The organism is Burkholderia sp. BCC1977 (assembly GCF_905339595.1).
Classification (GTDB): domain Bacteria; phylum Pseudomonadota; class Gammaproteobacteria; order Burkholderiales; family Burkholderiaceae; genus Burkholderia.
Window position 1 is genome coordinate 55,775 of the sequence record NZ_CAJPGQ010000019.1, and the last position, 57,509, is coordinate 113,283.

The following is a 57,509-nucleotide window of genomic DNA, read 5'->3' on the forward strand; positions in this document are numbered from 1 at the left end:
CAACGCCGGACTGGCGGATCACGTTCGATCCCGGCCATGCCGCGCGACGTGCAATGCGTGATCGGCTGCGCGCGGCGCGGGAGCGCATCGGCACCGCCTTGGGGCCGTTCGACGGGCTCGGACGCTGGCTGGTCGTCCATCCCGGTGCGAGCACGTCGTCGCGTCGCTGGCCCGCCGATCGCTTCGGCGACGCAGCGGCCCGGCTCTCGCCGCTGTTCGACGGCGTCGCGGTCACGGGCGACGGTAACGAGCGCCAGCTCGTCGCGACCGTTTGTGCGCGTGTCGGCGTGCGAGCGGTTCCATTCGCGGGCATATTGTCGATCGGCGAACTTGGCGCGCTGATCGAGGCGGCCAGCCTGCTGATCTCGAACAACAGCGACGCCGTGCATCTGGCCGCGGCGCTCGGTACGCCGGTCGTCGACCTGTATGCGCTGACGAATCCGCAGGACACGCCATGGAAGGTACCGAACCGGGTACTGAACGTCGATGTCCGGTGCCGCTACTGCGATCGCAGCGTGTGCGACCAGCCTGGCCACCCGTGCCTGCGCGGCGTCGGCGTCGACGACGTGGTCGACGCCGCGCGGATGCTGTTGCGCGCGGGGCGGCGGCCCGCGCACCGGCCGTCGAGCCCGGCGCGGGGCGGCGCGCCCGCAGGCGACACCACTTCCGTCATATCCAACGTGATTCCAATCGCATCGGCCTTCACGAGGCGTTGACTCGCGACCTGCATTGCAGCGGATCCGCGCCATCGAGATGGAGAAAGACTGATGAATGCACGCGACGTGCCGCGCATCGCGGTGTTCCCGGGGTGAGGCATGCAACTTGCGGCACCGTGACCAGATCGGCGCGAAGCCGGCATGACGAAAGGAGGTCACGATGAAAGCGAGACAATTGAAAGCATGGACCGATTGGCTGAAGCATCATCCGGCGAAACGGCTCGGCACGACGGTCGCGATCACGGCGGCCGCATTCTGCGCGGCCGCCGCGCCGCACGTAGCGGCGGCCGGCGACAACGATGCGTCGTCCGCGCTGACGACGGCCAGCACCACGATCCGTGACGTGGCGATCACGACCAAGGCAAAGGCGGCGCTCGTGGGCAAGGACAACCTGTCGTCCGGCGACATCCACGTGAACACGCGGCACGGCGACGTCGTGCTGACGGGCAGCGTGCCGGACTTGCAGCAGCGCACGCTCGCCGTCAATACGGTGAAGCAGGTCGAAGGCGTGCAGGAGGTCCACGACCAGCTCACGATCCGGCCCAAATGACGGCGCATGTTGCCACGACGCGCACCGGTGGCACCCAGCTCTCCGGCGACGCGGCAACCGCTGCGTGTCAGCGCCAGCCTTCGTCGCGCCCCGAAGCGTTCGACGGCGCTCCGTCGTTCGGCATATCGGGGACGAAGTCGTCATCGACGCTCCAGTGAGGCACGCTGCTGTAGTAGTCGCGGGTTGGTCCGGCCCATTGCGGATCGACCCGTGCCGGCCAGTGGTCCTTGTCGAAGCCCGATGCGCTGCGCACCTGTTCGGTTGACACCGACAACAGGAAGCACTTGTGTTCGGCGTCAAGCGTGAGTTCGTTCCATGGAATCGCGAGCAGCTTGTCGCCAATCCCGAGCAGGCCGCCGCTCGACAGCACCGCATAGGCGATTCGACCGGAACCGACGTCGAGCATGATCTCCTTGATCCTGCCGGCGTCGTCGCCGACGGACGTCAGCACCTTGTTGCCGGTGAGCGTACTGGCGGCCATGACGTCGGGGCCAGGGCCGCGCGCAGTTTCGCGTTCCTTGCGAATGATGCGGGTTCTGCCTTGGTCGGGGGTGTCCATGGTGATCCTCCTGGCTGGCGCGAATGTCGCCCGTGTCGGGCAGCGTGTCGCGCGGGTGGGTTTCCAGACCGGAGGGATGCACGGCGCGTCGTCGATATACGGCTCCGAACGATGCGTGTGCGTGTCGCCGCGATAGTCCGGCGGCGGCGTCGAATGCGGGCGCGCCGGCCGAGGGCCAACGCGTCGTCGCCGGCGTGGTTGGGTTGGGTCGTGTCGGATGCTCCTTCAGGGGCATGCGTTGGCCGGCGCAACGGACGTTCCCGCGGCGTCACGGGTATGGCGCTTGCGACAGAGGCCCCATCACATCACGACGCCGGCGCCGCGGCCGGCCGCAGGGGCGGGCCGTGCAACGCACGCAACGACGGCCTCGACAAGCAGGAGGGCGCTATGACTTTGCCGAAGCTGACTCATCCGGTGCATTACGAAGTCAATGTATGCGGCGGCGGATTCGATACGGTCAGGGACCGTTTTCAGGTATGGAAGCACGAGCCGCTGGTTTCGCGGCCCGACCGGCTGATGTTCGAGGGCAAGACGGAGGTCCGGCGGCTCGGTGATGCCGGGTTGGACGGTACCGAGGCCACGCGTCGGGCGTTGCAGCGGGCGAGCCGGCCACAGGACGCGTTCGCGCTCGCCGCCCACGCGTCCGACGATGGCCGCGAATGGTGGATCGTGCTGGCCGCCTACGAAGCGTGAGCGCTTCGCGCCGGTTGAAAGTTTTGCAGCGGTCGCCCCAGGTATTTCAACGGGGGGCGGCTTGAGGTTGCAGCTGTGCGGCCTCTCGTCGCGCCGTGCAGGAGGCACGCCGCTTGCAGATCGAAGTCACGCCGTGACGAGGGCAAATCCGCATGGCATCTCAACGCGTGGCGTCGTCGCTCCGATCCTGTCCACCGATGGCCGGCACCGATCCGAACCCCGCACGGGGGCGGTTGCCGCGCGCCGACGCACGTCGGCGCGTCGGCGGGACAGGGAGGTGAACGATGGGCATTTGTGTCGGGGCCGGCATCAAACGCGATATCGCCGAGACGATCGGCCGGTACTTCGACGCGCGCGGCATGGCGTTCCATATCGAGGAGCGTCCGGCCGACGTGCTGTACGTCGGCTTCCGGGCCGACGGGTATTCGGCAGCGGTGACCATCACGTTCGATGAGGACGCGTTCGCGGCATTCGAGCAGTGGAACATCGAACAGAAGCGCCTCGCGCTGAAATGGATCGAGGTGGAATTCGCGGTCATGATCGCCCAACGCAGCCGGACCGAATACGCGGGGAACTTTCATATCGATCGGTTCTGAACGCTGAACGCTGAACGCTGAACGCTGAACGCTGAACGCTGAACGCTGAACGCTGAACGCTGAACGCGGCGTGCGCACGGCCGTTCGGATTTTATGGAGGACTCCGATGAAATCGCATCTGATACACGGCGGCGTTGCCTGGGCGATTGCCGCCGCATGCGGTGTCGCAGCGTGCTCGCAGGCGGGCCCCGTCGAACCGCGTCCTGACGTTGCCTCGCAGCAAAGCGGTGCGAGCCAGACGCTTTCGCGGCAAGACGCAGACGGTCGATACGTCACGCGTCCCGCAACCGGCGCGACTGCTCAATCGCCGCCGACGGACGACCACCTCAATCCGGGCTCGCCGTCGCCGATGTCGTATTGAAGACTGCCGCTACAAGCGGCCTCGCGCATCGCGCTGATCCGCCGCGCGAGTTGCTTGACCGTGTCGCGGGTTCCGGTCCGGCAAACGGGCGCGTCGACGTGGCGGGACAACGTGATCTATTCGAACGCGTCGCTGGGCGACAGCGTCGACGCGCCCGACGAAGGGCTTGGCGGATTCGCGAGCCGGCCGGCGGGCAAGCCTGCCGCGGATCGCACCGCGCGCCGGCTGGCGCGTGCGCCATATGGGCGTGGTGGAGAGCCGGGACGGATGAGTGGTATGGCCCGCAAAGCGATATGTGGTGCCCAAACGTGCCGATCGCTTGTAAAAAAATCAGGGAAACCGGCGGGCCTGCATCTCCGAGACGTCGCGCGGCGCGCAACCGGAGCGCGCGACTTGACCGGCGCCGCACCGTCGTGACGGATCAGTGCCGCCGCGGCCGCCGGTGATAGCGGCGCATCAACGGCGTCGCGGACACCCCGTGCGCGATCACCGACGCGGCAACGACCGCAAGCACCGGCGCCACGAGCGGCCGCACCGCGTCGACGGGCCCGTGCTCGAGCGCGAACGCGAGGTAGTAGAACGAGCCGATGCCGCGGATGCCGAACCATGCCATCAGCCGCTGCTGCGGGTGCGTCGCGCGCGAGCCGGCGAGCGACAGGAGGACCGCGGCCGGCCGCACCACGAAGAACAGGAGGGCAGTCAGCGCTGCCGTGCGCCACGTGATGAGCGGGCCTGGGAGCGTTGCGAGCACGCCGCCGACCATCGTCATCACGACCGCCTCCGCGATGCGCTCGAGTTCGATCGTGAAGTCCAGCACCGATTCGGCCATGTACGCGTGCGCCTTTTCCGGATGTTTCTCGGTGGCGACGACGTCCGCCGAATCGATCTTGCCGATCACCGCGCGCGGCGCACGGTCGCCGCTCGCCTGGTGTTCGACGCGTCGCATCGCGACGCCCGCGGCGAATGTCGCGATAAAGCCGAAAGCATGCGCGAGCTGCGCGGTGCCGAACGACAGCACAATCAGGGCGAGCGCGAAAAATCCTTCGAGACCGAGGGCCTGCGCGTGTCGCGTGCGCAGCCAGCCGATCGTCTTCGTCGTCGCCCAGCCGAGTGTGCCGCCGATCGCTGCCGCGCCGGCGACGCCCCACAGCGCTGCAAGCGCGAACCCGGCGGACAGGGGCGGCACCGGTTGCGTCGCATCGCGATTGCCGCACAGCGCGAGTCCCGCGAGCGCGAACGGCAGCCCGATGCCGTCGTTCAGGCCGCCTTCGCCCGACAGCGCGAAGCGCACGAGGTCGCGGTCGCCGGGGTCGCGCACCTGCACGTCGTGCGCGAGCACGGGATCGGTGGGCGCGAGGATCGCCGCAAGCAGCACCGCGGGACCCCAATCGAGCCCCAGCGTGAACTTCGCGCAGCCGGCAAGGAGCGGCACGGTGACGATCATCGCCACGAACCCGAGTCGGCACGGGACGAGCCAGAGCGGGTCGAACAACGGCACGCGCAGCCGCAGCCCGATCGCGAACAGCGACACGAGCAGCGCGACCTCGACAAGGCTGCGCAGCAACGGCGCGTCGCGTTCGAGGTCGAGGTGCAGCAGCCCCGCGCCGGCCGGGCCCAGCAGCACCCCGAGCAGCAGGTAGATCATCGCCGTGCTGCACGGCAGACGGCGCAGCGCGGAGGTGGCGACGCCCATGCCCATCAGCACCGCGCCGACGATCAGGTACCAGAGGGTTTCGTGCATGTGCGGCCTCCGCACGGACGGCTGCGGGTCGTGTCAGGGCTTGCGGCCGAATGCCTCGCGCAGCTTCCGTTTCGCGCGCTCGAGCGTTGCCCGTCGCGATTTCGGCAGGTTGCGGCCGGCACGGTTGAGATAGACGTTCAGCATCGACATTGCCGACTGAAACGGCGACGCCTTGCGGCGTCCGCTGCGCTCGGCCGAGCGCTTCAGCGACGCCGCGATCGCGCCCGGATCGCCGCGCTTGAACATGTCAGGCTCGATGTCGAGCGCATTGCTGGTACGCGTGACCGCGGCGGACCAACGCCTGCGAGGTCGTGGACCGGCACCGCCACTTCGGCCGGGGCGTCGCGTCAGGCGTTTTCCGTGGCCCTGCGCTGCTGAAGGATGACGCATCGATCGTTCTCCGTCGAAGTGAGCGAAACAGGCTGGCACGGTGGAGTACCGCCGCGTGACGCAATTCACGTGCCGCACGCCGTGCGGTGAGTCAGGCGCGGGGGAGCGGGCACGACGGTTGCGAAAATTCCACCGGATGCGTGTTTCCACGGAGGACATACGCGAACGGTATTCGCAAACCGACCGGGCAACGATCGGGCCCCCTGACGCGTCGACACGCGCACCTTCAAGACGCCGCCGCCGACGCCGCCGACACCGGGATCGATCGGCCAACTCAACGGAGAACATCATGCATTCGAATGCCGAAAGGGAACTGGATACGACGGTCAGCTTCGATCCGGAGACGGGCACGATCACTTTTCATGCGGCGTGGGCCGCGGCCCACGCGGCGCCCGGCGGCGCTCCGGGTCCTGAAATCGAACTCGTATTCGATTGCTGGGCGATGGAGCGCTATGCGAATCTCGATGGCGCCGCACAAGAGCGCGTCCATGTATTGCTGCAAGACGCCGTGCAGCAGACGGTCGAGTACCTGCCCGAGCCGGCGGACGAGTGCAAGCTGACCGTTGAAATCACGGATGAGTTGCTGGATGTGGCGACCCGCCTGCATTGAGGGCGACTCGGCGGCCGACGCGCCTTGCATTCGTTTGAAAAGAGGTCACGCTGACGTGTTCGACGGTGCGTGACGTGCGTGACGTGCGTGACGTGCATGACGTGCGTGACGCGCATGACGCGCATTACGCCGGTACGCCCGTGCCCGCCGGGAGCGGCACGCGCATGCGCGCGACGAGCGGGTAGTGGTCCGACGCCCGGCGGGCCCGTGCGGAGCAATGCACGGCGACGTCGATCAGCAGTTCACCGGGATGGATCCAGATCCGATCGAGCGCAAACAGTGGATAAAGGGTCGGGAATGTGCGCGGCGCGGGCGCGCGTCGGAACCGGGTCGTCAAAGCACGCAGCGCGCGGCCGCGCACGAGCCATTCGTTGATGTCGCCGAGCAGGATCACGGGCATTGCTCCCGTGTCGAACGCAGCGAGCAGGCGCTGCACCTGCTCGCTGCGCTCGGCGGCCGATAGCCCGAGATGGGTTGCCACCACGCGGATCAGGCCGGCGCCGCAATCGATGTCGGCGTCGAGCGCGCCGCGCGGTTCGCGATGGCGGTACGACAGGTCGAGCGTGCGCGCCGCCCGTATCGGGCAGCGAGACAACACCGCGTTGCCGTAGCGCCGTTCGATCGTGTCGATCGTCACGCCGGCCGCCGCATGCAGACCGGTGGCCTCGCGCAGGTGCGCGAGCACGTCGGCGCCGCGCGAGCCGCCGAGCGGCACTTCCTGCAACGCGATCACGTCCGCGTCGAGTTCTTCGATCACCGACGCGATGCGATCGGCCGCCGCCGCATGCCAGTGCCCGAAGCCGCCGCGGATGTTGTATGTGGCGATGCGCAGGTCGCGCGCGCCAGATGGGCACGGCGGGTTCATGGGAGGCGCGCCGGCGAGACTCATGGCAACCGCCGGAGGATCCGCGCCAGCAGGAGCGCCGCGCCGATGAGCACGGCGCCGATCGCTGCGAGCCACACGAATGCCTCCGGCCCCGGATGCGCCAGGGCCGCGCCGAGCTGGTGGGCGAACGTCACGGTCAGCGCGATGCCGGGCAGCATGCCGATCGCGGTGCCGACCAGGAAATCGCGCAGCCCGATGTGCGAAGCGCCTGCGACGAGGTTCACGACCGAAAACGGCGCGATCGGCAGCAGCCGCAGCAACGCCATCGCGACGATGCCGTGCTTGCCGAGACGCTCGCTCAGCCGGTTCGCGCGGGCGCCGGCGAGCCGTCGCACCGCGTCGCGCCCGAGCCGGCGGCCAAGGCCGTAGGTGGCGGCCGCTGCCGCCAACGTGCCTGCGGCTGCATAGGCGAAACCGGGCCACGCGCCGAACACGAGCCCCGTGACGGTGATCAGCAGCGTGATCGGCACGGACAGCGTGGCAGCGACGACGTATCCGATCAGCAGGATCACGGGCGCGACCGGCAGGCGCGCGATGTGCAGCGCCGCATCCGACAGCGTCGCGACGTTCACGTGCGCGGCCAGCGGCGAAAAACGCCATGCGGCGGCGAGCGCGGCGATCAGCAACACACCTGCGCCAGGCACGACGAGACGCGCGGTCAGCGAACGACGCTGGTCCTGCGGCACGAATTCGCGCACGATCCGTTCCGGCTCGATCGGCTGCTCGGGATCGAGTCGCGCGCTGACGGGCACGAGTGCGTCGAGTTGCGGCGCGACAGCCGGGTCCAGCGGCAGCAGCGTGCGGCCGCGCCCCGCGCGCAGCCGCTCGATCGCTTCGTTCGGCCGGGGCGCCAGCGCCAGCGTTTCGGCGACCCGCTCGACGGTCGTGCCGAGATGCTCGGCGAGCAACCGGTCGCGCGTACGCGCGATCGCGGCCCGGATGCGTGCGTCGTCGGCGGCGACGAGCGCAACGTCGCATTCGGTGTCGAGCAGCATCGAGCGATTGTTGAGATTCGCGCTGCCGATCACGATGCACTCGTCGTCGACGATCATCACCTTGCTGTGGACGTTCACCCAATCGCCGTCGAGACCGTCGACGTGCGGATACAGCAGCCGGTAGCGATCGAAGCGGTCGGCCGCGACGAGCGCGGCATGCAGGCGTGCACGCAGCACGCCCATCGTTGCTTCCTGCAGCCAGCCGTCGTGCGCGGGCGGCGCGACCACGGTCACATCCGGCGCGCTCGCGTCGTCGGCGAGGCGTGACGACAGCGTCTCGCGCACGACGGCCGCCGTAAAGTACTGGTTCTCGATGTACAGATGCCGCCGGGCCGCGCGGATCGCGTCGGCGACGAGCGCGCGGATCTGATGGACCGGTTCGCGGCCGCATCGTGCCGGTGCCGTATAGGCGATGCCGAGGCGCACGTCACGCACGTCGACAGGCGTGCCGGGTGCCACGGATCGCTGCCGTCGTCACGGCACCGCTGCGCGCGGATCGCGACGCGGCGCCCGCATGCGTAACGCCAGCGTTGCCGAGCCTGTTCGCCGAGCTCGGCTGCCGCATCGCCGTCGAACATCGCCTGGACGTCGTGAAACGGCCGGTATGACACACCGTCCGCGTCACGGCGCCGCGGCTCGTCGGCCGAATGCGACGGCGTGTCCCAGCGCGCGCGCGTCATGTCGAGCCCGCCGACGAACGCGAGGCGGTCGTCGATCACGACCAGCTTCTGATGATGCGATGCGCCACGTGGATGCGCACCGTCGAGCTGGAACACGATCCCGCGATGGGATTGCCAGGCCGTGCGGTACACGGGCGGCCAGTCGCGCTCGAGCGCGTAGATCATCGCGAAGTCCCACGCGAGCACGTAGATGCGCAGGCGCGGACGGGCCGCCGCGAGCGCGCACAGGAACGCGCCGAGCGGCTCCGGAAAGCCGTCGTTCGCGCCGTCGGGCACGAGGCGCATCCGGCTGTCGAGGTCCCACCCGACGATGAACACGGTATGGCGCGCGCGGATCAGCGCCGCGCGGAGCGTCGCGAAGTAGGCGGCACCGTCGATGAGGGTGGTGAAGCGGTCCGCATGACGGATCGCGTCGCAGTTCCGGCCGCATTCGAGCATGCCGTGGCGCTCCGCATCACGCCGGCCGCCGCCCGTTTCGGCGTCTGGCGCCGCGCGGTCCGGCCCGGACGTCGGGTTGCCGGGCGCTGGGTGTCGCGATTGCGCCGCAGACGTCATGGCACGCCTTCGCTGCCGCTGACCATTGCCGTTACCCCGTCGTTTGAAGTTGAAGCAGGCTCGCACATGGCGTTCCCGCCCCATGGCGTCGCGGCTGTCGATCGGGCCGCCGCGATGGCCTTCTGCGCGTTACAGCGCCGTTGCAAAAAGGCGCACGCGCTTGGGGCGTGCGACCGCCGATCGGCCGCGGCATGACGTTTGCTACGAATGGGTTGGAGGGCGCGGCGCGGGCTGTATCAGGGAGGGGCCGCGGCCCCCCGCCGGACATCGCAACGGCAGGAGCGTGAACCCGGTGCGGATCGAGGACCATGCGCTCATCGGCGATGGCCCTGGCGCGGCGCTCGTCACCTTGGAGCGGCGGTCGAGCGTGTGGAGCGGCCGCAGCCGCTTCACGTCGTCGAAATGGATGGTCTGGGCGGCTGTCGAGAGCGCCTGCCGGTCCACGCGCGCGTTCGGCCATCGCGCAGCGCTCGATGCGCGGCCGTGCCGGGCGACTCAATGAAGGCGGCCTCCGAACAGCCCGAGCAGCCCGATCACGATCAGGTAGATCGCAACGATGTAATTCAGCAGGCGAGGTACCGCAAGGATGAGAATGCCGGCGATCAGCGAAACCAGCGGGCCGGCGCTAGTGAGAACGTTCATGCTTCCTCCGCAGGATTGACAACGAGTGGACACAGCCTGGCTTGCCTCCGGCGCCTGTTGCAACGACTCGAGCCTGGCGAGCTTCAAGCGTTCTGCCGTCACGCCGGCCGTCAACTCGCTGTCCGCAAGCGCGAACGCCTCAACCGGCGCAATCGCCGTACCTGTACCGACGTTTCATCGCGATCGGGGCGTGCGTGGCGGGCCGGTATCCGCCGTTCCGGCATCCGTCGATTTCAAGGAGCAATGTCATGAACAAGGATCAGGTAAAAGGCCGCATCAAGGAAGCAAAGGGCAAACTGAAGGAGGTGGTCGGCAAGGTTGTGGGAAACCGGGTGAGCAGATTGAAGGGCAGGGCCGAACAGGTCGTCGGCAAGACACAAGCGTCGTACGGCGATGTCAAGGAGCGACTCAAGAAGCGGCCGTAGAGTCTGATGCGGACGTCACCCAACCCGCGGCCGACTCGGGTGAAAGTCGGCAACCCGGGGCACGCCGATCGCGCCGCGGCGGCAGCCGGTAGAGGCGACCCGGGTGCCTTGGTGCCGGCAACTCGCACCACCGGCACCAAGGTCGTCGCCGTACAGCGCCCGAGTCGCGTATTCGCCGAGTCGCCGTTCGTGACGACAGGCTCCCGACGGCCGGCCTCTAGAACGGCAGATTGAGCGCCAGGTAGCCCGTCTCCGAGGGCTCACGCGTACCGTCGTAGGCGTGGCTCGCGACTTCGATGCCGTCAGTCAGCGTGATGTCGTGCTTGAATGTCCACGCGTGCTCGAGACGCGCGTTCCAGCGTGCGCTGGTGCCGAACCCTCGCTCGTTGTAGGCGCCGCCCGACACGGAAATGCGCTGTTGCAACGACACGTCGCCCTTCATCCACATCAGCCATTGATGCACGACGGTTGCCGCGACCGCATAGTCGCGGCTCGGACTGAAGTTCGCACGGGAACGCGGACAACCCACTGGCAGGCCAGCCTCGCTTTCGCGCCACGATCAGGAGCGCGTCATGCGTTCGCTCGACAAAGGCCTCTCGGTCAGCGAGGTGGCACGTAAGTTCGGCACCTCGCGTCAAACCGTCATGCGCATAAGGGCGTCGTCCGCGACTGCTGCAACGGAAGACTGACGGTCGCGCCAGAGCGTTTCGCAGCATGACGTGACGTGATGCAATGTTCAAAACGAGCGGCAAGGATCGACACGGGGCGTCATGTCAGCCGGCCGGCACCAACAGCGCGACCGGCAGCGTGCGCAACACGTCGCGCAACCGGAGCATGCCGTCGGATGGCGCATGGATGGATGAAGTCAGCGCATCGCGCCATGCGACGGGCCTGCCTGGCGTTGCCTGCGACGCGATGGCGCTCGACACCGATGGCGCGGCGGGCGACAGGAGGATCGCAGTGTCGCGCCAATCGTGCGGTGGAATGCGAGGCACCGCGCGTCCCGTGAGCCAACGTGCGGCCAGCCGGCTTGCCACGGCGACGACGGCACCGCTCTTGCGGTCGCCGGCGCAACGAGCAAAGGCGATTGCATGGTGAGTCGCGACGCCGGTAACCGGCAGCGGCACATACGAGCCATCTTCGAAACATCGGGCGTGAGCGTGTCGAATCGCCAGCGTGTCGTGAATCAGGCGCAGCTTGATTCGGCCGTCATGCCAATTCGCGAGCCGCTCGTCGAGGTCGGCAAACCGCGACGAATCGCTCATCCGCTCGAGCGCGTCCTGTCGCGCCGCGAAGTCGACCGGCCGACGGTTGTCCGGATCGACGAGGCTTTCATCCCAGAATTCGCATCCCTGGTAAAGGTCGGGTACGCCCGGCGAGGTCATGCGCAGGAAAGTCTGCACAAGGCCGTTGAGCGCACCTGCCGCAGCAATGCCGCGCACGAATGCATCGAGCTCCGCGACGAACGAAGGGGCGTGCAGGATCGCATCGAGAAAGCGGCGGCAGCCCGTTTCATAGGCATCGTCGGGTGCGAGCCACGAGGTGCGCAGCTTGGCTTCCCTGATCGCCTTCAGTTGCCAGGCCGCGATGCGTTCACAAAATGCGTCGATCCCGACAGGCGCCGCGGTGCCGCCGGCAAGTTCGGCGAGCCATGCGGCGGGCCACGCACCGATCAGTGTCTGATAGAGCATCGACTCGTCGGCCGGCGAGGGCGCGAAGCCGGTGTCCAGCGTCGCCCGATACGGCGCATTGTCGTCGCGCCATGTCGATACGATCGCCGCATAGCGCTCGGGAACTTCGCTCAACACGGCCAGACGCGCACGCACGTCCTCGCCGCGCTTGTGATCGTGGGTGGCAGTCGTCAGCAGCGTACGCGGGAAGGTGGCGCCCCGCGCCGCGTTGGCGGCGTGGAAGGCGGCAACGGACATGCCGAGCGTCGCGAGGTCGGCGCCGACGTCGTTGCGCGACAGCGCGCGGGCCCACCGATAGCCGACCGTGTCTTCGACCGATTTCGCCGCGAGCGGCGCGGTGACCTGGGCAAAGCGGATCTGCGCGTCACGCCGGCGCCGGCGCCGCCTCGGCGCCTCGGCGCCGAGCCAGCGGTCGAGCTGGGCGAGCACCGGCCGGTCCAGCGGATGCAATTCGGTCAGTGCGCGTTGCAGCGCCGCCGCGAATACGGCCTCGTCGATCGCGCCGCGCGGGCCGGCAGCAGGATAGGCGCGGTAGACGGGAAAGTGACGCGCCAATGCGCGCACGCACCGCTCGACGGCGGCCGGGCTGACGTCGCACACGGACGGTTCGCGGCTTGCGATATCGTCGAGTACGCTCATCAGCCGTGCGATTTCGCTGCCGAACGTCTCGTCGAGCAGTTGCGCGCGGGCAGCGACGACATGCGCCGCGAGGCTGCGTGCGTCGCCGCTGTGTTCCCGCCAGATCTCGGCGAGCGCTTGTGCGCTCGAGTCGTCATGAAGTACCGCCGCGACGTCGTTCATGAAATCGTATCCCGTCGTGCCGTCCGTACCCCAGGCAGGGTCGAGCGTCTCGCCGGGCATGAGAATCTTCTCGACGATGACATAGGGTTGGCGATGGCCCGCGCGCCGCAGCGCACGGGCCAGCCGTCGGCAATATGCGCCCGGATCGGCCAGGCCGTCGACGTGATCGATGCGTACGCCGTCGATCAGTCCGTCGCCGAACAGGCGTAACAGCAGCGCATGGGTCGCGTCGAATACGGCCGGATCGTCGACCCGGATGGCCGCGAGCGTGGTGATGTCGAAGAATCGCCGCCAGTTGAGTGCATCGCGCCCGAGCGGCCACCACGCGAGCCGGTAATGCTGGCGTTCGAGCAGGGCATGCCAGTCGTCGGCAGAGTGCACCGACAATGCCGCATCGCGCGTTGCCGGCGACAACGGGAACCGCTGCCCGGCATAGTCGACTTCGAGCTTCCCGTCGGTTCCGCGCGCCAGTTGCAGCCGGTTACGCGCGAGCGCGTCGGCAAGCGGCTCGGCGAGCACCGGCAACAGCACCTTGCCGCGCGCATCGATCGCACGGCTCGCCCAGTCGATATCGAAAAACGATGCGTAGCGGCTCGCCCGGCCATGGGTCAGCACGTCGCGCCACCAGCGGTTCCCGGCGCCGATGCCCATATGGTTCGGCACGAAGTCGACGATCAGGCCCATGCCATTGTCGTGCAGCCGCGCGACAAGGCGCCGCAAGGCGGCCTCGCCGCCGAGTTCGGGATTGACGAGGTTCGGATCGACGACGTCGTAGCCATGGCTGGAGCCGGGCTGTGCCGCGAAGATCGGCGACGCATAGATGTGGCTGATCCCCAGTGCCGCAAAATACCCGATCGAATCCTCCGCGGCACTGAACGGGTAGCCGCGGTGAAACTGGAGCCGGAGTGTCGCTGTCGGCCGCGTCATCGCTCCGCCTCGTCGCGCGCCTGTGCGAGCGCCTTCAGCCGAGCGATGACGCAGGCGTCGGCGAGCAAGCGCGGCGCCGCGGCCGGCAGCCGCCGACGCCAGTTCGGGTGTCCCGTCACCACCCCGGGAAGGTTGACCGGCTCGCGCTGGCCGATCGCGTCCTCGAGCGGCAACAGCGCGAGCGGCCCTGGCGTGCGGCCCACGAATGCGGCGATTTCAACCAGCGGCGGCTCGCGCGGCGGTGTCGCCGACCCGCCGTGCGCCAGCCCGGCGTCGCACAGCGCGCGCCACAGCGCGATGCGCGACGTGCGTCGCTGTCGCCGCGCGTCCGGTGCGAGCTCGCCGGGCCCGACGCGCTTGCGCCACGCGATATCGCGGCCGTGCCACCAGCCGGCAACAGTCGGCAGGTCATGCGTGCTGGTTGTCGCGACGGCATCCGCGCGCCACCGTTCGGGCGACGTGAAGTCGTCGCCGTTGCGAGCGAACCAGAGTACGTCGAGGCCGAGCAAGCCGGCCGCGGACAAGTGCGCGCGCAGGTCCGGCGGTACCGTGCCGAGATCCTCGCCGAGCACGATGGCGCGATGGCGCCACGATTCGAGCGCGACCAGCGCGAGCATGTCCTCGAGCGGGTAGTGCAGGTAAGCGCCGTGGGCGGCCGGCATGCCGTCGGGTACGATCCACAGGCGCGCGAGCCCGAGCACATGATCGATGCGCACGCCGCCCGCATGGGCGAGGGCGGCCCGCAACATGTCGATAAACGTGCGGTAGCCTCGCTGCCGCAGTGCCCATGGCGCGAATGTCGACAAGCCCCACGACTGCCCGAGCGGATTGAACGGGTCGGGCGGGGAACCGAGTGCCACGCCGCTCAGCATGTCGGCGGAGTGGCGCCAGCACTCGCTGCCGGCCGGGTCGACGCCGATCGCGAGATCGGCCAGCAGACCGATCGTCATGCCTGCGTCGCGCGCGGCATGCTGAGCCGTCGCGAGGCCCTCCCGCGCGAGCCACTGCAGGAACACGTGAAACGCGACCTCGTCGCGATGTTCACGTGCCGAGCGTTCGACTTGCGGCGACTCGGGCGCGCGCACGTCGACCGGCCAGCGGCGCCAGTCATCGCCATGCTCGCGGCGCAGGCGGGCATGCAGCATCTCGAAGCGGGCATGATGCTCGAGCGATGCGCCGCCCGCGTCGCGGAACGCATTCAGCGACGCGCCTTGCGCCCGGCTCAGCCACTGGTCGCGCCGCGCGAACAGATACCGCAAGACCCGCAGGCGAGCGCGCACCGCCGGCGCCCACGCGACGAGTTGCCGCGATTCCCGTCGGGCGAAACCGCTCGACAGGGCGAGGGACGCCACCGCTTCACGTACGGCAGGCGTGCCGCAACACATGGCCGGATCGACGTGCGCCACGTTGTACCAGACCCGGTTCGACGGCGAGTAGGGGCTGTACTGAGCGGGGCGCGCCGCGAACATCGCATGGATCGGGCTCACTGCGAGCGCTTGCGCCCCGAGCGGCGCGGCCGCTCGCGCCAGCTCGACCAGCGCGCCGAAGTCGCCGAGTCCGCCGTCATGCTCGCGCCGCAGGCCATAGAGCTGCACCGTCAGGCCCCATTGGCGCGCACGATCCGGCAGTTCATGACACCGGGGGGGCGCGACGGCAATCGTCAGGGAGCCGCCGCCAATTTCGAGGCTGTGATACCCGGGCCGGGTCAGCGGCGGCAGCCGCGGCACGTCGCCACCACTGCCTGCGGCGACGTGGCCGTCGTGCGTGTCGCCGTCTTCCCATTGGAGCCGATAGGGCAAGCGGCCCCGCCCGCCGAGCCAAGGCAGCGGCACCGGCTCGCCGCAACGCGCGATCAGCAACGGCGGCGCGTTGACGACGCGTTCCGTCTCACGCAGCCGCGCCGCACTTTCGTCGCATTGCAGGGACGTCATGCACGGCAGCCCGAACGCCGACAGAATGGCGCGCAACGTATCGGCCTCGACCCGGCGTGCATGGCCGGCGGCGTCCTGCCAGTCGATCGCGATGCCGGCCCGCCGGGCCAGATTCGCAAGGGCGTCGGGCGCGGCGTTCATTCCGGCGCCTCCAGCCATGCCACGCAACTGGCCGGCGCCAGCACGCCGGCCGCGAGGCGCTTTGCAGCGTCGGCGGGGGTGCTGCACAGCACCGTGCCCGCCGGGATCGCGGTGCAGCCGACGGCTTGCCCGCGCAGGTTCGCGCACAGGGTCAGCGCGGCGCCGTCGTTCATGCGCCAGCGTGCCCGCACGGCGCCATTGCCGATCGCCTCGGCGCCGAGCGCGCGGGTGCCGGGCAGGCGCGGCACGAGCAGCTTTCGTCGCATCGCCAGCAAGGTCCGATACCAGGCCAGCCATGCGGCGTGCCCCGGCTTGTTCGCGTCGTCCGGCGCGGGGCACGAACGGGTGAACGTGGCGATATCGTTCGGGTCGGGAATCGCCGCTCGCGCAGCGGGGTCGGCAAAGGCGCGCTGGTGCGCGAACTCGGTGCGCCGGCCTTCGCGCACCGCGTCGGCCAGTGCGTCGTGGTAGTCGGTGAAGTAGAGGAACGGCTGCGTGCAGCCCCATTCGTCGCCCATGAACAGCAACGGGATCTGCGGCGAGAGCAGGAGCAGCGCGACAGCCGCGCGCAGCGCCGGTGCGTCGCACAGTGTCGTCAGCCGTTCGCCGTGAGCACGGTTGCCGACCTGGTCGTGATTCTGCAGGAACATCACGAACCCGGTCGACGGCAGCCACGCGCTCGGTTCACCGCGCTGGCGCGCGAGGCGCGGGACCCACTCTCCCTGATAGGCGAACCCGTCGGCGAGGCAACGCGCCAGTCGCGCGGTCGGGTCCTTGGCGAAATCGCCGTAGTAGCCGTCGTGCTCGCCCGTCAGCAGCACATGGATCGCATTGTGCGCATCGTCGTTCCATTGCGCGGTGAAATCGTGTGCAAGCAGGCTCGCCCGGTTGTCCTCGTTTTCGAGCACGAGGTGGATGTGCCGGTCCGGCTCGCGCAGCGCCGTCTCCGCGCGAACCCGGCGGGCCAGTTCGACGAGAAACGACGTGTCGCCGATCGCATGGACGGCATCGAGCCGCAGCCCGTCGAAGCGGTATTCGAACAGCCAGTACAACGCGTTCTCGATGAAGAATGCGCGGACGGCCGGTTGGCTGAAATCGATCGCGTCGCCCCATGGCGTGTGTCGCGATGCGTCGAAGAACGGGGCAGCCAGGCGGCCCATGACGTTGCCATCCGGGCCGAAATGGTTGTAGACGACATCGAGAAACACCATCAGGCCCAGACCGTGCGCGTCGTCGATCAGCGACTTGAGCGCGTCGGGCGAACCGTAGGCGGCTGACGGCGCGAACGGCAGCACACCGTCGTAACCCCAGTTGCGCATGCCGCCGAAGGTTGCGACCGGCATCAGCTCGATCGCCGTGACGCCAAGCTCGGCGAGCCGCGGCAGTTGTGCGGCGACACCCGCGTATCCGCCCAACGCGCCGGCGTGCAGTTCGTACAGAACCGTCTCGTGCCAGGGCCGGCCTCGCCAGGTGGCGTGGCACCAGCGGAATTTCCCGGCGTCGAAGACGATGCTCGCGTCGTGCGGGCCGCCATCCTGGGCGCGCGACGCCGGGTCGGGCAGCGCCGTCCCATCGGCGAGCACGTAGCGGTACCGCGTGCCGGCGGCGCAGGCAAGCACGGCCTCGTGCCAGCCGTCGGCGAGCGGTTTCATCGGCACGCGGGCCTGGCCGTCGACGGCGAGCACCACGGCCGCGTGGCTCGGCGCCCACAGGCGAAAGCGCGTGGTCCCGTCGGGCTGCAGGGCGGCGCCGAACGACAGGGGATGGTGACAGGTGCCGGTCGTCATGCGGTTTCCCCGCTGTCGGACGCGGGCGGCGGCGCGACGTCGCCGGAAGGCGTCGCCGACGCTTGCGCCTGATCTCCCGGCGGCGTGGCACGCGCGGCCTCCGGCGGGCGCGCGTCCTTTCGGATGCAGCCGGTCACGATCGCCAGGCTATGCGCAGCGATCTCGATGGCCGGCGTATGGATCGCATGCGGCGGCGTCTCGGGTCTGGCCGCGGAGATTTCCAGGCGCCAGTGCGCGCCGGGGGCGGGCAGCGTGAACGACAGCGACGTGCCGGCGCCGTTCATCAGCCACAACGCCAGCTCGATATCGCCGTGCGCGTTGCGCGCCGCGCGCCGCATCACGAGCGCGCGACCCTCGGGGTTGTGCCAGTCGTCGGGCGTCAGTTCGACGCCGCGCTCGTCGAACCAGGCGGTGCCCTTGAGGTCCGGCGCGACATCCCGGGTATCGTGCTCGAATTGCTTGACACGCAACAGCGGCATGGCGCGCCGCAGCGCCGTCGCGCGTGCCACGAACGCCGTCAGCGCCGCGCCGTCGGGCGACGCGGCCTGGTTCCAGTCGAGCCACGACAGCGGATTGTCCTGGCAGTACGCATTGTTGTTGCCCGCCTGCGTGCGACCGAATTCGTCTCCGGACAACAGCATCGGCGTGCCGCTTGCCAGCACGTTGGTCAGCAGCAGCGAGCGCATCACACGGGCGCGCAGCGCGCGAATGGCCGGGTCATGCGTCGGGCCCTCGACACCCCAGTTCGCGCTGAAGTTGTCCGGTGTGCCGTCGAGGTTGTTCTCGCCGTTTGCTTCGTTGTGCTTGTGCTCATAAGCGACCAGGTCCGCCAGCGTGAAACCGTCGTGCGCGGTGACGAAATTGATCGAGGCCCACGGCTTGCGATGGCGGCGGTCGAACACGTCGGCCGACCCGAGCAGGCGGGCCGCGAGCTCGGGCCGCATCGCCCTGTCGCCACGCCAGAAGCGCCGTACCGTGTCACGGAAGCGTCCGTTCCATTCGGCGAAGCCGGGCGGATGGTTGCCGAGCTGATAGCCGCCCGGCCCGACATCCCACGGTTCGGAAATCAGCTTGAGGCGCGACAGCACGGGATCCTGCAGGATCGCGTCGAAAAAACCCGCGCCCGGGTCGTAGCCCTTGCTCTCGCGACCGAGCGTGACGCCGAGATCGAAGCGGAAACCGTCGAGGTGGAGCGCTTCGACCCAGTAGCGCATCGAATCCATCACCATCTGCAGTACGCGCGGATGCGACAGGTTGAGCGTGTTGCCGCAGCCCGTATCGTTGATGAAACGGCGCTCGTCGCCAGGTACCAGGCGGTAATAGCTGGCATTGTCGAGACCGCGCCACGAGACGGTCGGCCCGAGTTCGTTGCCTTCGCAGGTGTGGTTGTACACGACGTCGAAGATGACCTCGATGCCGGCGGCATGGAGGCTGCGCACGGCGTGGCGCATTTCATCGAGCCTGCCGCTGGCCAGGTACGCCGGCTCGGGCGCGAAGAAGGCCATCGTGTTGTAGCCCCAGTAGTTGCGCAGGCCGCGCGCAAGCAGGAAACGGTCCTGCATGAACGCATGCACGGGCAGCAGTTCGATCGCGGTGACGCCCAGGCGTTGCAGATGTTCGATCACCCACGGCGACGCGAGCGCTTCGAAGGTGCCCCGCGACGGCCCGCGCAGCGTGTCGAGTTGCTTCGTCAGCCCGCGCAGGTGCGCTTCGAGGATGACCGTGTCGCCCCACGGGATGCGCGGCCGGTCGGGGTCGTCCCAGTGGACGCTATCGTCGACCACCACCGCCTTCGGCATCGCGGGCGCGCTGTCACGCCGGTCGAACGAGAGATCGGCGCGATGCGAGGCGAGACGGTAGCCGAACAGCGCATCGGACCACCGCAGCCTGTTCGTCAGTTGCCTCGCGTAGGGATCGAGCAGCAGCTTGGCCGGGTTGAAGCGGTGACCGTGCGCGACGTCGTAGGGGCCGTAGGCGCGATAGCCGTAGGCGAGGCCGGGGCCCGCGCCGGGCAGGTAGCCGTGCCAGATCTCGTCGGTGCATTCAGGCAGGGCCATGCGCGCCAGTTCCTTGCCGCCACCCACGTCGAAGACGCACAGGTCGATGCGCGACGCGTTTGCCGAGAAGACCGCGAAATTCACGCCGAGACCATCCCAGCGCGCGCCGAGCGGCGCCGCCACACCGGGCAGGAGGTAGTCGGCAAAGCGCACCATCGGCTCACGCCTCCAGGAGGAGAAACACGCAGCCGAGCGGCGGCACCGTCAGGCTCAGTGACGCGGGCAGGCCATGGCTCGGTTCCGGCATGGCCGTCACGCCGCCCTGATTGCCGATGCCGCTGCCGCCGTAGCATGTCGCGTCGCTGTTGAGGATTTCGCGCCAGTGGCCTGGCCGCGGCACGCCGACGCGGTAGTCGAAGCGCGGCACCGGCGTCAGGTTGAGCGCGACCAGTACCTGGCCGCTCGCATCGGCCGCGCCGCTGCGGCGCAGGAACACGTACACGCTGTTGTCGCGGTCGTCGCCGACGGCCCAGGCGAAGCCATCTGCCTCGGCGTCGCGCGCATGGAGCGCGGCGATGCCGCGATAGCAGCGGTTCAGGTCGCGCACGAAACGTTGCACGCCCTGGTGATCCGCATCGTCGAGCAGGTGCCAGGCCGGCGACGCATCGTGATTCCACTCGCTGTCCTGGCCGAACTCGCCGCCCATGAACAGCAGCTTCTTGCCCGGATGCGCCCACATGAAGCCCAGATAGGCGCGCAGGCCGGCAAAGCGCTGCCAGCGGTCACCGGGCATCCGGCCGAGCAGCGAGCGCTTGCCGTGGACAACCTCGTCATGCGACAGCGGTAGTACGAAGCGCTCGGAAAACGCGTAAATGAGGCCGAAGGTCATTTCGTCATGGTGATAGCGCCGGTAGATCGGGTCACGCGACATGTACTGAAGCGTGTCGTGCATCCAGCCCATATTCCATTTGTAGCTGAAACCGAGCCCGCCGGCGGCAACCGGCGCGCTCACGTCGGGCCATGCGGTCGACTCCTCGGCGAAGGTCGCCGCGCCCGGACACCGTTCGGCGACGACCGTATTGAAACGCCGCAGGAACTCGACGGCTTCGAGGTTTTCGCGGCCGCCGTGGATGTTGGGTACCCACGCGTCCGCTGCGCGGCTGTAGTCGCGGTACAGCAGTGACGCGACGGCGTCCACGCGCAGGCCGTCGACGTGGTAGCGCGTCAGCCATTCGAGCGCGCTGGCGAGCAGAAAATTCGCGACTTCGTTGCGGCCGAGGTTGTAAATCAGCGTCTGCCAGTCCTGATGAAAACCTTCGCGCGGATCGGCGTGCTCGTAGAGCGCGGTGCCGTCGAACTGCATCAGGCCGTGCGGATCGGTCGGGAAATGCGCCGGCACCCAGTCGAGAATCACGCCGATGCCGGCGCCGTGGCAGCGGTCGACGAAATGGGCGAAAGCAGCCGGCTCGCCCAGGCGTGCCGTCGGCGCGAACATGCCGAGCGGCTGGTAGCCCCACGAACCGGTGAACGGATGCTCGGAGACCGGCAGGAATTCGATGTGCGTGAACCCCATGTCGGCGACGTACGGAATCAGCCGGTCGGCCAGTTCGTCCCAATGCAGGCTGCGCGCGCCGTCGCCCGGATCGCGCAGCCACGAACCGGCGTGGACCTCGTAGATCGACAGCGGGGCGTTTGCGGCCTGGCGCTGCGCGCGCGTCGCGAGCCACGCGTGGTCGCTCCACGGGAACGGCGCGGGGTCGGCCACGCGCGAGGCGGTTGCCGGTGGCAGCTCCGCGGCGCGCGCGACGGGGTCGGCCTTCAGGTGGAGCAGATCGCCGCGCGGGCCGATCAACTCGTACTGATAGCGCTCGCCGACGCCCAGGCGCGGCACGAACAGTTCCCAGACGCCGGCGCGATGGCGCAGGCGCATCGGATGACGCCGGCCGTCCCAGCTGTTGAAGTCGCCCACCACCGATACGCGTCGCGCGTTCGGCGCCCACACGGCGAAACGCACGCCCGGCGTGCCGTCGATCGTCATCGGCTGCGCGCCGAGGCAGTTGCCGAGCTCGAGATGCCGGCCTTCCGCGAGCAGGTGCAGGTCGAAGTCGCCGAGCAGCAGGCCGAAGCCGTACGGGTCCTCGACAACCTGCTCGGCGGCCGGCCAGCGCACGCGCAGCCGGTACGCAGGCGCGACGGCCTGGCCGCTGTCCGGCAGGGTGCCGACGAACAGGCCGTCGGGATGCGCATGCACCATCGGCACGCGGATGTCGTCGTCGAGGTCGAGCGAAGCCGCGTGCGCGCCGGGCAGAAATGCGCGCACGAGCCAGCGGCCGTCGACGCGATGCGGCCCGAGCACGGCGAACGGATCGGCATGCCGCCCGTTGAGCAGGGCTTGCAGGCTCGCCTCGCAGAGGCCGGCGAGCGGATCGGAGCGGTCCTCAGCCACGTGGCGTCTCCCCATGCCTGGCAAGCAGCCGCTTGGCGAGCTCGGCCATCCCGTACAGCGGAACCGGCACCCACGCCGGACGATTCCGGAATTCGTAGACGATTTCGTAGGCGGCCTTTTCGAGCAGGAACGCATCCAGCAGGGCCGCGCGGCCCGCGCATTCGGCCAGGTCGGGCGGCGCCGTGCAGACGGTGGCTCGGTATGCGTCGAGGAACGCCGTGGCGGCGCGATCCATCGCATCGCGCAGGAATGCGTCGCGGCGCGCCAGCAGCGGCTGCGGCATCTGCTCGCCGGTATGCGTGACGGCATAGCCGACATAGTCGAGCGAGCGCAACAGGCCGGCCACGTCACGCAGCGGGCTGGCCTTTTCGCGCCGCTCGGCGAGCGAGCGCACCGGCTCACCCTCGAAATCGATCAGGTAAGCGTCGCCTTGCACCACCAGCACCTGGCCGAGATGGAAATCGCCGTGGATGCGCTGGCACGACGTGCCGATGCCATCCCGGCACAGCCGCTCGGCCAGCGCCAACAGCTGTGCGCGCTGATCGACGAGCCGCCGGGCCAGTTGCGCCGTCGCCGGGTCGTTCCATTGCCGGTCGAGCGCGAGCAGATCGAGCGCCTCGTCGACCTGGGCCCGGACCCGGGCGGCCCAGCGCTCGCAGTCCTCCGGCGTTGCCCGCCGCGGCGCGAAGTCCGGCTGCCCGCTCGGCTGGGCGAGCACGCCGTGCAGTTCGCCGAGGCGCCGCCCGACCACGCCGGCAAAGCGCGTGTACTCGGCGGTCTCGTCGTCCGATGCGTCGGTCATGTCGGTTTCGTGCGACAGTTCCTCGGTCAGGCGCGTCAGCGTCTCGAGCGCCCAATCCCACGCGTTGCCCTGGTTCTCGACGAAGGCCTGCAGAATGGCGAGGGTGTGCGGCACGCCGGCGGCATCGCGGCGGCGCACTTCGCCGAGCCACGCCGGCGCGTTGGCGAAGCCGTGCCCGCTCAGGTAACGCCCCATCTCCGCCTCGGGGTGGGCGCCCGCGACGACGCGGCGCACGAGCTTGAGCGCCAGCGCGTGGCCGATCGCCAGCGTGCTGTTCGTCTGCTCCGCCGCGATCCAGTTGATCTCGGCGTCCGCGCCATACATGTCGGCGACGAGCGCGGCCGAAGCGTCGCATTCGATCACGCCGTCGTCGGCATGGCCGCCGACGGGCAGGCGCGCCTGCCTGCGCATCGCGTCGCACAGCGCGCGCGCGAATGGCGCGACGGCGAACGCGTCGGTCAGGAAGCCGACCTGCGGCCCGCATCGGATACGTGCCAGCGCGAGCTGGCCCGGCAGCGGCGGCAGGCCCGGTCGATCCCACGCGACCGCGAGCGGCAGCAGATAGCGCTCCGTGGCGGTTTTCCCATCCGTCTCGACGTCGCTTTCCACCTCGCACAGGAAGGTCGGCGCCGGCGTGCCTTCGAGCGCCGTGATGCATTCGAGGCGGGTGCGATGCAGCTTGCCGTTCTTGGCGGCGAACCAGCGCCGCTTCGGAAGGTACTGCGGCAGCGCCTTCTGCTCGAGCGCCTGGCGGTGTGCGGCGCTGAGCACGGGTTCGCCGGCACGCCAGACCAAGGTGATGAACTCCGGCAGTTGCTCGGCGGGCTCGGCGTTCCATCGTGGCGCCTGCGTATCGTCGCTGAGCTCGAACCAGTAGAAGCCATACGGCGGCAGCGTCAGCAGGTAGGTCAGCTGGCCGATCGACGGAAATGCCGAGCCGCCGAGCAGTTCCACCGGCGTGCGTCTCGCAAAGCGCGAAAGATCAAGCTCGACCGCCTGCGACGCGCGCGACAGATTGGCCACGCACAGCAGCGGCGGGTCGCTCTCGTATTCGCGCAGGTACGCGAGCACCTTGCGGTTGACCGGCTGCAGGAACTCGATCGCGCCACGCCCGAATGCGTGGTGGTTGCGCCGCGTGGCGATCATGCGCCGCGTCCAGTTCAGCAGCGAGTGCGGATCGCGCGACTGGGTTTCGACATTGATCGATTCGTAGCCGTACAGCGCCCCCTGGATCGCCGGCAAGGTCAGTTGCTCCGGATCGGCGCGCGAGAACCCGCCATTGCGGTCGAACGACCATTGCATCGGGGTCCGCACGCCGTCGCGGTCACCGAGGTGAATGTTGTCGCCCATGCCGATTTCGTCCCCGTAATAGATCACGGGCGTGCCGGGCATCGACAACAGCAGGCTGTTCATCAGTTCGATGCGGCGCCGGTCGCGCTCGAGCAGCGGCGCCAGGCGGCGCCGGATGCCGAGATTGAGCCGCGCGCGACGGTCGCTCGCGTACACCTCCCAGAGATAGTCGCGCTCGCTGTCGGTCACCATCTCGAGCGTCAGCTCGTCATGATTGCGCAGGAAGATTGCCCATTGGCACGTCGACGGGATCTGCGGCGTCTGCCACAGGATGTCGGTGATCGGGAAACGGTCCTCGCGCGCGATCGCCATGTACATGCGCGGCATCAGCGGAAAATGGAACGCCATGTGGCACTCGTCGCCGCTGCCGAAATACTGCTGCACGTCCTCCGGCCACTGATTGGCCTCGGCGAGCAACATGCGGTTCCGGTATCGCGCGTCCAGATCGGCGCGGATGCGGCGCAGTATCTCGTGCGTTTCGGGCAAGTTCTCGTTCGACGTGCCTTCGCGCACGACCAGGTAAGGTACGGCGTCGAGGCGCAGTCCGTCGACGCCGAGGTCGAGCCAGAAATGCATCACGGCGAGTACTTCCTTGACGACCTGGGGGTTGTCGAAGTTGAGGTCGGGTTGGTGCGAGTAGAAGCGATGCCAGAAATACGCGCCGGCGACCTCGTCGTAGGACCAGTTCGAGACCTCGGTATCGACGAAGATCACGCGCGTGCCGGCGTATTCGCGACCGGTGTCGGACCAGACGTAGTAGTTGCGATGCGACGAACCGGGCTTCGCGCGGCGTGCTCGCTGGAACCACGGATGCTCGTCCGAAGTATGGTTGATGACCAGCTCGGTGATGACGCGGATGCCACGCGCGTGCGCAGCCGCGATCAGCCGCTTGATGTCGGCGAGCGTGCCGTAGTCGGTGTGCACGTCGCGATACGCGGAGATGTCGTAGCCGTCGTCGCGTCGCGGCGATGGGTAGAACGGCAGCAGCCAGATCGCGTCGACGCCAAGCTCGGCGATGTAGTCGAGCTTGGCCAGCACCCCGGCGAAATCGCCGATGCCGTCGTTGTTGGTGTCGAAGAATGACTTGACATGCAACTGATAGATCACCGCGTCCTTGTACCAGAGTGGATCGCCGGTGAGGCGTTCGAAGTACGGTTCTCGTTTCATGGCGAAGCCTCGCCGTCAAGCGGGCGCACGGCCCAGATCGCATACGGAGCGTCAGGCGCAAGCCGTACATGCTGGCGCTTGCCGCGGAAGGTAAAGCGCGTGCCGTCGAGCAGGTCTTCCGCGGCCAGCGTGGCATCGTCGGGCAGGCCCCACTCCCACAGCGGCACCTCGAAGTCCGCTTCGTGCGCGGCGAACGGGTCGAGATTGATCGCCGCAAGCACGACGTCGTCGCGACGCGGCGTGGCCTTGGCGAAGTACAGGACGTGCGGGTCGAACGCGTTGTAGAAGGTCAACCCGCGATGCGTGTGCAATGCCGGATGGGCGCGCCGGATACGGTTCAGTTGCGCGATCTCCTTCGTGATGTTGCCGGGCCGTTGCCAGTTCCACGCGCGGAGCTGGTACTTTTCCGAATCGAGATATTCCTCGCGGCCGGCCAGTGCCGCTGATTCGCACAATTCGAAACCGTTGTAGACACCCCATAGCCCCGAGAGCAACGCTGCGAGCGCGGCACGAATCAGAAAGCCGGGGCGGCCGCTCGTCTGCAGGAACACCGGATTGATGTCGGGCGTGTTGACGAAAAAATGCGGCCGGAAGTACGCAGCAATATCGGGCCGGGTCAGCTCGCTCAGATAGTCGATGAATTCCTGTTTCGAATGGCGCCAGGTGAAGTAGGTGTACGACTGCGAGAAGCCGATCTTGGCGAGCCGGTACATCATCTTCGGCCGCGTGAACGCTTCGCTCAGGAAGACCGCCTCGGGATGATCGGCGCGCACCGTCGCGATCAGCCATTCCCAGAACGGCAGCGGCTTGGTGTGCGGGTTGTCGACGCGAAACAGCGTGACGCCATGCCCGATCCAGAACAGCACGATGTCGCGCAAGGCAAGCCACAGGCCCGGCATGGCGTCGTGCGTGTAGAAATCGACGTTGACGATGTCCTCGTACTTCTTCGGCGGGTTTTCCGCATAGCGCAGCGTGCCGTCGGGACGCCAGTCGAACCAGCCCGGATGGGATGTGAGCCACGGGTGATCGGGCGAGCATTGCACCGCGAAGTCGAGTGCGAGCGCCAGGCCATGTGCGTGCGCAGCCTCGTTCAGGCGCCGGAAATCGTCGAACGTGCCCAGCGCCGGGTGAAGCGCGTCGTGGCCGCCGTCGTCGGAGCCGATCGCATACGGGCTGCCGGGGTCGTCGGGGGTGGCGCACTTGCTGTTGTTGCGACCCTTGCGATGCTTCGTGCCGATCGGATGGACCGGCGGAAAGTAGAGCACATCGAACCCCATTGCGCGGATCGCAGGCAGGCGCGCAATCACGTCATCGAAGGTGCCGTGACGGGACGGATCGTTGCCTTGCGAACGCGGGAACAGTTCGTACCAGCTCGCGAATCCGGCCAGCGCAGGCTCGACGTCGACGGCCTGTGGCGGTAAGTGGCGCAAGACGAACGGGCGGAAGCGGGCGGCTGCCACGGCATCGGCCAGCGTCGGGGCTGTCAGCGCAGAGAGTGTGTGGCCGGCATCGAGCGAACCGTCGACGCGGCTCGCCCGTTCGAGCGCCAAGCGCGCGCGGGCGGTGGCGGCGTGTCGCGCGATGTCGGCAAGGATCAGCGCGCCTTCGCGCAGTTCGAGCGCGATGTCCTGTCCGGCGTCAAACTTCTTGCGGACTTCGCGGCACCAGTTGACGTACGGATCGCGCCACGCCTCGATCGTGAATTCATGGCGGCCGATCCGGTCCGGCCGGAATTCGGCCGTCCAGCGGTCGTTGCCGAGCGGCACCATGTCGATTTCGCGCCAGTCGGCTGCATCGGCCGGTCGCCAGAGCAGCACGGCGGAAGGTACGTCGTGCCCGTCGATGACGATGTCGGCCTCGACGCGGACCGCCTCACCGGCAACGCACTTGACCGCAAAACGGCCATTGTCCACGGCGGGCGTGATGGCATCGATGAAGAGGCGCGGTGCGTGCACCGCGTCCTCTGCGATCCGCACGGCCTTGCCTGCGGCATGGCCGTCGCCTTGCGCGCGCGCGGCACGGCTGGCCACCGGCGCCGGGCGCGTGGCGCGCCACGCGCGCACCTCGCCGGGCGCCAGCCGCAGGGTGTCGAGCGGTTTCGGGGCGCCGACCGGCGTGTCGTCGTCGTCCAGCGCCTGCACCTGCGTGCAGTCGTGCCACGACCAGCCGGCCGCGTCGATCGACGCGGTGTCCGACAGGCTGACGTTGGCGGCGACGAGCCGCAGCAGTTCGCGGCGCCGACGGTCGCGGGGGACGCGCGCGAACACCGCGATCGGCGCGGACGGGCCAGCCAGCCGCTGCAACTCGACTCCGCCGTCCAGGCCCGCCATGGCGGCGGACCGGCGCGCCAAGCAAGCGTTCCCGCGTGCGATGGCGTCGGCGAAGCCGAGCCCGGCGGCCTGCCAGGCGGCGTTCAGGTCGGCGGGCGTGCGAATGGCTCGCCAGACCGAATCGGACCACGCGAATTCCATTCCGGCCGGCACGAGGACGCCGTCACCGAGCTCGAAGGCGACGGCGAGTGCGCGCTGGCAAGCCAGCATCCGGTGCCGGGGTGGCGTGGCGTCGAGCGCGCGCGCGCCGAAAGGATCGTCGGCCAACGCGATGCGGCACGGGCTCGTTGCCAGGTCCGCATGCTCGTCGAGCAGCCATGCGGCACGCAAGTCCCACCAGCACGACGACAGGAACACGCCGTCGAAGCAGGCATTGGCGGCGTCGATCATGCGCGCGCGCGGCAAGCCGGGCGTCCATGCAAAAAACGCCGTGCCCGGCCGCGTGTCGCGCACACGTGCCAGGCAGTTCGACCATGTCGAGATCGGCACTGCGTCGATGCCCCGCAGGCAGAAGCCGCCGATACCGAACCCGGCCAGGGCGATCAAGCGCTCGGCCAGCTCGTCCTCATGCGACGCGGCCGGTGCCGCGGGCGGCGATGCTTCGACCGGAAGCGCGCGGTGGGGGGCGGGGACGAAATCGGCTGCGTAAGCGCCGTCGACAGCGAACGACGGCGCGGGGCGGGGCGTCTGAAGCTCGACCACCAGATCGAGTGCCAGGCCGTTGGCTCGTGCGGCGTCGGCGTAAGCGGCGAGCTGCTCGGCGCGCTCGCGTGCGGTCGCATCGCATGCGGCGAGCGTTGTCAGGATGCGCGAGAAGCCCATCCTGGCGGCGCGGCCAACGCACCGCAGCCATGCCTCGCGATCCAACGCGAACGTCAGCGGCAGGCAGTAGATGCGAGGGGCAGCGCTGGTCGTGCTCGGCGGTCGCGTCATCGGCGAGGATCTCCTGGGAAGGCGCCATCGATTGTCGAGCGGTGCGCAATCTCCATGCCGCTGGCCCATGCCGTCATCGTCGGTACGCAGCGCACCGACAATGCCGGCCTGGTTCGGGCCGAATTCGGCGGCAATCTCCGTCGGCTGCGTTCCCGATCGGAGCGCCGTGCGGTCGCTTCGTCCGGTGCCGTGGCACGACGATTGCAGGGTGTGTCCATTCAGTACGGGAGGTGTCATGCAACGCGATCACGTTCGAACCAAGCGGCGAGCAAGCGTCGCCGGCATCGTTGTGGCGTCGGTTGACGGTCACGCGCGGCGCGCTTGACATGCGCAGCCCGTTTCGCCGTCAGGAAAACGCGCAGGACGCGGACGAATCGGGCGCCGGCGGCGCCTCGTGGCCCCGGTACGCAAAAACTGCAATCGCGTTGCAGATTGGGCGCCCGGTCAGGGCCGCTGGCCAACTGTGCCTGGGCAGGGCGCTTGATCGGCGCGTCTGGCGGCAGATCGATGTCGCCAACCGAATGTGACGCGCGGAATGTGACGGGCGCCGGCGCCGATGTCGGCACGCGATTTGCGATCGATCCGTCCACTGTGTGCCGCGCACGGCATAGGGCCGGGGGTGGCACACGCGCGAGCAAGGAGGGACACCATGCAACGACGATATCCTGGAAGGCATGGCCAACGCGGCGGTCCGCCCGAGTGGCGGGAGCGCACCGACCGCGCATACCGGGACGCCGGCGAGCACGGCATGCCGGACGACCCTGCACCGTGGCCGGAAGAAGACGATGACCCGGCTTGCCCTCGGTTCACGAGCGAGAACGTGGGGCCGCAAGACTGGGGCAGCGAATGGAGTGAACGCGCCGCGCGGCCGGTCGGCCAGCGGCGCGGCAGGGCCGACGCGGGCTGGCCGGGAACCGCGCGCGAGCCGACGCGGGCAGCCGAACGCGGCTACGACGAACCCGGCCGCCATGCGCAGGATCGCGGCAACCGGGAGGGCCCGTACGGCGACGATCGCCCGGCGTTCCGCGGCCATGACCGGATGGGCTGGTACGGCGGCGAATGCGACACGGGCGACCCACGCGGCAACGTGCGCTACGGCGGCAACGCCACCGGTCTGCCGGGTTTCGGCGACGATGCCGAACGCGACGTGCAGCGTCGTCGTCGCGGGCCGAAAGGCTATACGCGCTCGGACGAGCGAATCCGCGAGGATGTCTGCGAACGGCTCGCGTGTGCGCTCGACATCGACGTGAGCGACGTGACCGTAGAGGTGCACGACGGTCGCGTCGAACTCGACGGCACGGTGCCGGCGCGCTGGATGAAGCACGACATCGAGGATCTGGCCGACAGTTGCATGTGCGTGCGGGACGTCGAGAACCGCGTGCGTGTCCATCGCAGTGGCGAGCACGATACGGGCGTGGTGCTGCGCCCCGACCAGCGGACCGTCACGCCGACGCGGCCAGACGTGCCCGATCCCGATCCCGAGCCCGGCACCGCCGGTCGTGATCGCGAGCGCAAACCCAACCAATGACCGGTCGTGCACGAAACGACGCGACCGCGACCGCCACGGGTGTGACGCCCGATACCGCGGCGACCGCGAAAGACGTGCTGCGCGCGACCGGCGCGAAGTCGGTCGCGCGCACCGAAGGCGACCGGCAGGACGGCGAGTGGCGCGGTTTCGATCCGGTGCGCCGGCCACGCGAAGTGTCGTTGGGCGGCCCGCGCTGGACACGCGCTTTCCGTACGCGTTCGCCACGCTGCACCGCGAACCGACGGGTCGCGAGCAGGATGTCGGCGACCGGCGACGCGGTGAAGGGTGCGCTGGCCGGTCATGCGGTCGAGCAGGTCGAGATCGCCGCGTACGCCGTGCTCGTCACGGCGGCACACGCGGTTGGCGAAGACGAGATGCGCGCGTGCCGCGAGCGAATCCTGCAGCAGGCACTGCGACTTGGCGGCATGGCTGCTGCGTCAACTGTCGGAACTGACTGCGGCATTTCTCGATCGTTCGACAGTCGACCATATCGATGCGCAGCGGTGACGGCGCGGCCGGGCGCGCTTGCCGGCGAGTGAAATCCGTGCCTCAAAGTTGCCGCCCGCTTGTAAAAAAGCGGCCCCGGCATGTCCCGCACCGGGGTACAAACCAGCGAAACCCGTGTCACACATTGCGCGGACGGATTGGCACGAAAGCTGCGTGAATCCCGTAGACGAAATACCAACCGTCAGGAGGCTTTCGATGCCCGTCTCGCTTGCGCTACCGATGCGACTGCATCCGGCACTCACGCCGAGGCGTCAGCAGTCGCTTTGCCTGCTGCAGTTGTCTTCGCTCGAATTCCAGCAGGAACTGCGGCAGGCACTCGACGCGAATCCGTTTCTCGACGACGGCCGCGGCGAAGAGGAAGCCGCTGTCGATGCACCCAGGCAGACTGCCGAAGCGGCCGCCCCCGCGCAAGCGCGGGCGGAACGCGACGACTTACGCCCGCCGGACGGCGAAGTGTCCCTGACGGCCGCCGTGCGCCGCGGCACGAGCCGCCAGGTCGACAATGCAGACGGCCTGTCGCCGGGCGATGAAGACTCCGGCGGCCGACCTGCGACGTCGCGACGGCGCGTGACGGCGTGCCCGGCGTGCCAACCGCGCGCGGGCCGCGCAGCGTGCCGGCCCGCGCACCCATGACAGGAGCGCAACCATGCCAGCAAAATCCCAGGCCCAGCAGCGTGCCGCAGGGGCCGCACTGTCGGCCAAGCGCGGTAAAACGAAAATGACGGACCTCAAACCGCCGGCGAGGTCGATGGCTGAATCGATGAGCGAGAAGGCGCTCGAGAAAATGGCGTCCACGCCGATTCACGGCAAACCGAAACACAAGCACGATGCGTGACCGGCGACGACGTTTGGTGACGACGGCTGTCATCCAGGAGGGTTCCATGCTTCGATACGCCATCATCTTCTTCATCATCGCGATCGTCGCGGCCGTGTTCGGCTTCGGCGGCATCGCGGCCGGTGCGGTCGAGATCGCGAAGATCCTGTTCTACATCTTCGTCGTGATCTTCCTGGTCACGCTGCTGCTGGGCGTCGTGCGCCGATGAGCATCAAGACCGACCGGGCACAGCGCGTGACCGAACTCGAACACGCGCTCGCGAACGGCTTTCCGTCGCAGTCGACCGTCGTCGTGCATGCGGACGATGCATCCGGGCGGCTGACGATCCAGGTGTCGTGGGTGCGCGTGCCGTCCGACGAGGACGCGCGCGAATGGCGTTGCGCGGTCGACCTGCGGTTCGATCCGGACGTCGTCGAGCGCTACGCATCGCTCGATGCGGCCGACCGGCTGCGCGTGCGCACGCAGTTGTGCGATCGTGCGCGGCGCGCGGTGGACGAGCGCAAACCGCGCGTCGAGGATGCCGCGATCGAATGCAACGTGGCGCTCGACGTGACACACGCCGAGTTCGATGCCGCGCTGCGCGCACCCTGACGCCGAAGCCGGCCTCGCGTCAGCTCGAACGAAGGGGGCGCGGCGCAAGCCGGCTGCGAAGGCGTCCGCGAAGGGCGCCGCGAGCGCCCCGCAAAGCGCGCGGTCGCAAGGCGCGGCGCCATCGGCACGCAGGCGGCGAAGAAGACCGCCGCGCGCCGGAAGCACGCCGCATGACGTTGCGCGACGGAGGGTGACGCGATGACCGGCAAGCTCGATCCGTATCGCCGCAAACGCCGTTTCGATGCGACACCGGAACCCGAGGTGGCGCACGGGCGGCAGCGTGCGCGTGCCGATGCGAACGTGCATGAGTCGCTCTCCGGCGGACGCCGCGATCGGCATGCACGGCCGGCACGCCGCTTGCTACGCGACCGGTACGGCATGAGATGTGCCGCCACACCGACGGAGGCATTCATGAGCAGCAGGCTGGAGCATTGCAAGGTCGCCATCCTCGCGGTCGACGGCTTCGAGGAAGCCGAACGCGTCGAACCGCGGCGCACGCTTGCGGCCGAAGGCGCGCAGGTCGACGTGATTTCTCGGGAGCGTGACGAGATCCAGGAATTCCGGCACGTCGACAAGGGCGCAAGGGCGCGCGCGTGAAGGTCGACCGCACGTTCGCCGAAGCGCGCGAGGGCAACCCGATCACGCGCCGCGCGCCCGTCGATCCGCCCGCGTTCAACGGCGCGCTCGTCGATCGTCTCGCGGCGCGCGGCGCGTAAGCCGATGCCGGCCGATTCCCGCCGCGTGACGCTGACCGACGCGCCGCCCGCATTCGACGGCGCGGCGCTGCAGCTGCGCTTCGTCGTCGACGTCGATGGCACGCCGCAGACCTTTGCGATCACGGTCGAGGCGCTGGAAGATCATTTCGGCGCGCAGTCCGCGCTGGAGGCCGATCTGCTCGATGCATTCGAGCGCGGCCGCGCGCGGATCGAAACCGCGTGCGTGGACGTGCTGGCCGACGGCGGCAGCGACATGGTGCTGCACAGTGGCTATTTCCGCGCGGCGGCCGCCCGCCCGCGGCGGTCCTGACCCGATCGCGATCCTCCGACGCGTTTTCCCGGCGCGCATCTGGCATTGCATGCCGTTGAAAACAGGGCGGTGCTTCGCGGGCGTCGCAGGGTGCGGCATCGCGCGACACGCCGACGGCGCATGTACCGGAATCGAGCGGCTGCGGCGCGGCACGCCGCTTGCCACGGGGTCGACGCCGCACCGCTTGCATGCAACGGCGGCAGCGTGTCGGCCATGCTCAAAAAGGGAGGAACCGAACGTGAGGACCTTCACGATCACGGGTGCGCACACCGGCGTCGGCCGCGCGCCCGCCCACGCGTTCGGCGACGACGCGCGCCGCAATGTCGCGGAGGCCGGGCGCGGTGCGTCATGCTCGCTCGCGCTCGGCGCGGCTGTCGCGGTGCTCGCGACAAGGTTTGCCGCCGCGCGCAAATGGAACCGGTGACGCGATGCGGATCGAGGATTACGCACTCATCGGCGACGGCCGCAGCGCCGCGCTCGTCGCGCGCGACGGCAGCATCGACTGGCTGTGCTGGCCGGATTTCGATTCACCGCCGTGCTTCGCCGCGCTCGTCGGCACGCCGGAGAACGGGCGGTTCCGGCTGTCGCCGCGCGACCGTGCGGCCCGCGCGACACGCCGCTACCTGCCCGGCACGGCGATTCTCGAAACGACGTTCGACACGTCGTCGGGCTGCATCGTCGTGATCGACTGGATGAGCTGGGCCGCGCCCGATCCGTGCCTGATCCGCAGCGTGCGCGGTGTGCGCGGGACGGTCGCGCTGGATATCGATCTCGGGGTGCGTTTCGACTATGGCCGCGCGCTGCCGTGGTGCCGCTGCTTCGACCGGCGCTGGCGGATGATGACGGGCGGCGACGCGATGTGGCTCGACACCGACGCGCGGCTCGACGTGAAGGGCGACCGGCTCGTCGGCACGCAGCGCATCGCGGCGGGCGAGCGCGTCGACTTCTGCATCAGTTACGCGCGCTCGTACGACCGGCCGCCGTCGGTCCCCGATGCGTGCGCATCGCTGCGCGACACGCAGGCATTCTGGCGCGCGTGGTCCACGTGCAATGCGGAGGGGGGCCCGTATCGCGACGCGATCGAGCGCGCGCTGATCACTGTGAAGCTGCTGTCGAGCCAGCGTACGGGTGGGATCGTCGCGGCGCCGACGAGTTCGCTGCCGGAGTGCCTCGGCGGCTCGCGCAACTGGGATTACCGGTTCTGCTGGCTGCGCGACGCGAGCTTCACGCTGCGCGCGCTCGTGCGCTGCGGCTATCGCGACGAGGCCGCGCGCTGGCGCGACTGGCTCGTGCGCGCGATCGCCGATCATCCGTCGCAACTGCAGGTGCTGTATACGGCCGATGGCGGCCGGCGTGCGGACGAATGGGAGGCCGCTCACCTGTCCGGCTACGAGGGTGCGCGGCCGGTGCGATTCGGCAACGCGGCGACGGAACAGCAGCAGCTCGACGTGTACGGCGAGGTGCTGGCCGCGCTGTACCAGGCGCGCCGGCACGGGCTGCCGCCCGACGACGACGTGTGGATGCTCGAACGGCGGCTGATCGAACATCTCGCGACGATCTGGCGCGAGCCGGACGAAGGGATCTGGGAGGTGCGCAGCGGCCGGCACCCGTTCACGTCGTCGAAGGTGATGGTGTGGGCCGCCGTCGAAAGCGCGTACCGCTCCGCGCGCGCGTTCGGCCACCACGCGCCGCTCGACGTGTGGCGGCGCTGGGCCGACACGGTCCATGCGGCCGTGCTCGAGCACGGCTACCACGCGCAGCTCGGCCGCTTCGTCGATCGGTTCGACGGCGACGGCCTCGACATCAGCCTGCTGCTGATTCCGTTGACGGGGATGCTCGACGCGCGCGATCCGCGTGTCGTCGCGACGGTCGCCGCGATCGAACGCGAACTCGTCGACGACGGCTTGCCGTTCCGCTATCGCCCGCCGCGTTTCGAGGACGGATGCGAAGGCGACGAGGGCGCGTTCGTCGCGGCCGGGTTCTGGCTCGCGCAGGTCTACCGGATGCAGGGCCGCGATGACGACGCACATGCGTTGTTCGCGAGGCTGCTCGGCCTGCGCAACGACGTCGGGCTGCTGTCCGAGGAATACGACGTGAAGGCGCGACGCATGTGCGGGAACTTCCCGTTCACGCTCGCGCAGGTCGGGCTCGTGAACGCGGCGCTCGCGCTGCAGGGCGGCGGGCAGGACGACATCGGCTAGCGCCGCGACGTCCCGCGCGGCCAGCATTCGCGGACGTTACGCGTCGCCCTTGCCGCCGCGTTCGCCGTTGCGCGGCAGCACGGCCGGCAGCACCTGCCACGCGGTTTCGCCGAGCGCGATTAGGTCGCGCACATGGCGCCGCGCCACCAGCGCGATCGATATGGCGCAGGTCGATCATCCGCCTTGATCCTGACGGTCGGGGCGGAAGAACGGCTTCAGAGCACGGCTGCGCCCCGGAACCGCGGACGATTTTTCAACCGCGTGTCATTTCCGTCCGGACGAGCGAAGCCACCGCTGTTCACATGGGTCGCATTCCAGTCGAGCGTGCTCGGCGTCAGGCGTCGCTCGCCGCAGTGTCTCGGCATTGACCCTCAAAGGCACCCGCCATACGAGCGGCTGTCGTGCCGCGTGCGAGGGGCCGCGCCGTGCGCGCCGGCGCCCCGATCGACGTGTTCGTTACGCGCGCACTCCGACTCGATACCGGGTCGTCTGGCGATAGGTGTCGCCGGGACCGAGAATGGTTTCGTCGCGCAACGCGTCCATGTTGACCTGGTTCGGAAAGAACCCGGCTTCGACGCACAGCGCCGCGTGCCGTCGGCACGCCACGCCGCCGCTCACGCGCACACCGTCCAGATAGTTGCCCGTGTAGAGCTGCAACCCGCGCTGATCCGTCGACACGTCAAGCTCCCGACCGCTTTCCGGATCGTAGATCGATGCGACGGGCCGCACGCCGCGCTCGGGGTCGCGCAGGACATAGCAGTGGTCGAAGCCGCGCCCGCGCGTGAGCTGCGCATGCGGCCAGTCGAGACGCGCGCCGATCGGCGCGCTCTGCCGGAAATCGAACGCGCTCCCCGTCACGTCGGCGGTGCCGGTCGGGATCAGCGCGTCGTCCACTTCGACGAACGCGTCGGCGTCGATCTGCAGCAGGTGGCCGCGCACGTCGCTGCCCGCGCGCCCGCTCAGGTTGAAGTAGCTGTGATGGGTCAGGTTCAGCGGCGTCGGCGCATCGGTCACGCCCGCGTAGTCGATCGTCAGCGTGCCGTCGTCATCGAGCGTGTAACGCACCTGCACGCTCACGTTGCCCGGAAATCCCGCATCGCCTTCCGGCGAATCGAGCCGCAGCGTCAGCCCGCCGCGATCGTCGACCACGTCCCAGCGCGTGCGGTGAAAGCCGCTCGCGCCGCCGTGCAGCAGGTTGCCGTTCTCGTTGCGGTCGAGCGTGTGGTCGACGCCGTCGAGCGTGAAGCGCGCATGCGCGATCCGGTTCGCCCAGCGGCCGACCGTCGCGCCGAGGTACGCGCCCGATTCGACGTAGTCGGCCGGCGTGTCGTGCGCCAGCACGATATCGGCGAAGCGCCCGGTGCGGTCGGGGGCGAGCCACGACACGACGGTCGCGCCGAGATCGCTGACAACGACGCGCATGCCGTGCGCGTTGCGCAGCGTATAGCGCCGCACCGGATCGCCGCCGGGCAGCGTGCCCCACGGCTCGGACGGAACGCGGCCGACGCCGGATGCCGGGCGGGGAGAGTCGGTATCGATATGCATGAGTAGGGTCGCTCGTGGGCGGTGAATTCAGTGAGCCGACGCCGCGCGCGCCTGGTATTCGCGCGGGGTGCAGCCGAGTTCGCGGCGGAACACCGCGTACATGTATTGCAACGACGTGAAGCCGCAGCGGATCGCGACTTCCGCGCTCGACGCATGGCGGCCCGCGAGCAGCGTCTGCGCGGCCTCGAGCTTGTGACGCAGGATTTCCTGGTGCACGGTGCGCTGAAGTTCGCGCCGGAAGTGCTCTTCGAGCAGCGAGCGCGACACGCCGACATAGTCGGCGACCTGTTCGGTCTTGATCCCCTGGCACGCGTACTGCCGGATGAAATGCCGCGCGCGCATCACGTGCGGGCTCGCGAGCGGCTGGTGGCGCGTCGATTCGAGCACGTTGATGCCGACCGGCGGCACGAGGATGCGCTGTCCGGGAAAACGCGCGCCGCGCAGCATCCGGTGCAGCAGGTGCGCGGCGGTGCGGCCCATTTCCTCGGTGCCCTGGATCACCGACGACAACGGAATGCGCGTCAGCGTGCGCGTGAGCGGATCGTTGTCGATGCCGATGATCGCGACCTGTTCCGGCACCGCGATGCCGGCGATCAGGCACGCCTGCAGAAGATGCCGCGCGCGTGCATCGGTGACCGCGATGATCCCGACGGGCTTCGGCAGCGCATGCAGCCAGCCGATCAACTGCTCGATCGCGTGATTCCAGCCCGAGGCGCTCGTCGACAGGCCGCGGTAGATCGGCGCGTCGAGCCCGTCCGCGCGCGCGAGCCGGTCGAACGCGTGCTCGCGCTGCTGCGCCCAGCGGTTCTCCTGCGCGACCGGCAGGCTGTACATCGCGAAATGCGCGAGCCCGGCGCCGATCAGGTGCGTATAGGCGAGCGACACGAGCTTCGGGTTGTCGGTCGCAATATATGGGACGCCGTCCGGATACTGCGCCGGATCCTCGTACGACGAGCCGAGCGCGACGATCGGCAGCGGCGAACCGGCGAGCGCATCGGCGACGGCCGGATCGTCGAAGTCCGCGATGATGCCGTCGCCGTCGAAGCGTTCGATGCCGGCGAGCCGGCAGCGGAAGTCGTCTTCGAGGAACAGGTCCCACACGACACGCGTCGTGTGCAGGTACTGGCCGATGCCGCTGATGATCTCGCGGTCGTAGACCTTGTTCGCGTTGAACAGCAGCGCGATGCGGTGCGGTGTCTGGGCGGAAGGGGCGCGGGTCATGTCGGTCTCGGGGGCGCGCCGCAGCGAGCGTCGTGCCGTTGTCTCCGGGGCGCGCCCGGGGCGGCGGCGCGCGGTTCTCTGGTGTCCGGCGATTGTAGGACGGAACGTGCACCGCGCGCAGCGGCTGGCAAGAAACGTTAAGCGCGGTGCGCAATTTCGCAATTGCCGGCCGGCAGGCGCGCGGGCACGATCCAGCCAACCGAATTCGGCCGCGTGCGTCGTCGCGACGCGCGTTGCACTGCAACAAGACCCTGCACGGAGACGCCATGTCGTATTTCGAACACATCCCCGCGATTCGCTACGAAGGCCCGCAGTCGGACAACCCGCTGGCTTACCACCATTACGACCCCGAGAAGCGCGTGCTCGGCAAGACGCTCGCCGAGCATCTGCGGATCGCGGTCTGCTACTGGCACACGTTCGTGTGGCCGGGGCACGACATCTTCGGGCAGGGCGCGTTCCGGCGGCCGTGGCAGCAGCCGGGCGACGCGCTCGAACGTGCGCGCATGAAGGCGGACGCGGCCTTCGAGTTCTTCACGAAGCTCGGCACGCCCTTCTATACGTTTCATGACACCGACGTCGCGCCGGAAGGCGACACCCTGCGCGAATACGCGGCCAATCTCGCGCGGATGGTCGACTATCTCGGCGAGCGCCAGCAGGCGAGCGGCGTGCGGCTGCTGTGGGGCACCGCGAACCTGTTCTCGCACCCGCGCTTCGCGGCCGGCGCCGCGACCAACCCGAACCCCGACGTGTTCGCGTGGGCCGCGACCCAGGTGTGCCATGCGCTCGACGCGACGCACCGGCTCGGCGGCGAGAACTACGTGCTGTGGGGCGGCCGCGAAGGCTACGAGACGCTGCTCAATACCGACCTGAAGCGCGAGCGCGAGCAGTTCGCCCGCTTCCTGTCGATGGTCGTCGAGCACAAGCACCGGATCGGCTTCAACGGCGCGCTGCTGATCGAGCCGAAGCCGCAGGAGCCGACCAAGCACCAGTACGACTACGACGTCGCGACCGTGCACGGCTTTCTCGTGCAGTACGGATTGCAGAACGAAATTCGCGTGAACATCGAGGCGAACCACGCGACGCTCGCCGGCCATTCGTTCCATCACGAGATCGCGAACGCGTTCGCGCTCGGCGTGTTCGGCAGCGTCGACGCGAACCGCGGCGACCCGCAGAACGGCTGGGACACCGACCAGTTCCCGAACAGCGTCGAGGAGCTGACGCTCGCGTTCTACGAGATCCTGCGCCACGGTGGCTTCACGACCGGCGGGATGAACTTCGACGCGAAGGTGCGGCGCCAGAGCATCGATCCGGAAGACCTGTTCTACGGGCACATCGGCGCGATCGACGTGCTCGCGCTCGCGCTCGAGCGCGCGGCGGTGCTGGTCGAGAACGACCGGCTCGATGCGCTGCGCCGGCAGCGCTACGCGCAGTGGGACGATGCGTTCGGGCGCAAGATCCTGTCGGGCGGCTACACGCTGCAGTCGCTCGCCGACGATGCGCTCGCGCGCGGCGTGGACCCACGGCACGCGAGCGGCGCGCAGGAGCGGCTCGAGAACATCGTGAACCAGGCGATCTACGGGCTGCGCTGACGCCATGTATCTCGGACTCGATCTCGGCACGTCGGGCGTGAAGGCGGTGCTGCTCGACCGCGACGGTGCGGTGCGGGCGAGCGCGAGCCGCCCGTTGACGGTGAGCCGGCCGCGGCCGCGCTGGTCGGAACAGGCACCGCACGACTGGTGGGACGCCGCCTGCGGCGCGCTCGCCACGGTTGTCGCCGAAGCCCGTGCAGGCGGCATCGATCCGCGCGACATTGCCGCACTCGGGCTCACCGGCCAGATGCACGGCGCGACGCTGCTCGACGCGCACGGCGACGTGCTGCGCCCCGCGATCCTGTGGAACGACGGCCGTGCGGATGCGGAGTGCGCGGAACTCGAGCGGCTCGCGCCCGCGCTGCGCACGGTGGCCGGAAACGTCGCGATGCCGGGCTTCACCGCGCCGAAGCTGCTGTGGGTGCGCCGGCACGAGCCCGACGTGTTCGCGCGCATCGCGCACGTGCTGCTGCCGAAGGATTATCTGCGCTACCGGCTGACCGGTGCGTTCGCAACCGATCCGTCGGATGCCGCCGGCACGCTGTGGCTCGACGTCGCGAAGCGCGACTACGACGATACGCTGCTCGACGTGTGCGGGCTGTCGCGCGCGCAGATGCCGGCGGTGTTCGAGGGCAACCGCGTGACGGGCACGTTGCTGCCGGCCGTCGCGCGCACACTCGGGCTGCGCGAGATCCCGGTGGTGGCCGGCGGTGGCGACAACGCGGCCGGCGCGGTGGGCGTCGGGATCGTGCGGCCCGGCGATGCACTGCTGTCGCTCGGCACGTCGGGCGTGTATTTCGCGGTGTCGGACGGGTTTCGCGCCAACCCCGAATCGGCGGTGCACAGCTTCTGTCACGCATTGCCCGCTACCTGGCACCTGATGTCGGTGATGCTGAACGCGGCCGGCTGCATCGACTTCACCGCGCAACTGACCGGTTACGACGGCGTCGCGGCGTTGCTCGCCGATGCCGAGGCGAACGCGCGCGCGACCCGCCCGTGGTTCCTGCCTTACCTGAGCGGCGAGCGCACGCCGCACAACGACGTGAATGCGAAGGGCGTCTTTTATGGACTGACGCCCGATACACAGCGCGCGGATCTCGCGAACGCGACGCTCGAAGGCGTCGGCTTCGCGCTGCTCGACGGCATCGACGCGCTGCACGCGGCCGGGCTCGAGCCCGCCGGCATCACGGTGATCGGCGGCGGCTCGCGCAGCGCTTACTGGACGCAGATGCTCGCCGACCTGAGCGGACGCGCGCTGACGCTGCGCGCGGGTGGCGAGGTCGGTCCGGCGCTGGGCGCCGCGCGCCTTGCGCGTCTCGCGCTCGAACCCGATACGCCGCTCGGCGACGTGTGCCCGCAACCGCCGGTCGTCGCGGTGCGCGAGCCTGACCTCGCCCGGCACACGTGGTATCGCGACAGGCGGCGGCCGACGTTTCGCGCGCTTTACCGCGCGCTCGAACCGGTGTTTGCAACGGGCGCGTGACGCGCGCTGCAGTGACTCGATGCGGGCGGCCCATTCCGGCGGCCGCCCGGCGTTCGTGAGGTGGTTCCATAACAAGGAGTGGAGACAATGAAATCCGTGACGCGTCGTACCGTATTGAGTTCGCTTGCCGGCGCCGCTGCGCTGGCGATGCTCGCGCTGGGCGCGCCGCTCGCGCATGCGAGCAAGGACAAGCCCGAGATCGGCTTCTGCATCGACGACCTGCGCGTCGAGCGCTGGTCGCGCGATCGCGATTACTTCGTCGCGGCGGCGACGAAGCTCGGTGCCAAGGTATCCGTGCAATCGGCCGACGCGAGCGAGGAGCGTCAGATCTCGCAGATCGAGAACCTGATCTCGCGCGGCGTCGACGTGATCGTGATCGTCCCGTTCAATTCGAAGACGCTCGGCAACGTCGTCGCCGAAGCGAGGAAGGCCGGCATCAAGGTCGTGTCGTACGACCGCCTGATCCTCGACGCGGACGTCGACGCGTATATCTCGTTCGACAACCAGAAGGTCGGCGAACTGCAGGCGCAGGGCGTGTTCGATGCGAAGCCGAAGGGCAATTATTTCCTGCTCGGCGGCGCGCCGACCGACAACAACGCGAAGATGCTGCGCGAGGGCCAGCTGAAGGTGCTGAAGCCGGCGATCGACCGCGGCGACATCAAGGTCGTCGGCCAGCAATGGGTGCCGGAGTGGAGCGCATCGACCGCGCTGCGGATCGTCGAGGATGCGCTGACCGCGAACAACAACAAGATCGATGCGATCGTCGCGTCGAACGACGGCACCGCGGGTGGCGCGATCCAGGCGCTCGCCGCACAGCACCTGGCCGGCAAGGTGCCGGTGTCCGGGCAGGATGCGGATCTCGCGGCCGTCAAGCGCGTGATCGCGGGCACGCAGACGATGACCGTCTACAAGCCGCTGAAGCTGATCGCGAGCGAAGCCGCGAAGCTCGCGGTCGATCTCGCGAAGGGGGCGAAGCCCGCGTTCAACGCGCAATACGACAACGGCAAGAAGAAGGTCGACACGGTGCTGCTGCAGCCGACGCTCTTGACCAAGCGCAACGTCGACGTCGTCGTGAAGGACGGCTTCTACACCCAGGCCCAGCTCGCGAGCCAGTAACCGCTCGATGGGTACGATGCACGTGGCCGGCAAGGTGCGGCCGGCGAGGTGCGGCCGGCGAGCTGCCGCCGGCCCTTGGCGCGACCGCGTGCGCACTGCGAGGCAATGAACGTATGACCGAACCCTTGCTGACGATGCGCGGCATCGTCAAGGCATTCGACGGCGTGAAGGCGCTCGACGGCATCGACCTGACCGTGCGCCCCGGCGAGTGCGTCGGCCTGTGCGGCGAGAACGGCGCCGGCAAGTCGACGCTGATGAAGGTGCTGTCGGGCGTCTACCCGCACGGCACGTGGGACGGCGAGATCCGCTGGGAAGGCGCGCCGTTCGCCGCGTCCGGCGTGCGCGACACCGAACGCGCGGGCATCGTGATCATCCACCAGGAACTGATGCTGGTGCCCGAGCTGTCGGTCGCCGAGAACATTTTCCTCGGCAACGAGATCACGCTGCCCGGCGGGCGCATGCACTACGCGGAAATGGTGCGGCGTTCGGAGGCGCTGCTGCGCGAGCTGCGGATCGACGCGATCAACGTCGCGCAGCCGGTGATGAACTACGGCGGCGGCCACCAGCAGCTGATCGAGATCGCGAAGGCGCTGAACAAGCGCGCGAAGCTGCTGATCCTCGACGAGCCGTCGTCGTCGCTGAGCGCCGCCGAGACGCGCATCCTGCTCGACATCGTGCGCGACCTGAAGCGGCGCGGCGTCGCGTGCGTGTACATCTCGCACAAGCTCGACGAAGTCGACGCGGTTTGCGACACCGTGACCGTGATCCGCGACGGCCGCCATGTCGCGACGGAGCCGATGCGCGCGCTGACCACCGACCGGATCATCGCGATGATGGTCGGCCGCGAGATCGGCAACCTGTATCCGCGCGAGCCGCACGAGATCGGCGACGTCGTGCTGGACGCGCGCAACGTGACCTGTCATGACGTGGCGAATCCGCGCCGCAAGCGCGTCGACGACGTGTCGTTCAGCGTGCGGCGCGGCGAGATCCTCGGCGTCGCCGGGCTCGTCGGCGCGGGCCGTACCGAGCTGATGCAGGCGATCTTCGGCGCGTATCCGGGCGCGAGCACGGCAACCGTGCGGATGAACGGCCAGCCGCTCGCGATCCGCTCGCCGGCCGATGCGATCCGCGCGGGCATCGCGATGGTGCCCGAGGATCGCAAGCGCCACGGGATCGTGCCGCAGCTCGGTGTCGGCCACAACATCACGCTGTCGGTGCTGCGCCGTTTCGCCGCGCGCGGGCGGATCGACGCGGCCGCCGAACTCGCTGCGATCCGCACCGAGATGCAGCGGCTGTCGGTGCGCGCAGCGCACCCGTTCCTGCCGATCGCGAGCCTGTCCGGCGGCAACCAGCAGAAGGCCGTGCTCGCGCGGATGCTGCTGGCCGATCCTCGGGTGCTGATCCTCGACGAACCGACGCGCGGCGTCGACGTCGGCGCGAAGGCCGAGATCTACCGGCTGATCTTCGCGCTCGCGAAGCGCGGCGTCGCGCTGATCGTCGTGTCGTCGGAGCTGCCGGAAGTGCTCGGGCTGGCCGACCGCGTGCTCGTGATCGGCGAAGGCGAGCTGCGCGGCGATTTCGTCAATGACGGTCTCACGCAGGAACAGATCCTCGGCGCCGCACTGAAACCCGCGCGGCAGCCGTCCGAACCCATTGCAGCGAGTGCACCATGAATACCGAACTTTCCTCTTCTCCCGCCGTGCCGCCGGGTGCCGACGCGCGGCGCACGCACCGCCATCCGCTGCGCCAGGTCTTCGTGCGCTACAAGGTCCTCGCGCTGCTGTTCGCGGTCGCGGCGATCTGGGTGTTCTTCTCGGTGCTGACCGACGGCGCGTTCGTCACGCCGCGCAACGTGTCGAACCTGCTGCGGCAGATGTCGATCACCGGGATGCTCGCGTGCGGCATGGTGTTCGTGATCATCGCGGGCGAGATCGACCTGTCCGTCGGATCGCTGCTCGGGCTGCTCGGCGGTGTCGCGGCGATCCTCGACGTCAATCGTCACTGGCCGGTCGCCGCGACGGTGCCGGCGGTGCTCGCGCTCGGCGTGCTGGTCGGGCTGTTCAACGGCTGGTGGTCGACCTACCGGCGCGTGCCGTCGTTCATCGTCGGGCTGGGCGGGATGCTCGCGTTTCGCGGGATCCTGCTCGGCGTGACGGGCGGCTCGACGATCGCGCCGGTGTCCGACGGCTTCGTGTTCATCGGCCAGGGCTATCTGCCGCGTGCGGCCGGCGACGGCCTCGCGGTGCTGCTGATCGCGCTCGTCGCGCTGCTGGTCCTGCGGCAGCGCGGCACGCGGCACCGCTACCGGCTCGCCGTCGCGCCGCTGTGGCAGGACGTCGCGAAGATTGTCGGCGCCGGGGCCGTGCTGTTCGCGTTCGTCGCGACGCTCGACCGCTACGGCGGCATTCCGGTGCCGGTGCTGCTGCTGCTCGCGCTGCTCGGTGCATTCTCGTGGATCGCGACGCAGAGCGTGTTCGGCCGGCGCATCTATGCAGTGGGTTCGAACCTGGAGGCGACGCGGTTGTCGGGCGTCGACACCGATCGCGTGAAGCTCGCGATCTTCGCGCTGATGGGCCTGATGTGCGCATTCGCGGGCATCGTCAACACCGCGCGGCTCGCGGCCGGCTCGCCGTCGGCCGGGACGATGGGCGAGCTCGACGCGATCGCCGCGTGCTTCATCGGCGGCACGTCGATGCGCGGCGGGTCGGGCACCGTCTACGGCGCGCTGATCGGCGCGCTCGTGATGGCGAGCCTCGACAACGGGATGTCGATGCTCGATGTCGACGCGTACTGGCAGATGATCGTCAAGGGCGCGGTGCTGGTGCTGGCCGTGTGGATCGACGTGGTGTCGCGCTCGAACCGGCGGTGAGGCGGCGCCCCGGCCGCCAGTGGGCGGGAGGTGGACATGAAACGGAACACGATGCCGATGCCCGGTGGTATCTCCACGCTGACGGCGGCGCCGCTCGCGACGCCGGCCGTCGAACACGACCACGGGCTCGCGCTCGGCCTGGCTGATCCGCGCGACCGCCGGATCATCGCGGATGCGCTGCGCACGCTGCCGCGCGAGCGCTCGGACGCGCTCGCGTTCGCGTTGCGCGGCTACGTCCGGTCGCGATTGCGGGTGCGCGTCGCACCCGTGATGACCGCGATGCCGAACAGAATGACGGCGACGATCTCGATGATGTGCTGCGACACGTGCAGCGTCGTCAGGCCCCATGCCACGCCGGCGATGAAAATGATCCATCCGAGCAGGTAGATGAGCAGGGTCATCGCTTTTCTCCTTGTAGTTGTAGTCACGACGCCGGTTGCCCGCATTGCAACACGTGCCGGGCACGGCGCCGGCCTACCGGGCGGGCGCGGTGAGGCGCCGTGCGCGAGTCGCGCACCGCCGTCGCGGGACAATCGGCAGATGGAGGGGCGAGCACATTTCGTACCCGGCCCCTGTGCATCGGGCCGGTTCCTGCAGGCATGAGGTTTGCGAAGGGGCGAGTCGGCGGCAGCGGTTCAACGGAACGGTGCGGCGTCGGCGTCGATCAGGTCGCCACGTCGTGCGCGCACAGCCCGAGGCGTTCCATCAACCGGCGAGCGTCGAAGGGTGCATGCGCTTTCGCATCGTTGCATCGTTGTCGACGCAGCAGTACACGCCGCGCGTTCGCGCGCGGCGGTCGCGGCGCCGGCGCGGCAAGGCGTGCAGCGTCGGGCGGCGAGCCGCGGCGCCACGCACGACTCGCCGCATCGCGATCACGACGCCGACAACGTGACCGACACGCCCGTCGCCGTATAAACCGGCGTCGCCTTGAAGCCGTCCACCGTCACGGTCGAGAACTTCGCGGAAGCCGCCGCACCGTCGATCAGCGCGATCGTGGCGCCGGCCTTCGGCACATAGCCGTTCACGAACTTCACGTGCAGCGTGCCGCCCGCGACGGTGAGCGGGCCGCCGACGCGCAGGCGCCCGCCGCCGTTGCCGTCGATGTCGAGTTCGAGCGTCGTGTTGTCGAGCTGCGTATAGCGCGTCGCGATCGTGACGGGTGCGCCTGCCGCAATCCTCACGCTGCCGCCGGCGCCGACGTACACGTCGCCGCTGCCGAAGGCCGTCGCGGATGCCGCGGCGAGCGTGCCGCCGCTGACCTGCGTGCCGCCCGCATAACTGTTGTTGCCGGCCAGCGTCAGCGCGCCGGTGCCTTGCAGCGTCAGTTTGCCCGCCCCGGCGATGTCGTTACGCCACAGGTCGGCCGCATTGAGCCCGCCCTGCGATGCGTCCATCGACACGATCACGCTGCCGTTGAACGCGCCGTAGCCGTCGGCCGCGGCGAACAGGTTCAGGCGGCCCCAGCCTTCCGCATCGTCCATGACCGGATAGCCGGACGACAGTTCGGTCGTCTTCAGCACGACCCGCCGCTGGTCGGCGCTCAGGTACGGGAAGCGCGTCTGCAGCAGGATCTCCGCGCCCTTCGGCACGACGGGCGGTGCATCGGTCGACTCGATCGCGCCGAAGCCGAACGTCAGGCGGCGCGCGAAGGCCGCCTTGTTCGCCGTGTAATCGGCGAACCGGTCGGTGGCGGTCGTGCCCGAGTGCGCGAAGGCGGCGAACGTCGTGTCGGTCGTCCCCGTGAGTTGCTGCAGCGCCTGGTGGGCCTGACCGTACGCGGCCTGCGCGTCGCTCGCATACGTGCTCAGGTTCGCCGCGCTGACGGCCAGTGCGAGCATGCGGCCGCCGATCACGTCGAGCGGCGAGTGCATGCCGGCCACGATCCGGTTCTCGCCCAGTTCGAGGCCACGGGCGACCATCTCCTGGAAGCGCTCCGGCACGAGCCACGCCATCGTCATCGCGTCGCGCATCGCTTCGGCCGAGTGGCCGCTGATGAAGCCGCCGTCGGTCGCGGGCGTCGTGCTTTCCGCCGGCACGAGCGTCGGCGCGACGACGACGCTGGTGCTCCACCGGTACGGCCGCGCGTACTTGTAGAAACGCTTCGACGGTTCGGTCGACGCGTTGTTGCCCATTTCGTTGAGCAGGTCGACCACCTTGCCGAAGCTCGCGTTCGTGCTGCTGCCGACGCCGATGTTGTTGCCGGCATCGTTGTACAGCACCGTCGTCGCGTCGGCGGGCACGCTGGTGATGCTGGTCGTCTGCTGCGCCGCGGTGCGCCACGCGCCGGTGAGCGGGCCCATGCCGTCGGTCACGCTGTAGCCCTTGCCGCGCCGGTCGTCGAAGTAGGCGGCGTCGGCCTGTTGCGGGGTGCGGGCGGTCGTTGCGTTGACCACATATTGAACATTGGCGGCCAGCACCGTGTCGTTCAGGATCGTGCCGCACGGCATGCCGCTGCCGGGCAGGCCCGAGCAGGTCGACGGCGAGATCGCCGGAAACGCGCCGTTGGCCGGCGCGTTCACGCCGGCATCGACCAGCATGGTCGCCGGCTGCCACAGGTCGAGGAAGCGGCTCACCACGCGCACGGCGGCGTTGGTCGACAGCGTGGCATAGCGCGCGTCGCCGCGCTGGTTGGTCGCGATGTTGTCGACGAAGGCCGGCACGCTCGGCACGGGTGCGCTGTCGACGAAGCCGGGGTCGGCCGGCGGTGCCGGCATGGCCGCGCTTGTCGTGGTGGTCGACGCGACATCGTCGCCGCCGCCGCAGGCAGCGAGAACGAGCGCACTCGACAGCGCTGCGACGTGCAGCGGGAAACGACTCCGTGGGCTCCGTGGGCTCCGTGACGCAAACATGCAAAACTCCATCCTGAGTGTTGAAGATGGCGGATTGTCGTGGGCGCGCGTGACGCAGCCGTTAAGAATTTGTTGCGGATCGCGGTCGACGCGCCCGAATTCTCACTATCTGGTGAATTCGTGATGCTGAACGTTTGCGGCCGGATCGATCCGGCCGGCGGCGGTGCGTGCGTCCCGCCTTGCGTGGGTGTTTGAATGAGATCGGATCAGGAACGGTCACGCCGGTTGGGCGAACGATTCGGCGTCTGCACGGCATACGCGGTTTCGGCCCTGGCGCTTCGCCGCATAGAGGGCGAGGTCCGCCTGATGCGACAACGCGTGCACGGACTTCGGGTACGCACGGTGCCCGGTCGCGCAGCCGATGCTGACCGTGAAAGCCGGAACCGTCGCGTCGAACCCGTCGAGCCGGTTGCGTTCCACCGCGCCGCGAATCGCTTCGGCGACCTTCGCGGCGCCGCCTTCGTCCGTATCGGGCAACACGACCACGAATTCCTCGCCGCCGTAGCGCGCGGCGAGATCGCCACGGCGCCGCGTATGCGCGCGGATGCATTCGGCGAGCAAGCGCAGCGCGGTGTCGCCTTGCGCATGGCCGTGCCGGTCGTTGTACTGCTTGAAGTGATCGGCGTCGATGAACAGCACCGACAGACTGCCGTCGCTGCCGCGCTGCAGCCGTTCCCATTCGTCGGCGAGCGCGGCATCGAGCGCGCGACGGTTGTGCAGGCCCGTCAGCGGATCGGTGCGCGTCAGGTCGGTGAGCAGCGTCTGCTTGCGCAGGTTGTCCCGCAGCGCGAACGCGAGCAGCCACACCACCGCGCAGAACAGCGCCCCGATGACGGACGCCGACACGCCGACCGTCCACGACAGGCGCGTGATGCCGGCCAGCACGTCGCGCCCGGCCGGCGCGACGACGGCGATCAGCGGCGTGCCGGGCACCCGCTGGTACGTATACAGCCGCACCGTGCCGTCGATGCTCGAGCGCGCCGCATAGAAACCCGATTCGCGGCTCACCATCCGCTCGAACGACTTCGAGCGGCGCAGGCGGACCATCTGGTGATCGCTCAACGGCGGATTCCTCGCGAGGATCGTGCCGTCCGCGCGCAGGATCGCGCTGACGCCGTGCGGCCCGACGTTCAGGCGGGACAGCAGTCGATCGAAGTAGGCGAGGTCGATGGCGACCACCGCGATGCCGTCGAACGCGTGATCCGGCCGTTCGATGCGCCGCGACAAGGCGATGGATTCCGTGCCGCCGCGCGAACGTGCGCGATACGCTTCCGACACGTACAGGCCGACGTTGTCCGCATCGCGATGGACCTTGAAGTAGTCGCGATCGCTGAAGTCCCAGTTGTGGGTCGGCCCGCAACAGCCGTCGATCAGCCGGCCGTTGCGGTCGGTCACGCCCATGCCGGTCACGTATTGCGCGGCCGTGCGCTCGAACAGCACGTCGTGACGCAGTCCGGCGTCCATGCGCGTGACGGCGGGGTTGCCGAGATCGGCGGCGAGGGCGACGAGCGCATTGTTGGACGTTTCGACGGTGCGCGCGATCTCGCTGACCAGGACGGCCGCGACATTGCGCGACGTCTCGTGCGCATGTTCGACGACTTCGCTGCGCGCGGCCCACAGCGTCGCTGCGCTGATGCCGAGCGCCGCGAACGACATCAGCGTCCCCAGCACGCCGACGATCAGGTGGTGGCGGCCGGCCCAGTCGGCAATTTTCTCGATCGAAGGGGATGCAGGCATGGCTCGCGCTCGTGCGGAGCGCCGGCTGCGGCTGCAGCGGCGCGGGTCAAATCCGGGTTAACGGCACGGTTACCCGGAAATCGAGGCCGGCATGCGACGCGACGATTGCATGGGTGGCGCAAACGTGTGCGGCAGCGGTGCGCCGGCAGCGCCCGCTAACGAGAGCGTGACGAGAGCGTAACGAGAGCGTAACGAGAGCGTGACGGCGGCGGCCGCGCAGGATCAGTCGAGTCCGCCCTGGCACAGGTACTTGATCGACAGGTAGTCGTCGAGGCCGTAGCGCGAGCCTTCACGCCCGTAGCCCGATTCCTTCACGCCGCCGAACGGCGCGGCTTCGCTCGCGAGGGCGCCTTCGTTGATGCCGACGATGCCCGTTTCGAGCCGCGCCGACACACGTGCGATGCGCCGCACGTCCTGCGTGTAGAAATACGCGGCAAGCCCGAACGGCGTGTCGTTCGCGGCGGCGACGGCTTCGTCCTCGGTGTCGAACCGAAACAGCGCGGCGACCGGGCCGAAGGTTTCCTCGCAGCTCAGCTGCATGTCGGTGGTGGCGTCGCCGAGCACCGTCGGCGCGTAATAGTTCGGGCCGAGCTCGGCCAGGCGCTTGCCGCCCGTGAGTACGCGCGCGCCGCGCTCGATTGCGTCGCCGACGTGGCGTGCGATCTTGTCGACCGCGCGTGCGTTGATCATCGGGCCGATCTGCGCGGCCGGGTCGGTCGCCGGCGCGACCTGCAGCGCGGCGACGCGTGCGGCGAGCTTCGCGGCGAAGGCATCGTAGACGCCGGCCTGCACGTACACGCGATTCGGCGACACGCAGGTCTGGCCGCCGTTGCGGAACTTGGCGGCCATCAGGCCGTCGACCGCGGCGTCGAGCGCCGCATCGTCGAACACGATGAACGGCGCATTGCCGCCGAGCTCCAGCGACAGCTTCTTCAGCGTCGCCGCCGATTCGCGCGCGAGCAGCTTGCCGACGGGTGTCGATCCGGTGAAGGTGATCTTGCGCACGCGGCCGTCGGCGAGCCAGTCGGCCACCGCGTCGATGCCGCGTTCGCGCGACGCGGCGATCAGGTTCAGCACGCCGGGCGGCACGCCGGCTTCCTGCGCGAGGAAGGCCAGCGCGAGCGCGGTGAGCGGCGTGTCCTCCGCCGGCTTCGCGACGACCGTGCAGCCGGCCGCGAGCGCGGGTGCGATCTTGCGCGCGATCATCGCGAGCGGGAAGTTCCACGGCGTGATCGCGGCGACGACGCCGATCGGTTCCTTGACCGCACTGAGCCGCTTGCCGCGCTGCTGCTGCGGAATCAGGTCGCCGTAGGTGCGCGTCGCTTCCTCGGCGAACCACAGCACGTACGACGCGCCGTAGGCGACTTCACCGCGCGCCTCGGCGAGCGGCTTGCCCTGTTCGCGCGACATCAGCTTCGCGAGATCGTCGGTGTGCGCGACGATCGCCGCATGCCACGCGCGCAGGATCGCGGCGCGTTCACGCGCGGGGGTCGCGCGCCATGCGGGCAGCGCGCGTGCCGCCGCATCGGTCGCGGCGCGCGCGTCGGCGGCGCCGCTGTCGGGTGCGTGGGCAACGGTCTCGAGCGTCGCCGGATCGGTGACGTCGAAGCGGCGGCCGTCGAGCGCGTCGCGCCAGGTGCCGTCGATCAGGTTGGCGGTGCGCACGAGTTCGGTTCGGGACAGCGTAAGCGGCATGACAAGTCCTTGGGTGGCGCGATTCGGTGACGACGGCAGCGGCGGGCGCGCGACGACCCCGCGCGGACGGCGGGCCGCCGCGTTCGGAAGTGCCGCACGCTGTCCGTCAGTGACGTTCGCCGAACAGCGATTCGAGCGGGTAGTGCCGTTTGACGAACGGCGACTTGATGATCACGTAACTGAAATATTTCTCGATGCCGATGTTCTGCTCGAGCAGCCCTTCGACGATCGTCTGGTAATGGCTCACGCTGCGCGTGATGAACTTCAGCAGATAGTCGTAGCCGCCGCTCGCGAGGTGGCACTCGACGATCTCGTCGACGTTGCGGATCGCCGCGACGAAACGGTCGAAGTCCTCGCGCCGGTGGTCGGCCAGCGTGACCTCGGTAAATACGACCTGCACGTCGCCGAGTTTCTCGAGCTGGATGTGCGCGCCGTAGCCGCCGATGTAGCCGGCCTTCTCGAGCCGCTTCACGCGGATCAGGCAAGGACTGGGCGACAGCCCGACCGCATCGGCCAGTTCGACGTTGGTCATGCGGCCGCGCTTTTGCAACTGGGAGAGGATGCGCAGGTCGATGCGGTCTAGCTTGCTGTCCGTCATGGTCGCGTGAGAGGGAAAAATGGAATGTCCGGTTACTTTAGAGTCGAACGATTGCCGCCACAAGCCCGGCTTTCCCTTGGCCGGTCAGGCCGGCTGCGCGTGCGCGGCGTCGAGCGCGCGCTGCACGCCCGCGTCGGCCAGCACGTCGTCGAGCGTCTTGCGCACGCGTTCGAACATCAGGTCGAACTCGCCCGCGGTGAAGCTCAGCGCCGGCGCGAAACCGAGCACGCCGTCGCCGAATGCGCGAAACACCACGCCGTTCGCGTACGCGGCGGCGGCAATCCGGTCGGGCACGTTCAGCGCAGGGTCGAAGCGCGTCTTGCGCGCCTTGTCGGCGACCAGCTCGAGCGCGCCGAGCAGGCCGACCGAACGCGCGTCGCCGACGAGCGGATGCGCGCGCAGCGCATCGAGCCCCGCGGCGAAACGCGGCGCCATCGCCTGGCCGTTCGCGAGCAGCCCGCCTTCGTGATACAGCTTCAGCACCTCGAGGCCGATCGCCGCGCTGACCGGATGCGCGGAATACGTATGGCCGTGACCGACCGCGGGCGTATCGGCGCGGTTGCCCGCGATCCCTTCGTAGATTTCGTCGGACATCAACACCGCGCCCATCGGCGCGTAGCCGGCGGTCAGCCCCTTCGCGACGGTCATCAGGTCCGGGTCGACCTGCTCGGTCTCGCACGCGAACAGCGGGCCCGTGCGGCCGAAGCCGGTGATCACCTCGTCGGCGACGAACAGGATGCCGAGGCGCCGGCACGCGTCGCGCATCGCCTTCAGCCAGCCGGCCGGCGGCACGATCACGCCGCCGGAACCCTGCACGGGTTCGCAGAAGAAGGCCGCGACGTTGTCCGCGCCGAGTTCGGCGACTTTCGCCTCGAGCGCGGCGACCGACGCAGCGATCAGCGCCTGCGGATCGTCGCCGAGCGGGTGGCGATACGGGTAGGGCGACGGGATGTGATGCTGGTCCGCGCGCGGCAGGTCGAAGTGACGGTGGAACGCGGGCAGCGCGGTGAGGCCGGCGCCGATCGACGACGAGCCGTGATAGCCGCGCTCGAGCGCGATCATCTGCTTTTTCGACGGGCGGCCGGTCGCGTTGAAGTAATGCGTGATGAAACGCACCGCGGAGTCGATCGCATCCGAGCCGCCGAGCGTGAAGTACACGCGGTTCAGCGACGGCGGCGCCAGCGCGGCGAGCCGCTCGGCCAGCTCGATCGCGGGTTGCGAGCCGAAATGGAAATAACCGGTCGCGTAGGGCAGCTTCGCCATCTGCTCGGCGGCGGCCTGCACGATACTGTCGCGGCCGTAGCCGACGTTCACGCACCACAGGCCCGAGAACGCGTCGAGCAGCGTGTGGCCGTCGGCGTCGCGCAGGAACACGCCGTCCGCGGATTCGAGCACGGTGACGCCGCGCGCCTCGTGCGCACGATAGTTGACGACAGGGTGGATCAGGTGTTGACGATCGGCTTCGATCAGCGCGGCTTGGTTCATGGCGGGGCGGGACTCTCGTCGGGTGTCAGCGTGAGTTCATGCTACCGGGCGACACATCCGCGCGCGTCTTCAATTTGCGGCCTGAAACGTACGGAAGCGGTGTTTGCACGGGGCGCTTCGGCATTTTCTGCTGCGCGCCCCGCCGTGCCGGGCGCGCGTGTCAGTAGCCGCGCGCGCGATCGACCACGCCGAGCATCGGCTGGCCCGCGCGATGGCGCGCGAGGTTCGCGAGCACCGCGTCGACCGCGGTGTCGGGCCGGGTCGCGCTGGCGATGTGCGGCGTGATGCGAATGCGCGGATGCGTCCAGAACGGGTGGCCGGCCGGCAACGGTTCGGGGTCCGTCACGTCGAGGATCGCGCTGTCGAGGCGGCCGCTGTCGAGCGCGGCGAGCAGCGCGGTCGCATCGAGCTGCGGGCCGCGCCCGACCTGCACGAGCGATGCGCCGGCCGGCAGCGCGTCGAACACGCGCGCGCCGAGCAGGCCGCGCGTGCCGTCGGTGAGCGGCAGCAGGCAGATCAGGATGTCGGTGCGGGCCAGGAACGCGTCGAGCGCCGCGTCGCCCGCGTAGCAGTCGATGCCGTCGAGCGTGCGCGGCGTGCGGCTCCAACCGGCGCACGGGAAACCGAAGCGCCGCAGCGTGTCGAGCACGGCCTGGCCGAGCGTGCCGAGCCCGAGCACGCCGATGCGTCGCGACGCGGCCGCGCGCACGGGCTTCTCGCGCCACACTTGCCCGCGCTGCTGCGCCGCATAGTCGAACAGGTCGCGATGGATCGTCAGCACGGCCTGTGTCACGTATTCGACCATCCCTTCGACGATGCCGGGCTCGATCATCCGCACGACCGGAATGTGCGCGGGCACGCGCGACAGGTCGAATTGATCGATGCCGGCGCCGACCGAAAAGACGATCTCGAGATTCGGCAGCAGCGCGAGCGGGTCGTCGGGCGGTTGCCACGCGGCGAGATAGCGGATGGATTCAGGGTCGCCGATGTCCGGCCAGATCCGGAACCCGAGATCGGGCGCCTGTTGCGCGAAGCGCTGCGCCCACTGCGCGCCGCGCACCGGGTCGGCCTTGTAGAGAAAGCTCATCGTGCGTGCCGCTCAGCCGAGCGCCTGATTGACGATCGCGAACGCGCGCAGCGCCGGATCGCGGGCGGGCGCCGCGCCGCGCGCCATCGCGACGACGGTATCGACGCGCGGCAGGCCGAGCCCCTGCAGCCAGTCCGACAGCCCGCTGTCGCCCGGCACGTCGAGGCGCACGAACATGCCTTCGTGCAGCGCGAGCCAGTGGCTGATCAGCGCCTGCGCGCGCAGCGCGTCCGGTGCGATCACCGGGCCGATCACGTGGCCGCGGCCGAACCGGCGGAACAGCGCGAAGCCGAGCAGTTCGCCGTCGCGATCGAGTGCGATCCCGTTGGCGACGCCGAGCAGCGCATCGATCACCGCCTCGCGCGGGTAGCCGGCCGCGCGCGACGCGAGCGCGGCGAGGCGCGGGCCGTCGTTGGTGCCGAGCGGCCGCAGGCGCTCGCCCGGCGGCAGCGAGATCAGCGGCGGCTGGAACGCGGCGCCCTGGTGCTGGTCGATCGTGCCGATCGCGTCGAAGCCGAACTTCACATAGAGCGGTTCGCCGGACGGCGTCGCATGCAGGAAGATCGTGCGTGCGCCGAGACTGTCGACGACGCGCGCGAGCAGTTCGCGGCCGATGCCGCGGCCCTGGCGCTCGGGCGACACGATCACCATGCCGAGCGATGCATGCGACTCGCCGAAGCGCCAGCCGAGCGCGGTGCCGACGACGCCGGCTTCGTCCTCGGCGACGAAACCGCCGCCGAGCTGGAATGCGAAGCGCCAGTCGTCGAGCCGGTGGGGCCACTTGACCGCCTCCGACAGCCGGTGCGCGGCGGGCAGGTCGGTTTCGGCGAACGGGCGATAAATAAGCGTGCTGGAAGGATTGAGGTCGGCCACGCCGGACTCCGGATGGGTAGGAATGACATATCGACTCTGCCAGCGCCACCGCGGCGCGGATAGGACGATTCGCCTGTTTTCCGGTGTCGGCGGGCGGCCGTGCGAGATCGACGCAAACCGGCTCGATCGATGCGGACGAACGCGCGCTTCGTGCCGGAGCGGCCCGTCATTCCGAATGCTTCTGCTGTGGGAATGCCACTACGATGGAAACACGTCGGCGGCGCCGCTCGCCGGCGAGCCGCGCCGGGCGGCGGCGGTTTCGTGAAGTCCGCCGGCCGGCCCCCGCGGCGCAGCGCGCGATCGCGCCGCAGATCGTGCTGCCCGCGGCCTGCAACACGCGACGATTCTGCGTTTCGAACGACGTCGAACGACGCGCGCCGGGTTTTTTGCCCTGATTCAATTTCGTACAACCCAGCCCGTCCCCGGCCCTGCCGGGGCTTCACACCGACAGGACCCGACCATGATCCAGTTTGAACCGAAGTTCATCACCTTCGACTGCTACGGCACGCTGACCCGCTTCCGGATGGCGGACATGGCGCGCGAGGTCTACGCGGACCGGCTGTCGCCGGTCGCGCTCGAGGAATTCGTGCGCGCGTTCGCCGCGTATCGGCTCGACGAGGTGCTCGGGGCGTGGAAGCCGTACCGCGACGTCGTCGTCAATGCGATCCGGCGTACCTGCGCGCGGGTCGGCGTGACGTTCGACGAAGCGGAGGCCGAGCGTTTCTATCATGCGGTTCCGACGTGGGGTCCGCATCCGGACGTGCCGGCCGGGCTGTCGCGGCTGGCCACCAAGTACAAGCTCGTGATCCTGTCGAACGCGTCGGACGACCAGATCATGAGCAACGTCGACAAGCTCGGCGCGCCGTTCCATGCGGTGTTCACCGCGCAGCAGGCGCAGTCGTACAAGCCGCGGATGCAGGGCTTCGAATACATGTTCGGCAAGCTCGGCTGCAAGCCGGAGGACGTGCTGCACGTGTCGTCGAGCCTGCGCTACGACCTGATGACGGCCGAGGATCTCGGCATCAAGCACAAGGCGTTCGTCAACCGCGGCCATGAGCCGGGCACGCCGTTCTACAACTACTACGAGGTGTCGGACATCGGCCACCTCGCGACGCAGCTCGGGCTGTAAGCGACGCGTTGCCCGCGCGGCGTTCGTCGCGCGGCCTGCCGACGGCCTGCCGCGATGCGCGGGAAAACCCGTGCATCGTGGCAGGTCGTCGGCATCGGAAGACCACATGCACCGTGCGCATCGTCTCGTGTCCCACCCCCACGGTCCTGCCGTATTCGCGGCGGAAAGCGGCGGAAAGCGGCGTACCGCCAGCGCCGGACTCGATCGTGTCCTCGCCGTCCGGTGCAAGCGTGCCGGTGTCGGTGCCGATGCCGGGCAAGCGGGTCGCGCCCCGGTTTTCGGGCAGGCCGGCTTCGACAAGACGGGCAATCTCCTGAACTTTCATGCGGCAGCCCTGGATCGCGTGCGGCAGCGTGCGCGGCAGCGGACGGTGTCCGGTGCGCGACGGCGGCTCGCTGTCGCCGGCCCGCACACGCCGCGCTCGATCGGGATGTTCCGCTCGCGTCGAGCGCCGTCGGGCCACGCAGCAAATCATGCTGCGCCGGTGGCCCAAAACGGTCGAATCGTGTCGTGCAGCCGCCCCGAATCGCGATAACCCGCATTTTGGCGATGCTTAAATGAACTCCATGAGCATGACGTCGCACCCGCCACCAGCAGGCGGGCACGGCGGGATTATCGAACCACGCTGGACCCCAGGACCCACTTTCCACAGTCAGGAGCAGTTCGGATGAGCGACGATATCGACAACGGCGGCAAGGGCGGCACGGGCGGCTTTTCGCGCCGCGACATGATGCGGGTCATGGCGGCGAGCGGCATGATGGCCGTCGGCGGCGGCGGGCTGCTGATGGACGCGCAGTCGGCGTTCGCCGCGCCGGCGCCCAAGCGCGGCGGCAAGATCCGGGT

47 protein-coding genes and 5 pseudogenes (2 of these 52 running past the window's edge) are annotated in these 57,509 nt (G+C 69.1%); 28 read left to right on the plus strand and 24 right to left on the minus strand.

Going from position 1 to position 57,509, the window contains the following annotated elements:
- Window positions 1-716: the 3' portion of a glycosyltransferase family 9 protein gene (locus U5771_RS17500; RefSeq protein WP_322025137.1), read on the plus strand. It extends 490 nt beyond the left edge of the window; 716 of the gene's 1,206 nt are visible here — the last part of the coding sequence; its start codon lies beyond the left edge, outside the window; the stop codon is at window positions 714-716.
- A 160-nt stretch (window positions 717-876) separates the two neighbouring features.
- On the plus strand, window positions 877-1,266 hold the full coding sequence (locus U5771_RS17505) for a BON domain-containing protein (RefSeq protein ID WP_322025138.1): 390 nt from the start codon (window positions 877-879) through the stop codon (window positions 1,264-1,266).
- A 67-nt stretch (window positions 1,267-1,333) separates the two neighbouring features.
- Here the strand turns inward: U5771_RS17505 and U5771_RS17510 are convergent, their stop codons facing one another.
- Window positions 1,334-1,825, minus strand: a complete 492-nt coding sequence (locus U5771_RS17510) for a PRC-barrel domain-containing protein (protein ID WP_322025139.1) — start codon at window positions 1,823-1,825, stop codon at window positions 1,334-1,336.
- 387 nt (window positions 1,826-2,212) lie between these two features.
- Here U5771_RS17510 and U5771_RS17515 point away from each other — a divergent pair, with 387 nt between their 5' ends.
- The 3 genes from U5771_RS17515 (at window position 2,213) to U5771_RS17525 (ending at window position 3,892) form a co-directional block, all read left to right on the plus strand.
- Complete coding sequence (locus U5771_RS17515; protein WP_322025140.1) at window positions 2,213-2,518, plus strand: hypothetical protein; 306 nt, start codon at window positions 2,213-2,215, stop codon at window positions 2,516-2,518.
- A 284-nt stretch (window positions 2,519-2,802) separates the two neighbouring features.
- Window positions 2,803-3,114: a hypothetical protein gene (locus U5771_RS17520; RefSeq protein WP_322025141.1), complete on the plus strand. Its 312-nt coding sequence runs from the start codon at window positions 2,803-2,805 to the stop codon at window positions 3,112-3,114.
- Window positions 3,115-3,586: 472 nt separating this feature from the next.
- Entirely contained in the window at window positions 3,587-3,892 is a 306-nt protein-coding gene (locus tag U5771_RS17525) for a DUF3005 domain-containing protein (protein WP_322025142.1), read from the plus strand.
- A 4-nt stretch (window positions 3,893-3,896) separates the two neighbouring features.
- Here U5771_RS17525 and U5771_RS17530 read toward each other — a convergent pair whose 3' ends face one another.
- Together U5771_RS17530 and U5771_RS17535 are read right to left on the minus strand one after the other, a co-directional pair.
- Entirely contained in the window at window positions 3,897-5,216 is a 1,320-nt protein-coding gene (locus U5771_RS17530) for a cation:proton antiporter (RefSeq protein WP_322025143.1), read from the minus strand.
- 33 nt (window positions 5,217-5,249) lie between these two features.
- A complete protein-coding gene (locus U5771_RS17535; RefSeq protein ID WP_322025195.1) occupies window positions 5,250-5,606 on the minus strand; it encodes a DUF3175 domain-containing protein in 357 nt (118 codons plus the stop codon).
- Between the two features lie 289 nt (window positions 5,607-5,895).
- Between U5771_RS17535 and U5771_RS17540 the strand changes: the two genes are divergently transcribed.
- Window positions 5,896-6,216, plus strand: a complete 321-nt coding sequence (locus U5771_RS17540) for a hypothetical protein (RefSeq protein ID WP_322025144.1) — start codon at window positions 5,896-5,898, stop codon at window positions 6,214-6,216.
- Between the two features lie 124 nt (window positions 6,217-6,340).
- Here U5771_RS17540 and U5771_RS17545 read toward each other — a convergent pair whose 3' ends face one another.
- Together U5771_RS17545 and U5771_RS17550 are read right to left on the minus strand one after the other, a co-directional pair.
- Window positions 6,341-7,105: an endonuclease/exonuclease/phosphatase family protein gene (locus U5771_RS17545; RefSeq protein WP_322025145.1), complete on the minus strand. Its 765-nt coding sequence runs from the start codon at window positions 7,103-7,105 to the stop codon at window positions 6,341-6,343.
- Window positions 7,102-9,332 (minus strand): annotated as a pseudogene (locus tag U5771_RS17550) (VTT domain-containing protein). The gene U5771_RS17545 and the pseudogene U5771_RS17550 overlap by 4 nt, the downstream one beginning before the upstream one ends.
- Here U5771_RS17550 and U5771_RS17555 point away from each other — a divergent pair.
- Both U5771_RS17555 and U5771_RS17560 read left to right on the plus strand, forming a co-directional pair.
- Window positions 9,219-9,527, plus strand: a complete 309-nt coding sequence (locus tag U5771_RS17555; protein WP_322025146.1) for a hypothetical protein — start codon at window positions 9,219-9,221, stop codon at window positions 9,525-9,527. The pseudogene U5771_RS17550 and the gene U5771_RS17555 sit on opposite strands and share 114 nt — an antisense overlap.
- Window positions 9,528-9,624: 97 nt before the next feature.
- Window positions 9,625-9,834: a hypothetical protein gene (locus tag U5771_RS17560; RefSeq protein WP_322025147.1), complete on the plus strand. Its 210-nt coding sequence runs from the start codon at window positions 9,625-9,627 to the stop codon at window positions 9,832-9,834.
- Here U5771_RS17560 and U5771_RS17565 read toward each other — a convergent pair.
- Window positions 9,828-9,974 (minus strand): DUF3096 domain-containing protein, encoded by a 147-nt coding sequence (locus tag U5771_RS17565; protein ID WP_322025148.1) that lies wholly within the window; start codon window positions 9,972-9,974, stop codon window positions 9,828-9,830. The two genes, U5771_RS17560 and U5771_RS17565, sit on opposite strands and share 7 nt — an antisense overlap.
- 248 nt (window positions 9,975-10,222) lie before the next feature.
- On the opposite strand from U5771_RS17565, the gene U5771_RS17570 reads away from it, so the two are divergent.
- Complete coding sequence (locus U5771_RS17570; RefSeq protein WP_322025149.1) at window positions 10,223-10,399, plus strand: CsbD family protein; 177 nt, start codon at window positions 10,223-10,225, stop codon at window positions 10,397-10,399.
- A gap of 217 nt (window positions 10,400-10,616) precedes the next feature.
- On the opposite strand, the pseudogene U5771_RS17575 reads toward U5771_RS17570, so the two are convergent.
- Window positions 10,617-10,901 (minus strand): annotated as a pseudogene (locus tag U5771_RS17575) (poly-beta-1,6 N-acetyl-D-glucosamine export porin PgaA); the annotation flags it as partial.
- Between U5771_RS17575 and U5771_RS17580 the strand changes: the two are divergent.
- Window positions 10,897-11,088 (plus strand): helix-turn-helix domain-containing protein, encoded by a 192-nt coding sequence (locus U5771_RS17580; protein ID WP_322025196.1) that lies wholly within the window; start codon window positions 10,897-10,899, stop codon window positions 11,086-11,088. The pseudogene U5771_RS17575 and the gene U5771_RS17580 sit on opposite strands and share 5 nt — an antisense overlap.
- An 84-nt stretch (window positions 11,089-11,172) precedes the next feature.
- Here the strand turns inward: U5771_RS17580 and treY are convergent, their stop codons facing one another.
- The 7 genes from treY to U5771_RS17615 are packed head-to-tail and all read right to left on the minus strand — an operon-like array spanning window position 11,173 to window position 28,939.
- Window positions 11,173-13,818: a malto-oligosyltrehalose synthase gene (treY, locus tag U5771_RS17585; protein WP_322025150.1), complete on the minus strand. Its 2,646-nt coding sequence runs from the start codon at window positions 13,816-13,818 to the stop codon at window positions 11,173-11,175.
- A complete protein-coding gene (malQ, locus tag U5771_RS17590; protein ID WP_322025197.1) occupies window positions 13,815-15,908 on the minus strand; it encodes a 4-alpha-glucanotransferase in 2,094 nt (697 codons plus the stop codon). Before malQ ends, treY begins: the two co-directional genes overlap by 4 nt.
- On the minus strand, window positions 15,887-17,677 hold the full coding sequence (gene treZ, locus U5771_RS17595; protein WP_322025151.1) for a malto-oligosyltrehalose trehalohydrolase: 1,791 nt from the start codon (window positions 17,675-17,677) through the stop codon (window positions 15,887-15,889). The genes malQ and treZ overlap by 22 nt, the downstream gene beginning before the upstream one ends.
- The gene (gene glgX / locus U5771_RS17600; RefSeq protein WP_322025152.1) at window positions 17,674-19,890 is read right to left on the minus strand and encodes a glycogen debranching protein GlgX; all 2,217 of its coding nucleotides are present in this window, start codon (window positions 19,888-19,890) and stop codon (window positions 17,674-17,676) included. Before glgX ends, treZ begins: the two co-directional genes overlap by 4 nt.
- Window positions 19,891-19,894: 4 nt before the next feature.
- Entirely contained in the window at window positions 19,895-22,135 is a 2,241-nt protein-coding gene (glgB, locus tag U5771_RS17605) for a 1,4-alpha-glucan branching protein GlgB (protein ID WP_415859411.1), read from the minus strand.
- A complete protein-coding gene (gene treS, locus U5771_RS17610) occupies window positions 22,113-25,439 on the minus strand; it encodes a maltose alpha-D-glucosyltransferase (protein ID WP_322025154.1) in 3,327 nt (1,108 codons plus the stop codon). Before treS ends, glgB begins: the two co-directional genes overlap by 23 nt.
- Entirely contained in the window at window positions 25,436-28,939 is a 3,504-nt protein-coding gene (locus U5771_RS17615; protein ID WP_322025155.1) for an alpha-1,4-glucan--maltose-1-phosphate maltosyltransferase, read from the minus strand. The genes treS and U5771_RS17615 overlap by 4 nt, the downstream gene beginning before the upstream one ends.
- A 319-nt stretch (window positions 28,940-29,258) precedes the next feature.
- On the opposite strand from U5771_RS17615, the gene U5771_RS17620 reads away from it, so the two are divergent.
- The 10 genes and pseudogenes from U5771_RS17620 (at window position 29,259) to U5771_RS17670 (ending at window position 35,390) form a co-directional block, all read left to right on the plus strand.
- On the plus strand, window positions 29,259-30,230 hold the full coding sequence (locus tag U5771_RS17620; RefSeq protein ID WP_322025156.1) for a BON domain-containing protein: 972 nt from the start codon (window positions 29,259-29,261) through the stop codon (window positions 30,228-30,230).
- 257 nt (window positions 30,231-30,487) lie between these two features.
- On the plus strand, window positions 30,488-30,769 hold the full coding sequence (locus U5771_RS17625; RefSeq protein ID WP_322025198.1) for a DUF892 family protein: 282 nt from the start codon (window positions 30,488-30,490) through the stop codon (window positions 30,767-30,769).
- Window positions 30,770-30,932: 163 nt separating this feature from the next.
- Window positions 30,933-31,265, plus strand: a pseudogene (locus tag U5771_RS17630) (RNA polymerase factor sigma-54); the annotation flags it as partial.
- Between the two features lie 118 nt (window positions 31,266-31,383).
- Window positions 31,384-31,572 (plus strand): DUF3008 family protein, encoded by a 189-nt coding sequence (locus tag U5771_RS17635; protein ID WP_322025157.1) that lies wholly within the window; start codon window positions 31,384-31,386, stop codon window positions 31,570-31,572.
- A 46-nt stretch (window positions 31,573-31,618) separates the two neighbouring features.
- Entirely contained in the window at window positions 31,619-31,780 is a 162-nt protein-coding gene (locus U5771_RS17640) for a DUF1328 domain-containing protein (RefSeq protein ID WP_322025158.1), read from the plus strand.
- Window positions 31,777-32,163, plus strand: coding sequence for a DUF3022 domain-containing protein (locus tag U5771_RS17645; protein ID WP_322025159.1), 387 nt, complete (start codon window positions 31,777-31,779; stop codon window positions 32,161-32,163). The genes U5771_RS17640 and U5771_RS17645 overlap by 4 nt, the downstream gene beginning before the upstream one ends.
- A gap of 411 nt (window positions 32,164-32,574) precedes the next feature.
- Window positions 32,575-32,798 (plus strand): annotated as a pseudogene (locus tag U5771_RS35610) (DJ-1/PfpI family protein); the annotation flags it as partial.
- Between the two features lie 85 nt (window positions 32,799-32,883).
- Entirely contained in the window at window positions 32,884-33,189 is a 306-nt protein-coding gene (locus tag U5771_RS17660) for a DUF1488 domain-containing protein (RefSeq protein WP_322025162.1), read from the plus strand.
- Between the two features lie 238 nt (window positions 33,190-33,427).
- Window positions 33,428-33,613, plus strand: coding sequence for a hypothetical protein (locus U5771_RS17665; RefSeq protein ID WP_322025163.1), 186 nt, complete (start codon window positions 33,428-33,430; stop codon window positions 33,611-33,613).
- 4 nt (window positions 33,614-33,617) lie between these two features.
- Entirely contained in the window at window positions 33,618-35,390 is a 1,773-nt protein-coding gene (locus U5771_RS17670; RefSeq protein WP_322025164.1) for a glycoside hydrolase family 15 protein, read from the plus strand.
- 456 nt (window positions 35,391-35,846) lie between these two features.
- Here U5771_RS17670 and U5771_RS17675 read toward each other — a convergent pair whose 3' ends face one another.
- Window positions 35,847-36,935 carry an aldose epimerase family protein gene (locus tag U5771_RS17675; protein ID WP_322025165.1) on the minus strand — a complete coding sequence of 363 codons (1,089 nt, stop codon included), beginning with the start codon at window positions 36,933-36,935 and terminating at the stop codon, window positions 35,847-35,849.
- 27 nt (window positions 36,936-36,962) lie between these two features.
- Window positions 36,963-38,156: a DNA-binding transcriptional regulator gene (locus U5771_RS17680; protein WP_322025166.1), complete on the minus strand. Its 1,194-nt coding sequence runs from the start codon at window positions 38,154-38,156 to the stop codon at window positions 36,963-36,965.
- Window positions 38,157-38,422: 266 nt separating this feature from the next.
- On the opposite strand from U5771_RS17680, the gene xylA reads away from it, so the two are divergent.
- The 6 genes from xylA (at window position 38,423) to U5771_RS17710 (ending at window position 45,600) form a co-directional block, all read left to right on the plus strand.
- On the plus strand, window positions 38,423-39,745 hold the full coding sequence (xylA, locus tag U5771_RS17685; protein ID WP_322025167.1) for a xylose isomerase: 1,323 nt from the start codon (window positions 38,423-38,425) through the stop codon (window positions 39,743-39,745).
- Between the two features lie 4 nt (window positions 39,746-39,749).
- Window positions 39,750-41,228, plus strand: a complete 1,479-nt coding sequence (gene xylB, locus U5771_RS17690) for a xylulokinase (protein WP_322025168.1) — start codon at window positions 39,750-39,752, stop codon at window positions 41,226-41,228.
- Between the two features lie 87 nt (window positions 41,229-41,315).
- A complete protein-coding gene (gene xylF, locus U5771_RS17695) occupies window positions 41,316-42,344 on the plus strand; it encodes a D-xylose ABC transporter substrate-binding protein (protein ID WP_322025169.1) in 1,029 nt (342 codons plus the stop codon).
- Window positions 42,345-42,457: 113 nt separating this feature from the next.
- Window positions 42,458-44,017, plus strand: coding sequence for a D-xylose ABC transporter ATP-binding protein (xylG, locus tag U5771_RS17700; protein WP_322025170.1), 1,560 nt, complete (start codon window positions 42,458-42,460; stop codon window positions 44,015-44,017).
- A complete protein-coding gene (locus tag U5771_RS17705) occupies window positions 44,014-45,213 on the plus strand; it encodes a sugar ABC transporter permease (RefSeq protein ID WP_322025171.1) in 1,200 nt (399 codons plus the stop codon). Before xylG ends, U5771_RS17705 begins: the two co-directional genes overlap by 4 nt.
- Before the next feature lie 36 nt (window positions 45,214-45,249).
- Window positions 45,250-45,600 carry a hypothetical protein gene (locus tag U5771_RS17710; RefSeq protein ID WP_322025200.1) on the plus strand — a complete coding sequence of 117 codons (351 nt, stop codon included), beginning with the start codon at window positions 45,250-45,252 and terminating at the stop codon, window positions 45,598-45,600.
- 277 nt (window positions 45,601-45,877) lie between these two features.
- Here U5771_RS17710 and U5771_RS17715 read toward each other — a convergent pair.
- From U5771_RS17715 to U5771_RS17750, 8 genes and pseudogenes are all read right to left on the minus strand, one after another.
- Window positions 45,878-46,066, minus strand: a pseudogene (locus U5771_RS17715) (DUF72 domain-containing protein); the annotation flags it as partial.
- A gap of 19 nt (window positions 46,067-46,085) precedes the next feature.
- On the minus strand, window positions 46,086-48,074 hold the full coding sequence (locus tag U5771_RS17720; RefSeq protein WP_415859412.1) for a phosphatase PAP2 family protein: 1,989 nt from the start codon (window positions 48,072-48,074) through the stop codon (window positions 46,086-46,088).
- 204 nt (window positions 48,075-48,278) lie between these two features.
- Window positions 48,279-49,799, minus strand: coding sequence for a sensor domain-containing diguanylate cyclase (locus U5771_RS17725; RefSeq protein ID WP_322025173.1), 1,521 nt, complete (start codon window positions 49,797-49,799; stop codon window positions 48,279-48,281).
- Between the two features lie 222 nt (window positions 49,800-50,021).
- Window positions 50,022-51,494, minus strand: a complete 1,473-nt coding sequence (locus U5771_RS17730) for an NAD-dependent succinate-semialdehyde dehydrogenase (RefSeq protein WP_322025174.1) — start codon at window positions 51,492-51,494, stop codon at window positions 50,022-50,024.
- A gap of 106 nt (window positions 51,495-51,600) precedes the next feature.
- Window positions 51,601-52,092 carry an Lrp/AsnC family transcriptional regulator gene (locus U5771_RS17735; protein ID WP_006749694.1) on the minus strand — a complete coding sequence of 164 codons (492 nt, stop codon included), beginning with the start codon at window positions 52,090-52,092 and terminating at the stop codon, window positions 51,601-51,603.
- Window positions 52,093-52,176: 84 nt separating this feature from the next.
- The gene (locus tag U5771_RS17740; RefSeq protein WP_322025175.1) at window positions 52,177-53,577 is read right to left on the minus strand and encodes an aspartate aminotransferase family protein; all 1,401 of its coding nucleotides are present in this window, start codon (window positions 53,575-53,577) and stop codon (window positions 52,177-52,179) included.
- Window positions 53,578-53,737: 160 nt separating this feature from the next.
- Window positions 53,738-54,664: a glyoxylate/hydroxypyruvate reductase A gene (locus U5771_RS17745; protein WP_322025176.1), complete on the minus strand. Its 927-nt coding sequence runs from the start codon at window positions 54,662-54,664 to the stop codon at window positions 53,738-53,740.
- Between the two features lie 12 nt (window positions 54,665-54,676).
- Window positions 54,677-55,537, minus strand: coding sequence for a GNAT family N-acetyltransferase (locus U5771_RS17750; RefSeq protein WP_322025177.1), 861 nt, complete (start codon window positions 55,535-55,537; stop codon window positions 54,677-54,679).
- A gap of 460 nt (window positions 55,538-55,997) precedes the next feature.
- On the opposite strand from U5771_RS17750, the gene U5771_RS17755 reads away from it, so the two are divergent.
- Window positions 55,998-56,666 (plus strand): haloacid dehalogenase type II, encoded by a 669-nt coding sequence (locus U5771_RS17755; protein ID WP_322025178.1) that lies wholly within the window; start codon window positions 55,998-56,000, stop codon window positions 56,664-56,666.
- A 667-nt stretch (window positions 56,667-57,333) separates the two neighbouring features.
- Window positions 57,334-57,509, plus strand: partial view of an ABC transporter substrate-binding protein gene (locus U5771_RS17760; protein WP_322025179.1) — the beginning only. It continues 1,417 nt past the right edge of the window; only the first 176 of its 1,593 coding nucleotides appear in the window; its start codon is at window positions 57,334-57,336; its stop codon lies beyond the right edge, outside the window.

What these genes read in the sequence shown, in the direction of transcription:
- U5771_RS17625 (WP_322025198.1), top strand. Translation starts at nt 30,488, where the DNA reads ATGTCGGCGACCGGCGACGCGGTGAAGGGTGCGCTGGCCGGTCATGCG.
- U5771_RS17710 (WP_322025200.1), top strand. Translation starts at nt 45,250, where the DNA reads ATGAAACGGAACACGATGCCGATGCCCGGTGGTATCTCCACGCTGACG.
- U5771_RS17545 (WP_322025145.1), bottom strand. Translation starts at nt 7,105, where the DNA reads ATGAGTCTCGCCGGCGCGCCTCCCATGAACCCGCCGTGCCCATCTGGC.
- U5771_RS17505 (WP_322025138.1), top strand. Translation starts at nt 877, where the DNA reads ATGAAAGCGAGACAATTGAAAGCATGGACCGATTGGCTGAAGCATCAT.
- U5771_RS17670 (WP_322025164.1), top strand. Translation starts at nt 33,618, where the DNA reads ATGCGGATCGAGGATTACGCACTCATCGGCGACGGCCGCAGCGCCGCG.
- U5771_RS17725 (WP_322025173.1), bottom strand. Translation starts at nt 49,799, where the DNA reads ATGCCTGCATCCCCTTCGATCGAGAAAATTGCCGACTGGGCCGGCCGC.
- U5771_RS17680 (WP_322025166.1), bottom strand. Translation starts at nt 38,156, where the DNA reads ATGACCCGCGCCCCTTCCGCCCAGACACCGCACCGCATCGCGCTGCTG.
- treS (WP_322025154.1), bottom strand. Translation starts at nt 25,439, where the DNA reads ATGAAACGAGAACCGTACTTCGAACGCCTCACCGGCGATCCACTCTGG.
- U5771_RS17565 (WP_322025148.1), bottom strand. Translation starts at nt 9,974, where the DNA reads ATGAACGTTCTCACTAGCGCCGGCCCGCTGGTTTCGCTGATCGCCGGC.
- U5771_RS17615 (WP_322025155.1), bottom strand. Translation starts at nt 28,939, where the DNA reads ATGACACCTCCCGTACTGAATGGACACACCCTGCAATCGTCGTGCCAC.
- malQ (WP_322025197.1), bottom strand. Translation starts at nt 15,908, where the DNA reads ATGGCTGGAGGCGCCGGAATGAACGCCGCGCCCGACGCCCTTGCGAAT.
- U5771_RS17570 (WP_322025149.1), top strand. Translation starts at nt 10,223, where the DNA reads ATGAACAAGGATCAGGTAAAAGGCCGCATCAAGGAAGCAAAGGGCAAA.
- U5771_RS17735 (WP_006749694.1), bottom strand. Translation starts at nt 52,092, where the DNA reads ATGACGGACAGCAAGCTAGACCGCATCGACCTGCGCATCCTCTCCCAG.
- U5771_RS17520 (WP_322025141.1), top strand. Translation starts at nt 2,803, where the DNA reads ATGGGCATTTGTGTCGGGGCCGGCATCAAACGCGATATCGCCGAGACG.
- U5771_RS17745 (WP_322025176.1), bottom strand. Translation starts at nt 54,664, where the DNA reads ATGAGCTTTCTCTACAAGGCCGACCCGGTGCGCGGCGCGCAGTGGGCG.
- U5771_RS17755 (WP_322025178.1), top strand. Translation starts at nt 55,998, where the DNA reads ATGATCCAGTTTGAACCGAAGTTCATCACCTTCGACTGCTACGGCACG.
- U5771_RS17530 (WP_322025143.1), bottom strand. Translation starts at nt 5,216, where the DNA reads ATGCACGAAACCCTCTGGTACCTGATCGTCGGCGCGGTGCTGATGGGC.
- glgB (WP_415859411.1), bottom strand. Translation starts at nt 22,135, where the DNA reads ATGGGGAGACGCCACGTGGCTGAGGACCGCTCCGATCCGCTCGCCGGC.
- U5771_RS17740 (WP_322025175.1), bottom strand. Translation starts at nt 53,577, where the DNA reads ATGAACCAAGCCGCGCTGATCGAAGCCGATCGTCAACACCTGATCCAC.
- U5771_RS17645 (WP_322025159.1), top strand. Translation starts at nt 31,777, where the DNA reads ATGAGCATCAAGACCGACCGGGCACAGCGCGTGACCGAACTCGAACAC.
- xylB (WP_322025168.1), top strand. Translation starts at nt 39,750, where the DNA reads ATGTATCTCGGACTCGATCTCGGCACGTCGGGCGTGAAGGCGGTGCTG.
- xylA (WP_322025167.1), top strand. Translation starts at nt 38,423, where the DNA reads ATGTCGTATTTCGAACACATCCCCGCGATTCGCTACGAAGGCCCGCAG.
- xylF (WP_322025169.1), top strand. Translation starts at nt 41,316, where the DNA reads ATGAAATCCGTGACGCGTCGTACCGTATTGAGTTCGCTTGCCGGCGCC.
- U5771_RS17660 (WP_322025162.1), top strand. Translation starts at nt 32,884, where the DNA reads ATGCCGGCCGATTCCCGCCGCGTGACGCTGACCGACGCGCCGCCCGCA.
- glgX (WP_322025152.1), bottom strand. Translation starts at nt 19,890, where the DNA reads ATGGTGCGCTTTGCCGACTACCTCCTGCCCGGTGTGGCGGCGCCGCTC.
- U5771_RS17635 (WP_322025157.1), top strand. Translation starts at nt 31,384, where the DNA reads ATGCCAGCAAAATCCCAGGCCCAGCAGCGTGCCGCAGGGGCCGCACTG.
- U5771_RS17620 (WP_322025156.1), top strand. Translation starts at nt 29,259, where the DNA reads ATGTCGGCACGCGATTTGCGATCGATCCGTCCACTGTGTGCCGCGCAC.
- U5771_RS17705 (WP_322025171.1), top strand. Translation starts at nt 44,014, where the DNA reads ATGAATACCGAACTTTCCTCTTCTCCCGCCGTGCCGCCGGGTGCCGAC.
- U5771_RS17640 (WP_322025158.1), top strand. Translation starts at nt 31,619, where the DNA reads ATGCTTCGATACGCCATCATCTTCTTCATCATCGCGATCGTCGCGGCC.
- U5771_RS17720 (WP_415859412.1), bottom strand. Translation starts at nt 48,074, where the DNA reads ATGGAGTTTTGCATGTTTGCGTCACGGAGCCCACGGAGCCCACGGAGT.
- U5771_RS17540 (WP_322025144.1), top strand. Translation starts at nt 5,896, where the DNA reads ATGCATTCGAATGCCGAAAGGGAACTGGATACGACGGTCAGCTTCGAT.
- xylG (WP_322025170.1), top strand. Translation starts at nt 42,458, where the DNA reads ATGACCGAACCCTTGCTGACGATGCGCGGCATCGTCAAGGCATTCGAC.
- U5771_RS17675 (WP_322025165.1), bottom strand. Translation starts at nt 36,935, where the DNA reads ATGCATATCGATACCGACTCTCCCCGCCCGGCATCCGGCGTCGGCCGC.
- U5771_RS17730 (WP_322025174.1), bottom strand. Translation starts at nt 51,494, where the DNA reads ATGCCGCTTACGCTGTCCCGAACCGAACTCGTGCGCACCGCCAACCTG.
- treY (WP_322025150.1), bottom strand. Translation starts at nt 13,818, where the DNA reads ATGACGCGGCCGACAGCGACACTCCGGCTCCAGTTTCACCGCGGCTAC.
- U5771_RS17535 (WP_322025195.1), bottom strand. Translation starts at nt 5,606, where the DNA reads ATGCGTCATCCTTCAGCAGCGCAGGGCCACGGAAAACGCCTGACGCGA.
- treZ (WP_322025151.1), bottom strand. Translation starts at nt 17,677, where the DNA reads ATGACGACCGGCACCTGTCACCATCCCCTGTCGTTCGGCGCCGCCCTG.
- U5771_RS17510 (WP_322025139.1), bottom strand. Translation starts at nt 1,825, where the DNA reads ATGGACACCCCCGACCAAGGCAGAACCCGCATCATTCGCAAGGAACGC.
- U5771_RS17515 (WP_322025140.1), top strand. Translation starts at nt 2,213, where the DNA reads ATGACTTTGCCGAAGCTGACTCATCCGGTGCATTACGAAGTCAATGTA.